The sequence below is a fragment of the Martelella mediterranea genome (genome assembly GCF_021021415.1).
Taxonomy (GTDB): Bacteria; Pseudomonadota; Alphaproteobacteria; order Rhizobiales; family Rhizobiaceae; genus Martelella; species Martelella mediterranea_C.
In genome coordinates, this window is record NZ_JAINWJ010000007.1 from 114352 (window position 1) to 171515 (window position 57164).

At 63.3% G+C, this 57164-nt stretch carries 52 protein-coding genes (2 of these 52 only partly in view); 29 read left to right on the forward strand and 23 right to left on the reverse strand.

The features are described 5' to 3' along the window. Positions 1–313: the 3' portion of a type 1 glutamine amidotransferase domain-containing protein gene (locus K7H91_RS05040; RefSeq protein ID WP_230719118.1), read on the forward strand. The gene continues 248 nt to the left of window position 1, outside the view; 313 of the gene's 561 nt are visible here — the last part of the coding sequence; its start codon lies beyond the left edge, outside the window; its stop codon occupies positions 311–313. 89 nt (positions 314–402) lie between these two features. On the opposite strand, the gene rfbA is transcribed toward K7H91_RS05040, so the two are convergent. Genes rfbA through rfbC form a run of 4 tightly spaced genes read right to left on the reverse strand, consistent with a single transcriptional unit; the run spans position 403 to position 3745 of the window. Beyond that, positions 403–1293 (reverse strand): glucose-1-phosphate thymidylyltransferase RfbA, encoded by an 891-nt coding sequence (gene rfbA / locus K7H91_RS05045; protein WP_230719119.1) that lies wholly within the window; start codon positions 1291–1293, stop codon positions 403–405. Continuing rightward, complete coding sequence (rfbD, locus tag K7H91_RS05050; RefSeq protein WP_230719120.1) at positions 1290–2138, reverse strand: dTDP-4-dehydrorhamnose reductase; 849 nt, start codon at positions 2136–2138, stop codon at positions 1290–1292. Before rfbD ends, rfbA begins: the two co-directional genes overlap by 4 nt. Then, complete coding sequence (rfbB, locus tag K7H91_RS05055; RefSeq protein WP_230719121.1) at positions 2135–3178, reverse strand: dTDP-glucose 4,6-dehydratase; 1044 nt, start codon at positions 3176–3178, stop codon at positions 2135–2137. Before rfbB ends, rfbD begins: the two co-directional genes overlap by 4 nt. A gap of 9 nt (positions 3179–3187) precedes the next feature. Then, complete coding sequence (gene rfbC / locus K7H91_RS05060) at positions 3188–3745, reverse strand: dTDP-4-dehydrorhamnose 3,5-epimerase (protein ID WP_230719122.1); 558 nt, start codon at positions 3743–3745, stop codon at positions 3188–3190. A gap of 237 nt (positions 3746–3982) precedes the next feature. Here rfbC and K7H91_RS05065 point away from each other — a divergent pair, with 237 nt between their 5' ends. After that, on the forward strand, positions 3983–5755 hold the full coding sequence (locus tag K7H91_RS05065) for a DUF4422 domain-containing protein (RefSeq protein ID WP_230719123.1): 1773 nt from the start codon (positions 3983–3985) through the stop codon (positions 5753–5755). Positions 5756–5816: 61 nt separating this feature from the next. Here the strand turns inward: K7H91_RS05065 and K7H91_RS05070 are convergent, their stop codons facing one another. The 9 genes from K7H91_RS05070 to K7H91_RS05110 all read right to left on the reverse strand — a co-directional run bounded on the left by K7H91_RS05070 (position 5817) and on the right by K7H91_RS05110 (position 19261). Then, positions 5817–7922 (reverse strand): transglycosylase domain-containing protein, encoded by a 2106-nt coding sequence (locus K7H91_RS05070; protein ID WP_230719124.1) that lies wholly within the window; start codon positions 7920–7922, stop codon positions 5817–5819. Between the two features lie 310 nt (positions 7923–8232). Then, positions 8233–9621, reverse strand: a complete 1389-nt coding sequence (locus tag K7H91_RS05075; RefSeq protein ID WP_230719125.1) for a dipeptidase — start codon at positions 9619–9621, stop codon at positions 8233–8235. A 341-nt stretch (positions 9622–9962) separates the two neighbouring features. Then, a complete protein-coding gene (locus tag K7H91_RS05080) occupies positions 9963–10307 on the reverse strand; it encodes a DMT family transporter (protein ID WP_230719126.1) in 345 nt (114 codons plus the stop codon). 22 nt (positions 10308–10329) lie between these two features. Then, positions 10330–13281, reverse strand: a complete 2952-nt coding sequence (polA, locus tag K7H91_RS05085) for a DNA polymerase I (protein WP_230719127.1) — start codon at positions 13279–13281, stop codon at positions 10330–10332. Positions 13282–13398: 117 nt separating this feature from the next. Then, positions 13399–14709, reverse strand: coding sequence for a xylose isomerase (gene xylA / locus K7H91_RS05090; RefSeq protein ID WP_230719128.1), 1311 nt, complete (start codon positions 14707–14709; stop codon positions 13399–13401). A 78-nt stretch (positions 14710–14787) separates the two neighbouring features. Further along, a complete protein-coding gene (gene xylB / locus K7H91_RS05095) occupies positions 14788–16245 on the reverse strand; it encodes a xylulokinase (RefSeq protein WP_230719129.1) in 1458 nt (485 codons plus the stop codon). Between the two features lie 23 nt (positions 16246–16268). Next, positions 16269–17297 (reverse strand): LacI family DNA-binding transcriptional regulator, encoded by a 1029-nt coding sequence (locus K7H91_RS05100; protein WP_230719130.1) that lies wholly within the window; start codon positions 17295–17297, stop codon positions 16269–16271. Between the two features lie 128 nt (positions 17298–17425). Then, complete coding sequence (locus K7H91_RS05105; RefSeq protein ID WP_230719131.1) at positions 17426–18553, reverse strand: extracellular solute-binding protein; 1128 nt, start codon at positions 18551–18553, stop codon at positions 17426–17428. Between the two features lie 150 nt (positions 18554–18703). Then, a complete protein-coding gene (locus K7H91_RS05110; protein WP_230719132.1) occupies positions 18704–19261 on the reverse strand; it encodes a TetR/AcrR family transcriptional regulator in 558 nt (185 codons plus the stop codon). 78 nt (positions 19262–19339) lie between these two features. Here K7H91_RS05110 and K7H91_RS05115 point away from each other — a divergent pair, with 78 nt between their 5' ends. Next, positions 19340–20371 carry an NAD-dependent epimerase/dehydratase family protein gene (locus K7H91_RS05115; protein ID WP_230719133.1) on the forward strand — a complete coding sequence of 344 codons (1032 nt, stop codon included), beginning with the start codon at positions 19340–19342 and terminating at the stop codon, positions 20369–20371. Here the strand turns inward: K7H91_RS05115 and K7H91_RS05120 are convergent. Continuing rightward, positions 20363–21148, reverse strand: coding sequence for a DeoR/GlpR family DNA-binding transcription regulator (locus K7H91_RS05120; protein WP_230719134.1), 786 nt, complete (start codon positions 21146–21148; stop codon positions 20363–20365). The genes K7H91_RS05115 and K7H91_RS05120 overlap by 9 nt on opposite strands. Positions 21149–21341: 193 nt before the next feature. On the opposite strand from K7H91_RS05120, the gene K7H91_RS05125 reads away from it, so the two are divergent. Next, positions 21342–22598, forward strand: coding sequence for a hypothetical protein (locus K7H91_RS05125; protein WP_230719135.1), 1257 nt, complete (start codon positions 21342–21344; stop codon positions 22596–22598). Positions 22599–22670: 72 nt separating this feature from the next. Here the strand turns inward: K7H91_RS05125 and K7H91_RS05130 are convergent, their stop codons facing one another. After that, entirely contained in the window at positions 22671–24251 is a 1581-nt protein-coding gene (locus K7H91_RS05130) for a phytoene desaturase family protein (protein ID WP_230719136.1), read from the reverse strand. 304 nt (positions 24252–24555) lie between these two features. Here K7H91_RS05130 and K7H91_RS05135 point away from each other — a divergent pair, with 304 nt between their 5' ends. The 3 genes from K7H91_RS05135 to K7H91_RS05145 all read left to right on the forward strand — a co-directional run bounded on the left by K7H91_RS05135 (position 24556) and on the right by K7H91_RS05145 (position 27530). Then, entirely contained in the window at positions 24556–25341 is a 786-nt protein-coding gene (locus tag K7H91_RS05135; protein WP_230719137.1) for a cyclase family protein, read from the forward strand. Between the two features lie 86 nt (positions 25342–25427). Then, positions 25428–27017, forward strand: a complete 1590-nt coding sequence (locus tag K7H91_RS05140; RefSeq protein ID WP_230719138.1) for a phytoene desaturase family protein — start codon at positions 25428–25430, stop codon at positions 27015–27017. 12 nt (positions 27018–27029) lie between these two features. After that, positions 27030–27530: a MarR family winged helix-turn-helix transcriptional regulator gene (locus K7H91_RS05145; protein ID WP_230719139.1), complete on the forward strand. Its 501-nt coding sequence runs from the start codon at positions 27030–27032 to the stop codon at positions 27528–27530. 222 nt (positions 27531–27752) lie between these two features. Here the strand turns inward: K7H91_RS05145 and K7H91_RS05150 are convergent, their stop codons facing one another. Beyond that, positions 27753–29294: an indolepyruvate oxidoreductase subunit beta family protein gene (locus tag K7H91_RS05150; protein WP_230719140.1), complete on the reverse strand. Its 1542-nt coding sequence runs from the start codon at positions 29292–29294 to the stop codon at positions 27753–27755. Positions 29295–29298: 4 nt separating this feature from the next. Then, positions 29299–31452 carry an indolepyruvate ferredoxin oxidoreductase subunit alpha gene (locus tag K7H91_RS05155; protein WP_230719141.1) on the reverse strand — a complete coding sequence of 718 codons (2154 nt, stop codon included), beginning with the start codon at positions 31450–31452 and terminating at the stop codon, positions 29299–29301. Positions 31453–31760: 308 nt separating this feature from the next. Here K7H91_RS05155 and K7H91_RS05160 point away from each other — a divergent pair, with 308 nt between their 5' ends. The 6 genes from K7H91_RS05160 to K7H91_RS05185 all read left to right on the forward strand — a co-directional run bounded on the left by K7H91_RS05160 (position 31761) and on the right by K7H91_RS05185 (position 37890). Next, the gene (locus K7H91_RS05160; RefSeq protein WP_230719142.1) at positions 31761–33296 is read left to right on the forward strand and encodes an ABC transporter substrate-binding protein; all 1536 of its coding nucleotides are present in this window, start codon (positions 31761–31763) and stop codon (positions 33294–33296) included. Positions 33297–33529: 233 nt separating this feature from the next. Next, positions 33530–34537: an ABC transporter permease gene (locus K7H91_RS05165; protein ID WP_230719143.1), complete on the forward strand. Its 1008-nt coding sequence runs from the start codon at positions 33530–33532 to the stop codon at positions 34535–34537. A 40-nt stretch (positions 34538–34577) separates the two neighbouring features. Further along, positions 34578–35417 (forward strand): ABC transporter permease, encoded by an 840-nt coding sequence (locus K7H91_RS05170; RefSeq protein ID WP_230719231.1) that lies wholly within the window; start codon positions 34578–34580, stop codon positions 35415–35417. Continuing rightward, complete coding sequence (locus tag K7H91_RS05175; protein WP_230719144.1) at positions 35414–36274, forward strand: ABC transporter ATP-binding protein; 861 nt, start codon at positions 35414–35416, stop codon at positions 36272–36274. Before K7H91_RS05170 ends, K7H91_RS05175 begins: the two co-directional genes overlap by 4 nt. After that, positions 36271–37104, forward strand: a complete 834-nt coding sequence (locus K7H91_RS05180; RefSeq protein WP_230719145.1) for an ATP-binding cassette domain-containing protein — start codon at positions 36271–36273, stop codon at positions 37102–37104. Before K7H91_RS05175 ends, K7H91_RS05180 begins: the two co-directional genes overlap by 4 nt. 30 nt (positions 37105–37134) lie before the next feature. Then, positions 37135–37890 (forward strand): HpcH/HpaI aldolase family protein, encoded by a 756-nt coding sequence (locus tag K7H91_RS05185; RefSeq protein ID WP_230719146.1) that lies wholly within the window; start codon positions 37135–37137, stop codon positions 37888–37890. A 5-nt stretch (positions 37891–37895) separates the two neighbouring features. Here the strand turns inward: K7H91_RS05185 and K7H91_RS05190 are convergent, their stop codons facing one another. After that, on the reverse strand, positions 37896–38366 hold the full coding sequence (locus tag K7H91_RS05190; protein ID WP_230719147.1) for an Lrp/AsnC family transcriptional regulator: 471 nt from the start codon (positions 38364–38366) through the stop codon (positions 37896–37898). 126 nt (positions 38367–38492) lie between these two features. On the opposite strand from K7H91_RS05190, the gene K7H91_RS05195 reads away from it, so the two are divergent. Beyond that, positions 38493–39239 carry a tryptophan 2,3-dioxygenase family protein gene (locus K7H91_RS05195; protein WP_230719148.1) on the forward strand — a complete coding sequence of 249 codons (747 nt, stop codon included), beginning with the start codon at positions 38493–38495 and terminating at the stop codon, positions 39237–39239. A gap of 90 nt (positions 39240–39329) precedes the next feature. On the opposite strand, the gene K7H91_RS05200 is transcribed toward K7H91_RS05195, so the two are convergent. Genes K7H91_RS05200 through K7H91_RS05215 form a run of 4 tightly spaced genes read right to left on the reverse strand, consistent with a single transcriptional unit; the run spans position 39330 to position 42725 of the window. Then, on the reverse strand, positions 39330–40286 hold the full coding sequence (locus tag K7H91_RS05200; protein ID WP_230719149.1) for a branched-chain amino acid ABC transporter permease: 957 nt from the start codon (positions 40284–40286) through the stop codon (positions 39330–39332). Next, a complete protein-coding gene (locus tag K7H91_RS05205) occupies positions 40283–41191 on the reverse strand; it encodes a branched-chain amino acid ABC transporter permease (RefSeq protein WP_230719150.1) in 909 nt (302 codons plus the stop codon). Before K7H91_RS05205 ends, K7H91_RS05200 begins: the two co-directional genes overlap by 4 nt. Continuing rightward, complete coding sequence (locus K7H91_RS05210; RefSeq protein WP_230719151.1) at positions 41188–41937, reverse strand: ABC transporter ATP-binding protein; 750 nt, start codon at positions 41935–41937, stop codon at positions 41188–41190. The genes K7H91_RS05205 and K7H91_RS05210 overlap by 4 nt, the downstream gene beginning before the upstream one ends. Next, positions 41934–42725, reverse strand: a complete 792-nt coding sequence (locus K7H91_RS05215; protein WP_230719152.1) for an ABC transporter ATP-binding protein — start codon at positions 42723–42725, stop codon at positions 41934–41936. The genes K7H91_RS05210 and K7H91_RS05215 overlap by 4 nt, the downstream gene beginning before the upstream one ends. 107 nt (positions 42726–42832) lie before the next feature. On the opposite strand from K7H91_RS05215, the gene K7H91_RS05220 reads away from it, so the two are divergent. The 12 genes from K7H91_RS05220 (at position 42833) to K7H91_RS05275 (ending at position 52076) form a co-directional block, all read left to right on the forward strand. Next, positions 42833–43579 (forward strand): GntR family transcriptional regulator, encoded by a 747-nt coding sequence (locus K7H91_RS05220; RefSeq protein WP_230719153.1) that lies wholly within the window; start codon positions 42833–42835, stop codon positions 43577–43579. Next, positions 43576–44064, forward strand: coding sequence for a DUF3830 family protein (locus K7H91_RS05225; RefSeq protein ID WP_230719154.1), 489 nt, complete (start codon positions 43576–43578; stop codon positions 44062–44064). The genes K7H91_RS05220 and K7H91_RS05225 overlap by 4 nt, the downstream gene beginning before the upstream one ends. Then, positions 44061–44408 carry a TIGR04076 family protein gene (locus tag K7H91_RS05230; RefSeq protein WP_230719155.1) on the forward strand — a complete coding sequence of 116 codons (348 nt, stop codon included), beginning with the start codon at positions 44061–44063 and terminating at the stop codon, positions 44406–44408. Before K7H91_RS05225 ends, K7H91_RS05230 begins: the two co-directional genes overlap by 4 nt. Beyond that, entirely contained in the window at positions 44405–45460 is a 1056-nt protein-coding gene (locus K7H91_RS05235) for an aldo/keto reductase (protein WP_230719156.1), read from the forward strand. The genes K7H91_RS05230 and K7H91_RS05235 overlap by 4 nt, the downstream gene beginning before the upstream one ends. Before the next feature lie 97 nt (positions 45461–45557). Beyond that, complete coding sequence (locus tag K7H91_RS05240; protein WP_230719157.1) at positions 45558–46820, forward strand: ABC transporter substrate-binding protein; 1263 nt, start codon at positions 45558–45560, stop codon at positions 46818–46820. A gap of 135 nt (positions 46821–46955) precedes the next feature. Next, entirely contained in the window at positions 46956–47276 is a 321-nt protein-coding gene (locus tag K7H91_RS05245) for an ArsR/SmtB family transcription factor (RefSeq protein ID WP_230719158.1), read from the forward strand. Beyond that, positions 47273–47749, forward strand: a complete 477-nt coding sequence (locus tag K7H91_RS05250) for an SRPBCC family protein (RefSeq protein WP_230719159.1) — start codon at positions 47273–47275, stop codon at positions 47747–47749. Before K7H91_RS05245 ends, K7H91_RS05250 begins: the two co-directional genes overlap by 4 nt. A gap of 16 nt (positions 47750–47765) precedes the next feature. Beyond that, entirely contained in the window at positions 47766–48176 is a 411-nt protein-coding gene (locus K7H91_RS05255; protein ID WP_230719160.1) for a GFA family protein, read from the forward strand. Positions 48177–48365: 189 nt separating this feature from the next. Next, positions 48366–49643 (forward strand): cysteine desulfurase-like protein, encoded by a 1278-nt coding sequence (locus K7H91_RS05260; protein ID WP_230719161.1) that lies wholly within the window; start codon positions 48366–48368, stop codon positions 49641–49643. A gap of 76 nt (positions 49644–49719) precedes the next feature. After that, on the forward strand, positions 49720–50511 hold the full coding sequence (locus tag K7H91_RS05265; protein WP_230719162.1) for an ABC transporter substrate-binding protein: 792 nt from the start codon (positions 49720–49722) through the stop codon (positions 50509–50511). A 121-nt stretch (positions 50512–50632) separates the two neighbouring features. Further along, positions 50633–51307 (forward strand): amino acid ABC transporter permease, encoded by a 675-nt coding sequence (locus K7H91_RS05270; RefSeq protein ID WP_230719163.1) that lies wholly within the window; start codon positions 50633–50635, stop codon positions 51305–51307. 82 nt (positions 51308–51389) lie between these two features. Next, positions 51390–52076 (forward strand): GntR family transcriptional regulator, encoded by a 687-nt coding sequence (locus K7H91_RS05275; RefSeq protein WP_230719164.1) that lies wholly within the window; start codon positions 51390–51392, stop codon positions 52074–52076. 26 nt (positions 52077–52102) lie between these two features. On the opposite strand, the gene K7H91_RS05280 is transcribed toward K7H91_RS05275, so the two are convergent. Then, complete coding sequence (locus tag K7H91_RS05280) at positions 52103–53392, reverse strand: NAD(P)/FAD-dependent oxidoreductase (RefSeq protein ID WP_230719165.1); 1290 nt, start codon at positions 53390–53392, stop codon at positions 52103–52105. A 249-nt stretch (positions 53393–53641) separates the two neighbouring features. Here K7H91_RS05280 and K7H91_RS05285 point away from each other — a divergent pair, with 249 nt between their 5' ends. From K7H91_RS05285 to K7H91_RS05295, 3 genes are all read left to right on the forward strand, one after another. Then, the gene (locus K7H91_RS05285; RefSeq protein WP_230719166.1) at positions 53642–54511 is read left to right on the forward strand and encodes a glycerophosphodiester phosphodiesterase; all 870 of its coding nucleotides are present in this window, start codon (positions 53642–53644) and stop codon (positions 54509–54511) included. Between the two features lie 305 nt (positions 54512–54816). After that, positions 54817–56166: an extracellular solute-binding protein gene (locus K7H91_RS05290; RefSeq protein ID WP_230719167.1), complete on the forward strand. Its 1350-nt coding sequence runs from the start codon at positions 54817–54819 to the stop codon at positions 56164–56166. An 11-nt stretch (positions 56167–56177) separates the two neighbouring features. Further along, positions 56178–57164 carry the 5' portion of a carbohydrate ABC transporter permease gene (locus tag K7H91_RS05295; protein WP_230719168.1) on the forward strand. Its footprint extends 417 nt past the window's final position, so only the first 987 of its 1404 coding nucleotides appear in the window; its start codon is at positions 56178–56180; the stop codon falls past the right edge of the window.

Sequence of the window (57164 nt, forward strand, 5' to 3'; positions counted from 1 at the left end):
CCCAGATGTGCTGCGCACCAATGACAAGGCCGTCGCCATCGTCAAGGAATTCGTCAGCTCCGGCCGGATCGTCGCGGCGATCTGCCACGGACCTTGGATGCTGGTCGAAGCCGATGTGCTGAAGGGCCGTGAGGCGACTTCCTACCCGTCGATCCGCACCGACATGAAGAATGCCGGCGCCAATTGGGTCGACCGCGAAGTTGTGACCGATAACGGCATCATCACCTCCCGCAACCCCAAGGACCTGCCGGCCTTCGTCGACAAGATCGTCGAGGAAGTCGAAGAAGGTCGCCATCCGCGCAAGGCGGCCTGAGGAAGGCTCCTTCTATCACGGCCATTGCCGATAACGTCAGTGACCCGGGCCCAGGCCCGGGTTCTTTTTTCGCTCGATATGAGCGCGGATCAGCCGAGCTGATGCTCCGCTCTCAGCAACTCGAACAGATATTTCCCATAATCGGTCTTGCGGAAGGTCTCGGCGTGCTGGCGCAGCATTTCCGCATCGATCCAGCCATTGCGGTACGCGATCTCTTCGGGACATCCGGATTGCATGCCCTGACGCACCGACAGCGTACGCACGAAATTGCCGGCATCGAGCAGGCTTGAATGCGTGCCGGTGTCAAGCCAGGCATAGCCGCGCCCCATCCGCTCCACCGCGAGCTTGCCTTCGTGAAGATAGCTTTCCAGCAGCGTGACGATTTCCAGTTCGCCGCGGGGTGAGGGCTTGACGGCCCGGGCGCGCTCCGGGGCCTCGCCATCAAGGAAGTAAAGCCCCGTCACGGCATAATGCGATGGCGGCACCTCCGGTTTTTCGATGATCTGGCTCGCCTTGCCTTCCCTGTCAAACGCGACCACGCCGTAGCGCTCGGGATCGGCCACGTGATAGCCGAACACCGTACCGCCGGATGTCTTGGCATCGGCGGCGGCCAGCAGTTCTGGCAGTCCATGACCGAAGAAGATGTTGTCGCCGAGCGTCATCGCCGATGGCGCGCCATCCAGAAAATCTTCCGCCAGGATATAGGCCTGAGCCAGCCCGTCCGGGGAGGGCTGGGTGATGAAGGTGAGGCTCAGGCCCCACTGGCTGCCATCGCCCAGAAGCCGTTTGAATTGATCCTGATCGTCCGGCGTGGTGATGATCGCGATCTCGCGGATACCCGTCAGCATCAGCACCGACAGCGGATAATAGATCATCGGCTTGTCGTAGATCGGCATCAGTTGCTTCGAAATCGCCATCGTCAGCGGATAAAGCCTGGTACCCGACCCGCCGGCCAGAATAATGCCCTTGCGTGGCTTCATGATATTGCCCCCAGTTCAGTCAAGACGTGCGCCAGATCCGTCCGCCAGTCCGGCCGCGCAAGCCCAAAGGCGGACAGCGTCGAACAATCGAGTCGCGAATTCAGCGGCCGCGCGGCAGGCGTCGGATAATCCGATGTCGCAATATCCGTAACCGTGACCGCCCTGCCCGCCATTTCGAAGATAGCGCGGGCGAAATCGGCCCAGCTCGTATCCGGCGCACCGGAGAAATGATAGATGCCGGACTTGGCCGGGTCCTTGATCAACTGCTCGGCCATCACCTTGCAGGCAAGCGCGATCGCGCGCGCCGAGGTCGGCCCGCCGATCTGATCGGCAACGATGGTCAGGCTGTCGCGGCTTTCGGCAAGCCGCAGCATGGTCTTGACGAAATTGCCGCCATGGGCGGAAAACACCCAGCTTGTGCGCAGGATTGCGAACGGGCCGCCGGTCCGCGCCACAAGCTGTTCACCGGCAAGCTTGGTGCGGCCATAGGCGCCGAGCGGCGCCGTCGGATCGTCCGGCGAAAACGGCTTCTCGCCCGTGCCGGCGAAAACGTAATCGGTCGAGATATGGACGAAGGGGATGCCAAGTTCGGCTGCCGCGCGCGCCATGGCGCCGGGCGCCGTGGCGTTGACGTTCAGCGCGGTCTCCTCATCGCTTTCGGCCTTGTCGACGGCGGTATAGGCGGCGGCGTTGATGACGGCGGCGGGCCTGTGCTCCGCGATCGCCGCCGCGCAGGCTGCAGGATTGGTCAGATCGGCCTCATGCCGCGACAGGAACAGCGCGTCCGGCAGGATTCGCTTCAGCTCGGTCGCAACCTGGCCGGATTGTCCGAAAACCAGGATCATGCCTTCACCCCGAGCCGCTGGCCGACGCCCTTGCGGCTTTGCAGCGCCTGCCACCATGCCTCATTGTCGAGATACCACTGGACCGTCTTCGCAAGCCCCTCCTCGACGCTGACGGAGGGACGCCAGCCGAGTTCCGCGCCGATGCGCGCCGGATCGATCGCATAGCGTAAATCATGGCCCGGCCGGTCTGTGACGAAGGTGATGAGATCGGCATAGCTGCCGTTTTCCCGCGGCCGCTTCTCGTCCAAAATGGCGCAGATGGTGCGTACCAGTTCCAGATTGGTGCGCTCGTTCTCACCGCCGACATTGTAGCTGCGGCCAACCTTGCCTTTGGTGATGACGGTCAAAAGCGCGTCGGCATGGTCTTCGACATAGAGCCAGTCGCGAATGTTCTCGCCCTTACCATAGACCGGGATCGCCTTGCCGGCGAGCGCATTGAGGATCACCACCGGGATCAGCTTTTCGGGGAAGTGATAGGGACCGTAATTGTTGGAGCAATTGGTGACCAGCACCGGCAGGCCATAAGTCTCGTGCCAGGCGCGCACCAGATGATCCGACGCCGCCTTGGAAGAGGAATAGGGCGAACGCGGATCATAGGGTGTTTCTTCGGTAAACATACCCTCCGGCCCGAGCGATCCGAACACCTCATCGGTCGAGATGTGGTGGAAACGGAAGCTTTCGGGCCGACCGCGGGCGACCCAGTAGGCGCGCGCCGCCTCCAGCATGTTGTAGGTGCCATTGATATTGGTCTCGATGAAATCGCCCGGCCCGTCGATCGAGCGGTCGACATGGCTTTCGGCCGCCAGATGCATGACCGCGTCGGGCTGATGTTCAGCGAACACGCGGTCGAGTGCCGCGCGATCGCGGATATCGGCCTGCTCGAAGGCATAAAGCGGGCTGTCGGCCACGCTTGAGACATTGTCGAGACAGGCGGCATAGGTCAGCGCATCAAGATTGACGACGTGAAAGCCGCGCGCGACCGCAAGCCGCACCACGGCCGAACCGATAAAGCCTGCCCCGCCGGTGACCAGGAGTTTCATGAGCGGACCTCAAAATGTGAAGGGATTGTCGAAATCCGCAAAAGACGGCGCATCGCGATCCTTTGCGGAAACGGTGAAGTCGATATCCTTGAGCGGCCAGTCAATGCCGATATCGGGGTCGTCGAAGCGTACGCTGCCGTCGCATTCCGGCGCATAGTAATCCGAGCACTTGTAGATGATCTCGGTATCGGGCTCCAGCGTCATGAAGCCATGCAGAAAGCCTTCGGGGATCAGCAACTGCTTGCCATTGTCAAAGGAAAGCTCCGCCCCGAACCACTGGCCGAAGGTCGGCGAGCCCTTGCGCGCATCCACCGCCACATCAAAGAGCCGGCCCCGTCCGCACCGCACCAGCTTCGCCTGCGCATGCGGCGGCGCCTGGAAATGCAGCCCCCGCACCGTGCCGACCGTCTTGGACAGCGAGTGATTGTCCTGAACGAAATCGATATCGACGCCGTGGCCAGCCAGCGCCTTGCGGTTCCAGCTTTCGGAGAAGAACCCACGCTCATCGCCGAACCGGCGGGGCGTGATGAGCAGCAGCCCTGGAATGTCGAGTTTCTGAATGTCCATGGCTGGCCCCGGTCTCGCATAAAATTCCCATGCTTCCGATTACACGAGGTGGCGAGGTGGAACAAGTTGCCTTCGCAAATTGCTATATGATGTTTCAATGTCAGACTCGCGGCGTGGATTATATGTGGACTTACGCGGTCCGCCCCGCTGAGCCGTCACCTTTGCGCTCCCTGGCCATAGGCAGACGCATGTGAAATCCTGTAAGGGAATATCGGTGAACATCAGGAATGCGTTGCCTTGAAAAACATCTTCATCTCCGTCGTCTATTTCAAAGCGGCGCCGCTGATCAAAACCGGCTATCTCAACCCGATCCAGGCCGGCCGGGCGCTGGGGCGACATGCGTTTCCCGACGCGATTGGGGATGATACCGGGGTCAATATCTCGGAAAAGAATATAAGCTGGAATGAGCTGACGGCGCTTTACTGGATGCGGCACAATGTCGATGCCGAGGTCTACGGCCTGATGCACTACCGCCGCCTGCTGGTATTTGCCGAAAAGCCGCCAAAGCGGCTTGCTTTTTCTGAGGTCACCGAGCGCGAGATCGAGCGTTACGGCTGGAAGGACGAACTCATCGAAAAGGCCTGCGAGGCCGCCGATATCCTGACGCCGCAAACGCGCGACATCTATCTGCCGGGCCTGCCCGAGGTGCTGATGTCGGCCGGCGAATTCTATGTCCACCAGCATCACGCCAGGGACATGGAGATCGTCGAGGAGATCGTGATGGCCCGTTTCCCGGCGATCTACCCGTTCCTGGTGCAGGTGCTGGCCGGCCGCAAGGTGTTCTTCAACAGCATCACCGTGATGCGCAAACCGCTGTTCCAGGAGTATTGCGATTTCCTGTTCGAGACGCTGGAAACGGCGGAACAGCGGATCGATACCAGCGGCTATGACCCCTACCAGAAAAGGATATGGGGATTTCTGTCGGAATATCTGACGAACGCTTATGTGCATTACGCCAAGGCCGTTCACGATGCCAGGGTGCGGGAACTGCCGCTCACCTGGGGCATGCGGCCCCGCCCGCAGGTCGCCCCCGAAGAGGTGCTGGAAACGGCGCGGCGCAAGCGCGATGCCATCGTGGCCCGCGCGGCGGACGACGAAGGCGACATCAATGTGGTGCTCTCCGTCGATGACCGCTACGCCCCCCATGCCGCGGTAACGATGCTCTCCGCCCTAAAGACGACCGAAACGCCCGGTCGGCTGCGTTTTTTTATCCTGAATGGCGGCAATATTTCCGAGGCGAACCGGAGCAAGCTCACCGAAACAGTCACAGCGGCCAGCGGCCGGCTCGAATTCGTCGATATCGACGACCGCGACCTGCGCTTCCTGCCGCTCAACCGCGACTATGTCTCGATCGCCACCTATTACCGGCTGGTGATGCACCGCTACCTGCCGGAGGACGTGGACAAGGCCATCTATATCGACGCCGACACGATTGTCGTCGACCCGATCGAGCGTCTATGGGATATCCATCTCGAAGGCCATCCCGTCGCCGGCGCGCCGGATGATGCCGGCTTCCATCAGGCGCGGCGGCTGCAGCTTTCGGCCGATCACCGCTATTTCAATGCCGGCGTGATGGTGTTCGACATCGCCCGGTTCCGGGAGATGGATATCGCGACCGACGTGCTTTCGGCCTTTCGCAGAAAGGGCCCCTATATCGTCTCGCAGGACCAGGACCTGCTCAACATCCTGTTCGAGAACAACACGAAAATCCTGCCGCTGTCGTGGAACGCCGGCACACGCATCTATCGCGCCAATCCGCTGGAGCCCTCCTACAGCGAGGAGGAGGCCTATGAGGCGGCGCGTTCGCCCTCGATCGTGCATTTCACCGACGTGAAAAAGCCGTGGCATACCAAATGCACTCACCCCTTCACCGAACTTTACTGGGACTATCGCAACCTGACACCCTGGGCGGAGACTTCGCGCGAGACCCGCAAGCGGCGGCTGATCCAGAAAGCCCGCCGGCTGCTCAGGGCGCGCGACCGGCGGTTTGAACGCAACGTGACGTCATAGCGCGCCATCCGCCAGGCCCACCGCAAGGCTGAGGCGGTCATCGAAAAAGGGCGGCGCGCGCTCAGCCGCCGCCGAGAATATCCATCAGCGTGCGGCGCTTGCGTTGCGGCTCTGCGCTTCCGCTTCCCACATCGGCCGGCGGGGTTGCCGACGCGCCGCCATCATTGAGGCTGCCGAGAAGCTCGACCAGCGTCTTCGGGTCATTGTCATTTGCCGGCGGCGCAGCCCTCGGCTCGATAATCCTGCCGCCGCCATAAAGCGGCTGCGGTTGCAGGCCGCGATGCGCGGTCGCCATATAGTCCTGCCATATCCGGGCCGGAAGCTTGCCGCCGGTAACATGGCGCATCGGCGAATTGTCGTCATTGCCGACCCAGACGCCGGTTGTCAGATTGGCGGTGAAGCCTACGAACAGCGCATCGCGGGAGGATTGCGTCGTGCCGGTCTTGCCCGCCACCTGCCAGCCGGGGATCTGCGCGGCCCTGCCGGTGCCCTCGGTCACCACCCGCATCAGCATGGCGTTCATGTTCGCCGCGGTCTGGGGTGAGAGCACCCGCTGCGGCACCGGGGGCACGGCCTGGTAGAGCGACTGGCCGTCCGTGGTCTTCACGCTTTCGATCAGATAGGGGGTGGCCTTGAAACCGCCATTCATGAAGGCGGTATAGGCCCCGGTCAACTCAAGCAGCGACACTTCGGAGGTGCCGAGTGCCAGCGAGGCATTGGCGGTGATATCCGAAGTGATGCCGAGCCTGTGGGCAACGTCGACCACATAGCCGGGGCTTGCCTCCATCACCAGTTGCGCGGCGATGGTGTTGACGGAGTGCGCCAGTGCATTCGTCAGCGTCATCGGCCCGGAATAGGTCTTTTCGTAGTTTTCCGGCGTCCAGTCATCGATGGTGATCGGCGCATCGTTTCTGACCGAGCCCGGCCGGTCGCCGATTTCCAGTGCGGCGGCATAAACGAATGGCTTGAAGGCCGAGCCCGGCTGGCGCTTGGCTGTGACGGCACGATTGAACTGGCTCTTGGAATAATCGCGCCCGCCGACCAGCGCCCGGATCGCGCCGGTGGCATCGACGGAAACCAGCGCCCCCTGCTCCACCCGGTCCTTCTCGCCGTTCGCGTCAAGCGCGCTCTTCAGGCTTTCGCCGGCGGCGCGCTCGAGGCCGGGATCGATGGTGGTGGTGACCACGATATCGGTCTTTACGTCGCCGATCATCGGCTCGAGGCGCTGCATCACCATATCGGCGACGTAGTTTTCCGGCCCGGTCCAGTAGCTTGGCGCGCGCGTCGGCTCACGGGCCATGGCGGTCGTCATGTCGCTGTCGTCAATCATGTTCTGGTCATGCATGGCGGCCAGAACCACCTGGGCGCGCTCTTCCGCCGCCTCCGGATCGCGGGCGGGCGAAAGCCGCGACGGCGCCTTCAGGAGGCCTGCCAGCAGCGCCGCCTCGCCAAGCGTCACATCGCGGGCGGACTTATCGAAATAGCGCTGCGAGGCCGCCTCCACGCCATAGGCGCCCGAACCGAAATAGACCCGGTTCAGATACATCGCCAGGATCTGCTCCTTGGTGTATTCATGCTCCAGCCACAGCGCCATCAGCGCTTCCTGTACCTTGCGCTCCAGCGTTTGGGCGTGGGAGAGCAGCACGTTTTTGGCCAATTGCTGGGTCAGCGTCGAGCCGCCTTGAACGAGACCGCGATGCTGGAGATTGGTGATCATAGCGCGGGCGATGCCGACCGGATCGACGCCGAAATGGGAATAAAAACGCCGGTCCTCGATCGCGACGACGGCCATCGGGATAAAGGGCGACATCTCGTCAAGCGACAGCGCCTCCCCTCCGGTCGCGCCGCGATTGGCGATCAGCGAGCCGTCGGTGGCGACGATCTTGACGTTGGGCGCGCGGTCCGGCACCGCCCATTCATCGACGGGCGGCAGTTTTGAGCCGTAATAGATGACGATGCCGACAACCGCGATCGCGCCCCAGACGGCAACGACCATGCCCCAGTAGAACACGAAGCGGAGTGCGCGCATCAGCCCGCTGCCGGATGCGGCGCGCGATCTCTTCTTCGACTTCTTCCGTTTCTTCTTGGCAGGCTTCGCCGGCGCTCCGCCGCCAAGGCCGAAAAGCGAGGGTTCGGTTCTTTCGCGCTTGTTCTTCTTGCTTGCCATGACGGGCCGCAGGCACCTTTCGTTTCCGTCTCCGGTCTATCCCGGTCACTTTAAGGTGGTATTAAGGCGCGGGTGGTTCCGCAGACGCATTACGGCAAAAGATATCAACGAGGGTTAACGCAGGCTGAACGGAGCTAGCGGCCATCGCTCAGCGGGTGATCAACCCCGCAACTCATCCGGTGTCATCCTCGGGCTTGACCCGAGGATCCAGGCAGCGTTCTCCGTGTGGCCTGGACCCTCGGGTCAAGCCCGAGGGTGACGCCGGTGGAGCGAGAGGAGCGACAATCCAGCAACAGAGCCAACAGCCCCCTCAGCGCGAAAGCGCGTCGAGGATCCGGATCCAGGAGCGGATGCCCTTGTGGAACGAGGTCAGTTCGTATTTCTCGTTGGGCGAATGGATGCGGTCGTCGTTGAGGCCGAAGCCGACCAGCAGCGAATCCATGCCGAGCTTGCGCTGGAAATCGCCGACGATCGGGATCGAGCCGCCCATGCCGATCACCACGGCCGGTTTCGGCCATTCCTGCGAAAGCGCCGCCTGCGCCTTCTTCAGGAACGGCGCGTTGTAATCGAGCTGGATCGCGGGCGAACCGCCATGGGGATGGAATTCCGCGCTGCAATCTGCCGGCAGTTTTGCGCGCACATAGGCGCGGAAGCTCTCGCGGATCTTCACGGGGTCCTGTGTGCCGACAAGTCGGAACGAGACCTTGGCGGAGGCCTCAGCCGCGATCACGGTCTTGAAGCCCTCGCCGGTATAGCCGCCGGTAATGCCGTTGACCTCGGCCGTCGGGCGGGTCCAGGTCAATTCCAGCACCGAGCGGCCCTTTTCGCCGGCCGGCACCGAAAGCCCGATCTCGCCGAGGAAACGGCTATCGGTCTCGCCAAGCTGTTCCCAGCCCTTCTTTACCTCTTCGGGCGTTTCCTCGACGCCGTCGTAAAAGCCCGGCAGCGTCACCCGGCCGTCCTTGTCGTGAAGGCCGGCGAGGATGTCGGCGAGGATGTGGATCGGGTTGGCCGCTGCGCCGCCGAAGAAGCCGGAATGCAGATCGCGGTCGGCGGCCTTGATCACCACCTCGTCGCCCACCAGACCGCGCAGCGTGGCGGCGATCGCCGGCGTCTCGCGGTCCCACATGCCGGTATCGCAGACCAGCGCGAAATCCGCCTTGATCAGGTCGCCATGCTCCTCGATGAAGGCCGGCAGTGACGGCGAACCGGATTCCTCCTCGCCTTCGAACATGATCGTGATCTTCACCGGCAGTTCGGCATTTTCCTCGCGATAGGCCCGGCAGGCCTGGAGGAAGGTCATCAACTGGCCCTTGTCGTCGCTGGTGCCGCGCCCGGTGATCACCTTCGTGCCGGCGGCGCTGTCCTTGATCTTCGGGTCGAAGGGGTCATCTTCCCACAGCGACAGCGGATCGACGGGCTGAACGTCGTAATGGCCGTAAAACAGCACATGCGGCGCGCCTTCCGGCGCGTTCTCGCTGGTCGCCACCACCATCGGATGGCCCTTGGTCTTGTGGGCCTCGGCGAGAAAACCGAGCGTCTTCAATTCCGCCACCAGCCAGTCGGCGGCCTCGGCGCATTTTTCCTTATAGGCCGGATCGGTGGAGATCGACGGAATTCGCAGAAGGGCGAACAGCTTGTCGAGGCTTGAGGGCAGGTTGTCGTCGGCGCGCTTCAAAATCGCGTCTAGCTGGGCCATGGGGAACCTCCGATAGGCGGGCAAATCATGGTCGGACCATAGGCCAGTGGGAAGCGAATGAAAACCTCGATCAGGGCGGGAAGCGGGCAAAGAAAAAGCCGCCATGGCCTGGAGGGGGGGACTGACCATGGCGGCTGCTTTTTTGGACAAAGGCCGGAGAGGGGGATGGAGCCTTTGTCCTTTTGTCCGAAGAGGCGGGGGACGGGCCTTCTTCGAACAGCGGCGTGATCAAGCGCCGTTGGTTATTAGATGTACTTCGAAATGTGTCGATTCAAGGGAAGCAACGGCCCCGTTTTGTTACAAATCAGTAATCTGAGCCGATTTTTTCGCGGATTGCCCGGTCAATGCCCGGCGGCGTTGGAGAAAAGGTTCATCACCAGCACGCCGCCGACGATCATGGCGATGCCGACCCAGGCGGCAAGATCGAGGTTCTGGCGCAGGACGATAACGCTGACAGCCGCCGTCAGCACGATGCCGAGCCCGGCCCAGATCGCATAGGCAACGCCGAGCGGTATCGTCTTCAGCGCCTGCGACAGGCAGAAGAAGGCGATGATGTAGAACACCGCGACGCCGATTGTCGGCAACAGCCGGGTGAAGCCATAGGATTTCTGCAGAAGGGTCGAACCGATCACCTCGCAGACGATCGCGATACCGAGGGCGCCATAGGCCGCGAGCGCAGGGTTCATTTCCGTTCCTTCTCCAAAAAACTCAGTGCGCCTCGTCCCAGTTGTGGGCGGCGCGGGCATCGACCTTGAGCGGAACCGCCATCGAAACAGCGGGCATGGCGGCGTTTTCCATGATGTCGACGATCACGGCGCGGGTCTTGTCGACGGCGTCGTCCTCGACCTCGAAAATCAGTTCGTCATGGACCTGAAGCAGCATCTTCGCCCGCTCGGCAAGCCTTGCTTCGCCGAGCGCCGGCTCGATCCGGGTCATGGCGCGGCGGATGATATCGGCGGCCGAGCCCTGGATCGGCGCGTTGATGGCGGCGCGCTCGTTGAAGCTTCTGACCTGATGGTTGGAGGATTTGATTTCCGGATAATGGATCTTGCGGCCGAAAATCGTCTCCACATAGCCGACATCCCGCGCCCGTTCCTTGGTGGCGTCCATATAGTCGCGGATGCCGGGGAAGCGTTCGAAATAGCGTTTGATGTAGTCGCTCGCCTCGGAGCGCTCGATGCCGAGCTGGTTGGAGAGCCCGAAGGCGGAGATGCCGTAGATGATGCCGAAATTGATCGCCTTGGCACGCCGGCGCACATCGCCCGGCATGCCTTCCACCGGCACGCCGAACATTTCCGAGGCCGTCATCGCGTGAATGTCGATGCCATCGGCAAAGGCTTGGCGGAGCTGCGGAATATCGGCGACATGGGCGAGCACGCGAAGCTCGATCTGGCTGTAGTCGGCCGACAGCAGCTTGTGGCCCGGATTGGCGATGAAGGCGGTGCGGATCTTGCGGCCTTCCGCGGTGCGCACCGGAATGTTCTGCAGGTTCGGTTCCGACGAGGAAAGCCGCCCCGTCGTGGTCGAGGCCAGCGAATAGGAGGTGTGGACGCGCTTGGTCTGGGGATGGATATAGCCCGGCAGCGCATCGGTATAGGTCGATTTCAGCTTGGTCATCTGCCGCCAGTCGACGATCCGGCTTGGCAGCGGAAGCCCCTCTGCGGCGAGGTCATCCAGCACCTGCACGGCGGTGGACCACTGCCCGCTCTTGGTCTTCTTGCCGCCGGGCAGCCCCATCCTGCCGAACAGAATATCGCCAAGCTGCTTGGGCGAGCCGATGTTGAATTTCTCGCCCGCCAATTCGTAGATTTCGTCTTCGAGTGCCGCCGCCTTCTGCGCCAGTTCGCCGGAAAGCCGCGACAGGATCTGTCGGTCGACGGAAATGCCACGCTCCTCCATGCGGGCGAGAACCGGCAGCAGCGGCCGTTCGAGCCGCTCGTAGACGGTCATCACCCGCTCGGCGGCAAGCCGGGGCTTCAGCACCAGCCAGAGCCTGAGCGTCACATCGGCGTCTTCCGCCGCGTAAGCCGTGGCGCGGTCGATATCGACATAATCGAAGGTGACCATGTTGCGGCCCGAACCGGCAACCTCCTTGTAGGGGATCGGCTGATGGCCGAGCCATTTTTCCGACAGCGCGTCCATGCCATGCCCGCCCATGCCGGAATCGAGCACATAGGAAAGCAGCATGGTGTCGTCGAAATTCTTCACCGTGATGCCGTGGCGCAGCATCACCAGATAATCATATTTGAGGTTCTGGGCGATCTTCAGAACCGCCTCGTCCTCAAGCAGGCCCTTCAGAGCGGCAAGTGCTGCGTCGAACGGTATCTGCCCTTCGGCAAGCCCGCCGCCGAGCAGATCGTCCTGGCCGGCCTTGTGGGTGAGCGGCACATAGGCCGCGCGGATCACCGCGCCATCATCGGCGGCATCCTCGTCGTAGAGCGCCAGCGAGAAGCCGACGAGTTCGGCCTGCATCGCGTCGAGCGAGGTGGTCTCGGTATCGAAGGCGACAAGGCCGCGTTCGCGCGCGGTCTCGATCCAGCCTTCGAGCGCGGTCAGATCGCGGATCGTCTCGTAATTCTCGTGCTTGATCGGCAGCGACGCAAAGCGCGCGGCCCTTGCCGCGGCAAGATCGGCCGGGCGCTTGCCATCCGTCGCGCCGGGCGCGGTCGCTGCGGCCGACGCCTTGCCCTCTCTCGGATCAAGGTCGGGCCCGTGGGCGTCAGCGCCCCATTCGACGTCGACGGTCGCCGCCTCGATCGCCTGCGCCTCGGCGCCGGTCGCCTCGGCCACGCGACGTGTCAACGAGTTGAACTCCATCGCCTTCAGGAAGGAGACCAGCTTCGGCCCATCCTGCGGCTCCAGCGACAGCGCGTCGAGCGGCACGTCGACCGGGCAATCCTGCTTCAGCGTCACCAGTTGGCGCGACACCAGCACCAGTTCGCGGCTGGCGATGATGTTTTCGCGACGCTTGTTCTGCTTGATCTGCTCGGCATTGGCGAGAAGATTGTCGAGATCGCCGAATTCCGAAAGCAGCGTCGCCGCCGTCTTCGGGCCGATGCCCGGAACGCCCGGCACATTGTCGACCGAATCGCCCGTCAGCGCCTGCAGGTCGATCATCTTTTCCGGCGGCACGCCCCATTTGTCGATCACTTCCGGCACGCCGATCTGGCGGTCCTTCATGCCGTCATACATGTGCACCTTGGGGCCGACGAGCTGCATCAGATCCTTGTCGGAGGAGATGATGGTGGCGTCGCCGCCCGCTTCCACCGCCATCCGCGCATAGGTGGCGATAATGTCGTCGGCCTCATAGCCCTCCATCTCGATGCAGGGCAGGTTGAAGGCGCGCGTCGCCTCGCGAATCAGCGCGAACTGCGGCACCAGATCCTCCGGCGGCGGCGGCCGATGGGCCTTGTAATCCGGGTAGATGTCCTTGCGGAAGGTCTTCGAGGAATAGTCGAAGATCACGGCCAGATGCGTCGGCGTGACGCCCACGGAGGTGTCGCGTGCCTGGGTCAAAAGCTTCCACAGCATGTTGCAGAAGCCGGAAACCGCGCCCACCGGCAGGCCATCGGATTTGCGCGTCAGCGGCGGCAGAGCGTGGAAGGCGCGGAAGATGAAGCCCGAGCCGTCAATCAGGAAAAGGTGATCGTCTTTTTTCATGGCGAATCCATAGCCGCTCGGGCGGCAAAGGTCCATGGTCCGAAAACGCTGCAGGCCGAGCTTTCGAAACCCGGCCTGCGCATTCTTCGGTATTCGGCAACCGTCGGCGGTCAGCCGTCACACATATTTGTTGACGATATTTTCCAGATATTCCTGGCGGCCCGATTTCGGTTCGGGGTTGATATCGTCCTTCTCCACCATGGCGGCGATATCTTCCAGCGTCATTTCGCCGGAGAGCATCTTCTTTGCGGTATCGCCGTTCCAGCCGGCATAGCGCTCGTCGAGCGGCTTTGACAGCGCGCCGTCCTCGATCATTCGGGCGGCGGCCTTCAGCCCGCGCGCGCAGCAATCCATGCCGCCGATATGGCCGTAGAGCAGGTCCGCCGGATCGATCGACTGGCGGCGCAGCTTCGCGTCGAAATTGGTGCCGCCGGAGGTGAAGCCGCCGGCCAGCAGAACCTGATAATAGGCGAGCGCCATTTCCGGCACATTGTTGGGGAACTGGTCGGTATCCCAGCCGGACTGGTAGTCGTTGCGGTTCATGTCGATCGAACCGAGCACGCCGAGCGTGCGGGCAAGCGCAAGTTCATGCTCGAAGGTGTGGCCGGCGAGAATGGCATGGCCCTGCTCGATATTGAGCTTCACTTCCTTCTCAAGCCCGTATTTCTGCAGGAAACCGTAGACCGTGGCGACGTCGTAATCATACTGGTGCTTGGTCGGCTCCTGCGGCTTGGGCTCGACCAGGATCTGGCCCGTAAAGCCGATCTTGTGCTTGTACTCGATCACCATCGACAGCATGCGCGCCATCTGGTCGAATTCGCGGCTCATATCGGTGTTGAGCAGGGTCTCGTAACCCTCGCGGCCGCCCCACAGCACATAATTCTCGCCGCCGAGCTTCATGGTGGCGTCCATGCAGGTCTTGATGGTGGCGGCGGAGTAGGCGAACACGTCCGGATCGGGATTGGTCGAAGCGCCCGACATGAAGCGGCGGTGGGAGAACAGGTTGGCCGTGCCCCACAGAAGCTTGACACCGGTCTCTTCCTGCTTCTTGGCGAAATAATCGACGATCTCGTTGAGGTTCTTCGTGCTCTCGGCGAAATTGCCGCCTTCCGGGCGCACATCGGCATCGTGGAAGCAGTAATAGGGCGCGCCGAGCAGCGAGAACAGTTCAAACGCGACGTCAGCCTTGAGTTTGGCCTTTTCCACGCCGCCATCATACCACGGCCGGTCGAAGGTGCGTCCGCCAAAGGGATCGCCGCCCTCCCATGCCAGCGAGTGCCAATAGGCAACCGCGAAGCGCAGATGCTCCTTCAGCGGCTTGCCGAGGACGACCTCGTCGGGATTGTAGTGGCGGAAGGCCAGCGGATTGTCGCTGTCCGGGCCTTCATATTTAATCTTGGCGATATCGCCGAAAAAACCGGTGCTCATATCAATTCTCCCATTCGGTTATTCTCAAATCCGGCCGATTGCCGCGCGGGCATGCCGGGTTCATTTCAGTGTTTTGCGTCAGGCCTTCGTGACGGCGCGGATCGCCGGATAGAGCGCGCGGTAGCGCTGATAGGCCTCCTCGAAGGCGGCCTTGTGCGCGGTTTCCGGCTCCACCGTTTCCGCCGTCTTGGGCGGCGTGCAGACGGCAAGCGGATCGCCGCCGGTCGCCGCCAGCATGCCGAGCCGTGCCGCGCCAAAGGCCGCGCCGAAATCGCCATCGGCGGGAATGTCGATCGGCAGGTCGAGCGCGGTCGCCACCGCCTTCAGCCAGTAGCGCGAACGCGAGCCGCCGCCGATCGCGGTGATCCTTGAAAGCTCGGTTCCGGCGGAGCGCAGCGCCTCGAGATTGTCACGCAGCGCAAAGGCCACCCCTTCCATCACCGCGCGGGTCATGGCCGGGCGGTCGCTTTCATGGGCAAGGCCGATGAACGCGCCGCGGATCTCCGCGTCATTGTGCGGCGTGCGTTCGCCGGAAAGATAGGGCAGGAAGGTGACGTCGCCGGGTACCTGTAGCGTGTCGCCGACCTCGGTCGAAAGCTCCGCCGGGCTCTTGTCGGTGATCTTCGCGTACCAGTTCAGCGTGTCGGTGGCCGACAGGATAACGCCCATCTGGTGCCATGTGCCGGGCAGCGCGTGGCAGAAGGCGTGGACCGCGCTTTCGGGCTTTGGTCGGTAACGGTCATTGGCGGCAAACAGCACGCCGGAGGTGCCGAGCGAGACGAAAGCCGCGCCATCGGCAACCGTGCCCATGCCGCAGGCGGACGCCGCGTTGTCGCCCGCCCCGCCGGCCACCACGACCGGCCCGGTCATGCCCCATTCGGCGGCAAGCGCGGATCTCAGCGTGCCGCCGACCTCCGACCCCTCGACCAGCGCCGGCATCTGCGACCGGGACAGATCGGTGGCGGCAAGAAGCTCGTCCGACCAGTCGCGCTTTGCGGTGTCGAGCCAGGAGGTGCCGGCCGAATCCGACATTTCGGAGATGTATTCGCCGGTCAGCCAGTAGCGCAGATAGTCCTTCGGCAGCAGCACCTTGCCGACCTTGGCGAAAATCTCGGGCTCGTTCTTCTTGACCCAAACCAGTTTCGGCGCGGTGAAGCCGGGAAACACGATATTGCCGGTAATCGCACGGAAGCGCGGATCGTCATCAAGCTGGGCAGCCTCGACATAGGACCGCGTGTCGTTCCACAGAATACAGGGGCGCAACACCGCGCCGTCGCCGTCAAGGATCGTGGCGCCGTGCATATGGCCGGACAGGCCGATGCCCCTGACCGCCGCAAGCTCGCCCGGATGGCGTTCGGCGAGACGGCCGACGGCGATCCGGCAGGCGGCGATCCAGTCCGCCGGGTCCTGCTCCGACCAGCCGTGATGCGGCCGCGCGACCGACAAGGCCGCATCGGCGCTGGCGATCACGGTCTGGCCGTCATCGATCAGCATGGCCTTCAGGCTGGAGGTTCCGAGATCGAGCCCGAGATACATGGCGTTCTTCCCTTTCCCGCCCCTCAGGGCAGATTGTCCTTGATGAAAATGTCGATGCGGATGCGTTCCTGCGCGGCGATCACCGGCACGCCGTCGGCCTCGGCCTTCAGCACCCGGATCGCGCTTCTGACCTCATGGCCGGCGTCCTGGTTCAACACCGCGTCGAAAAGGCCGTTTTCGAGCGCGGCGCGCGAATGATCGGAAAGCTCGTGCGCGATCGTGACGATTTCGCGGCCACTGGCGCGCGCCTTTTCCAGCGCCGCGATCAGGCCGCGATTGCCCGCGCCCAGGCTGTAAATGCCGATGATATCGGGGTCGCGGGCCAGCGCCTCATCCACCAGCCGCTCCGCAAATGCAGCGTCGTCACGACCCTCCATGGGCGCGGTGAGCTGGAGGTGCGGAAAATCGAGCGCCATACCCTCGGAAAAACCGGAAAGCCGGTTCTGGTGGTCGCGCACAGAAAGCGAACCGACGAGAATGGCGATGCGCCCGGCGCGCGGACCGATGAACCGGCCAAGCAGGGTCGCGGCGGTGCGGCCGGCCGCCTGGTTGTCGACGCCTGCATAATGGTCACGGCCGCTATCCTCCAGATCGGAGACCAGGGTGACGACCGGAATGCCCTTCTTCTTCAGCGCGCCGACGGCCGCGCGCACGGGATCGGCATCGACCGCGACCAGCGCGATGCCGGCGGGCTCTTTCTCGCCCGCCGCGATCAGCGCTTTCGCCAGCGCATCGCCGTCAAAGGCCGGCACGTCGATGATGCTGATCTCGGTGCGCTCGATCCGCCCGCGTTCGCCGGCCTGTTCGACGGCCGCGCGCAGCGCCGCCATGAAGGCGTTGTCGTTGAGCGGCAGGATGAAGGTGAAGGGATAGACCCGGCCCTTGGCGAGATTGGCGGCGGCGACATCGCGCACATAACCGAGCGAGCGGATCGCCTCCTCGACCTTTGCCTTCGTCTTTTCGCGCACGCCGGGCCGGCCGTTCATGACGCGGTCCACGGTCGCCAGACTGACGCCTGCCTTGATGGCTATGTCATGCACTGTCGGGCGCATGTCTCCCCCGCCTGACGATTTCCTCCGCGGTCCGCGGTCCGGACCTTGTTATGCCTCCCTTATAGCGCGCCGTTTGATGTACGTAAATCAAAAATTCCCGCGGCAGTTTTCAGGCGCGGAAATTCACATCAGAAACTGTCCTCGAACAGCTTGTTGAGCCGGCCGATGACGGCGATGGCGGGCGCATCGGTGCGCAATGCCTCGTTGAGCACATCCGAGGCTTCGCGCTGGAAACGGATATAGCCATTGTGGCGCGGACGCATATAGGCGTGGGCGGCTGTATCGGCGATATTGCGATAGAAGCCGTTGACGGCGCTGTTGACCTCAAGGCTTTTCCAGCCATCGGCATGGCCCGGCTGGCCGCCGGCTCCAGCGTAGAGCGTTGCCTGCACCGGGCCGCTTGCGATCCAGTAGGCATAGTCGATCGCCGCGTCGCGGTTTTCGCTGAAGGCAGAGACGGCGATGCCGGTTCCGCCGAGCACCGATCCCGCCGGGCCGCGCTCGCCCAGCCCCGGCATATTGGTAAAGCCGAGCCGGTGATGGCGAAACCCGTCGCGCGCATAGAGCGCGTAGCCGGCGACATAGGGCGAGATGCTGGCCTGGGTATCGGGCGCCGAAAGCGCCTCCAGAACCCCGACCGGGTCCATCGCCTGATTGTCCTCGGGAACGAGCCGCGCAAGCGCGACCAGGCGTTCATAGGCGGCAATGCCGTCATCTTCGGCGATCAGGTTCCCGGCGCCATCATTGCGGCAGGGCGTGCCGGCATTGGCGGCGAGCGTGAAGAATGTCAGCAGGTTATGCGGCGGCCTGAGCGGCAGCAGCACATGGCCGTCTTCGGCAAGTTCGACGAGGTCATCCCAGTTTTCCGGCAGGCTGGGGGCACGGTCGGGGCGGTAGGCCATGACCTGCGCGTCGACATCGATCGGAAACGCCCATTGATGCGCCTTGTAATGAAAGGCCTCGAAGGCGCCGCCAACCGACCCCTCTTTCATCGCCTCGCGCTCATCCTCCCGACCCTCGACATCGAGAGGCGCGAGGCAATTGTCGGCCGTGATCTGCCCGAGATGGGGATGATCGATGACGATCAGGTCATAGTCGCGGGCGATATCGACCGGCGTCAGATCCTCCAGCTCCTCGAGGCCGGGCTTTTCCCACTTGACCTCGACGCCGGTCTTCTCCCGCCATTCATCCGCGCTCGCCGCCAGAGGCTCGAAGCCGCGCGGATGGGTCCAGGTCATGCCCTTCAAGGTCGTCATACAGTCAAGCTCCACTCCAGCGCCGCACCGGCGAGCGCGATCCTGCTAAAAATAACGGTTTCAGAAATTTCGTTAACAGCAGAAGAAAGCCGCTCGCGGGCGGAATGTTCCAAAGCGCCGGTATTATAGGCCCTACCGATGTGGCGCGCGTCATGGAGCGGCAAGCAGCCGCCGCACGACGAAGCCGACATCGGCGGGCTCGATGCGGCTGCCGGCATAGGCCCCAAACAGACCGTCGACGCAGGCAAGCACCAGGTCCGCGCGGCGGCTGGCCTGATCGCGCGGCCACCCTTCGCCGGCGAGCAATTCGGCGAGCCTTGCGGAAAGCCAGGCATTGATTTCCGCCAGCGCCTGTTCGGCGAAGGCCTCGGTATTGTCGAGAAGCTCGCCGGCATGCGGGGAGTTGCTCAGCAGCGCCGCCATGCGGGAATACTTGTTCTCCAGCGCCGACGCCGCGCGCTCGACAGCGCTGCCGGGACCGTCCAGCGTTTTTTCGGCTTCCGCTTTCATGTCGTCCAGCACCGCGGCAAGCGTCGCCTGAAACACCGCCTCCTTGTCCGGGAAATAGGCGTAGAGCGTGGGTTTGGCGACGCCCGCGCGCTTGGCGATGCCCTGCATGGTGGTGGCGCGCAGGCCGTTTGCCAGAAACTCGGCCTGGGCCGCCGCCAGTATTTTTTTCGTTCGCGCTTCTGATTTTGGAGCCGGCACTGTTTTTCCTCTTGCATATCGCCTAAATTGAACGATATGAACATATATAGTTCAAAACGTTCAATTGCGGAGTCCGAAATGAACGATATTGTCCTTCTGACCGGCATTACCGGCTTTCTTGGCGGCCATATCGCCGTCGAACTTCTCAATGCCGGTTATAGCGTGCGCGGAAGCCTGCGCAATCCGGGCGCAAACGGGGAGCGGGCGGAAGCGACCCGCAAGGCGCTGGAAGAGGCTGGCGCCGACACATCGCGACTTGAATTCGTGACGCTCGACCTGACCGAGGACGAGGGCTGGCACGATGCCGCGCACGGCGCCCGTTTCGTGATCCACAGCGCCTCGCCCTTCGTGACCACGATGCCGAAAGACCCCGACGAACTGGTCTACCCCGCCGTGAGCGGAACCGAACGGGCCTTGGGCGCCGCTAGACGGGCGGGCGTCGAGCGGGCGGTGCTGACAAGTTCCTCCGTCGCGATTGTCAACGGCCGGGGTCCGACGAGCAGGAAAAATGCGCTCGGCCCCGACGACTGGCCGAACCCGGATGAGGGCCGGCTCAACGCCTATCAGCTTTCCAAAGTGCTGGCCGAGCGCAAGGCCTGGGAAATCGCCGAACATGATGGCCTTGCCCTTGCCGTCATCAATCCCGGCTTTATCCTGGGGCCGCTGCTGGACGACGACCCGGGCACATCGGGCGCGCTGTTCGTCAGGCTGATGAAGGGCGATGTGCCGATGCTCCCGCGCCTTCACCTGCACATGGTCGACGTCCGCGACCTCGCCCGCATTCATGTCGCGGCGCTGACGGCGCCGGATGCGCTCGGCAAACGAAATCCCGCCGCCTTTTCCAATATGGATCTCGCCGCGCTCGCCGCGACGCTCGCCCGCGAAGTGCCCGAACGCGCCGGCAGGATCCCGAAACGCAAGGCGCCCGACTTTCTCGTGCGCTTGCTGGCGCTGTTCGATGGCGATATCAGAGCCAATATTAACGAACTCGGCTACGCGCCCGCGCTCGATTCAAGCCGCGGCGCGGCACTTCTCGGCCGCCCGCCCCGTTCCGCCGAAACCATGATCGGCGATATGGGCCGTTCGCTGGTCGCCCGGGGACTAGCCTGAAGCGGCCACCTGCCGCCCGCCCGACACCACGACTTCGGTCCCCCACTCCCGGCAGCGTTCGGCAAGCGGTGCGGAAAGGCGCTGATCGGTGAAGAATGTGGCGATATCGGCAAGGCTGGCGATCCGCGCCGGCGCGGTGCGGGCGAATTTGGAATGGTCGGCGACGAGCACGGTTTTGCGGGCGCGGCGGATCGCCGTCTGGCTGACGCCGACCTCCATTATGTCGAAATCCAGCAGGTCGCCATCGCCATCGATCGCCGAACAGCCGATTACGGCAAGATCGAACTTGAACTGCTCGACGATGCGGTTGGCGAGCGGACCGACCAGCCCGCCATCGGCGCGGCGCAACTGCCCGCCCGCCACCACGATCTCGCAGCCGGGATTGGCGACCAGGATATTGGCGACATTGATGTTGTTGGTGACGACGACAAGGTTCTTGTGGCCGAGCAGCCTCGCCGCCACCGCCTCCATCGTCGTGCCGATATTCATGAAGATCGCGGCGTTTTCCGGGATCGCCGCGGCGCAGGCCTCGGCAATCGCCGCCTTTTCGGCGGCATAGAGCGCCCGGCGGTCGTCATAACCGATATTGGCAGTGCCAGACGGCAGCACCGCGCCGCCATGAACGCGGGTGAGCTTGCCTCGTTTGGCGAGTGTCAGCAGGTCGCGGCGGATGGTCTGCACGGTGACGCCGAGGCGTCTTGCGGCATCCTCGGCCACAATCCGGCCCTCTTCGCGGGCCATCTGCATCAGATCGTCAAGGCGGAACGTTTGCGACACGGCCTTCCCCGGTTTGGCCGTGACTTTCACGGCGCGTTCACTCTCTTCCGCAAAAGAGGCATTTTTCGCCGCGTTTTGCAACGGTTTGAACCGGTTATGCGTTGAACGGTGGCGCTGACGGTATTTTGCCTTGATCACGCGGCTGAAACACTGTCAAAAGCGATAAGCCAGCTTCAACGGACGGGAAGATAAAGTGAGCGGACTTGAAACAGCCATCAGGACAGCGCTGGAAAACACCGACCGGCGGGACGCCAACCAGCGCGCCCGGGTCTATCAATCCGCACGGCAGGCGCTGGAAAAGGGCCTTGCCAACCAGAACATAACCGAGCCCGGCGCGGTTGCCCGCCAGCGCCGCAGGCTCGACGACATCATCACCGCGATCGAACAGGAAGAGGCAGCCGCCGCCCGCAAGGCGCGCGAGGCCCAGAAGGCCCCTGCCCGGCCCGTGTTCGATGATCCCTTCGCCGTCGGCCGCGCGCCGGAAAAGCCCGCCCCCTCGCTCGAAGACGAGATCGGCGCGATCACGCCCGGCGACAGCTTTACGGCCGAACCGGCTTTCGAAGCGGAACCGGACGCCCATTTCGCCTATCCCGAAAGCCCTGTGATTGCCTCGGAGGAGGCGGACAATGTCGATTTCACCGAGGCCGGCTTCACCATGGCGCCGCAGGTGGAAAGCGGTCATCTGGACCGCGAGGCGCTGTCGCCGATGGGCGATATCGCGGTGACGGACGAAGACCGCGCGCCGCTTGCCGGCAGCGTGAAGGCCGACCCGCGCCCGCGCCGCATATCGCGCAAACAGCGCAAGGCGGCGGCGAAGGCCGAGAGGCACCAGAAGCCGGTGCGGCGGCGACGGACGCTGACCGCCATGATGATCGGCGTGATCGTGATCGCCTTCCTGCTGCTCGGCGGATGGTGGGTGGTCGATTCCAATTTCGCGCTCAACCCCGAACGCCTCGATACCGCCGTTCCCAATCCCGCCCCGCGCATCGAGGCCGAGGATTTCGAAGGCGCTTCGGGTTGGACCACGATCTTCCAGCCGGGCACGGCGAATGTGCTGACGCCCGGTTCGCAGGCAAGTCTTGAGACCGTTACATTCGATGATGCCCCCGCCGTTGAGATTGCCTCCAATGCGACCGGCGATGCCGGCGCGGTGGCAATCGCGCTGCCGGTCGCCGTGCGCGGCATGCTGGAAAGCGGGCCGGTGCTGATCGAGATCAGTTCGGTCGCGCCCGATGGCGGCGGTCAGCCGGTCGGCATCTATTGCGCCGATGGCACGATCGAGGGTTGCCAACGCCACCGCTTCACCGCGTCCGCCCATCGCGACAGCATGGTCATCCGCCTCGACCCGAGCCAGGGCGTGCTGCCGAGCCGGCTGTTGATTTCCAGTGACCTCGACGGCTCCGGCGCGCCGCTCAACATCTTCGCCATCCGCGCGCGCGAAGCCGAATAAGCCACCGGCCTTTCCACCCCAGGTCCCAGCCGAGCCGCCATTCCGGCGGCTCATATGTTTTTCGCGACGCTCCTATCCGGCCAGCATCTTCGCCAGCATGAAGCCGGAGCCGGCGCCGGTTCCAGCACCCGGCCATGTCGCCGCGCCGCACATGTAGAGCGCGGGCACCGGCGTCTTGTAGCGGGAATAGCCGGTGGCGGGGCGAAACAGGAAATTCTGGTCGAGATGGTGCGAGCCGGACAGGCTGTCGCCGCCAATCAGGTTCGGGTTCGCCCGCTCCAGGTCGCGCGGTGAGAACACGGCGCTTGCGCGGATCTTCGCCCGTGTCCCCGGCGCATGGGTCTCGATGATATCGAGCACGCGCTCGGCATAGGCATGCTTGACCTCGTCCCAGTCGGTCTCGGTGATCTCGCCTGCCGCATCGCCCCTGATCTCGGCCGGCAGCACCCGCACCTGCACCCACAGCACATGCTTGCCCTTTGGCGCGCGCGAGGGGTCGACCGCAGTTGGCTGGCCGACGACGAGTGCCGGTTCAGCGGGCAGCAACCCGTCCATCGCCTCGGCATAAAGCCGCGACATCATCCGCATGTCGGGCGCGATGTGGATATAGGCATAGTCGCTGAGTTCTGCGCCCGCAGACCAAGCCGGCAGCTCGTCCATCGCCAGATGGATCATCATCGTGCCGGGGCCAGCGCGGAAATCGTCAAACGTGTCGCCAAGGTCTCCAAGCCGGCTGTTTTTCGGCACGAGATCGTCGAACAGCAGCTTCGGGTGCACATTGGCAATCACGGCCTTGCGGGCGGAAATCGTCCGGCCGTTGGCGAGAGACACGCCCGTCGCCTTGCCGGCCTCATCGAGTTCCACGCCCACGACCCGCTCGCCGAGCAGGATTTCGCTGCCGCGCTCCTCCACCACCTTGGTCATCGCGCGGATGATGGTATCGGCGCCGCCCTTGCCGATGACCATGCCGAAGGCCTGGTTGGCCATCGATTCCAGATAGGGAAACAGCGCGCCGCCGGCGACATCCGGCGCGAAATCGAGGTGCAGACCCCAGGTCGCCATCATCACCTTCAGCTTTTCATTTTCGAAATGCCCGTCGAGGAAATCGCGCGGGGTTGCCAGAAGCAGCCGGGCCAGCCGGTAAAGCCCTGCCGTGCCGAGCGCCCGCCAGGCCTTCCACACCGCCTTGGCCGTCTGAAAGGAAGGGATAGGCGCGCCCATCAGCGCGAAGATATGGGGCGCGTCGCGGGAGAAATCGGCAAGCATCCGCTCCCAGGCTTCGGCATCCTTTTGCGAAAGCGCCGCAATGCCGGCTTTGGTCTCGGCGACATCCGTGCCAACGCCGAGCGCGGTTGCGTCACGGAACACGCTGGCGAAACAATGCGGCGCCGGCACCAGTTCCAGCCCGGCCGCCGTCAACGCCTCGCGGTGGGCGGCGAAGAAGGCGGAGCCGGCGAACATTGAAAGGTTCATCGCGCCGAAATCATGCCGGAAGCCGGGCTCGGTGAACTCCTGCGTCTTGACCGCGCCGCCGGCCGCCTCGGCCGCTTCGACAACACAGACCTTCCAGCCTTTGGCGGTCAGATGAACGGCCGCCGCAAGGCCGTTGTGGCCCGCACCAATGATTACCGCGTCATAAACCGTCGTCGCCATCCGCGTCCCCTCGAACCAATATACCTATATGCATACATAATTCACGCGAGCCAGAAGAGCATTTTTTCAGGTTCGAGCGCAATAGTCAGTGTCAATATTGCCGGTCTGACAATGATTTTGGCATTTTCCCCCGATTGCGACAGGCCGCGCCGCGCGCCCGCAAGAAATGCATCCGCGTCACCATGATCCTTGCATTATCATATTTTCTTTCATAGGCTCTCCGGCAACGTCCGCAACAAGACCGGTCGATCAAGACCGCGCGACGCGCCGGCACCGGTTCCGGACGACAAAGGGGAAGATTATCATGAATGACTCATCCGTGCTTGGAAGCCTCGCCTCCGCCCTGTTGTCGGGGTCGGTCAAGGTTGTCGACATCACCGCGCCGCTCGGCCCGGAAACGCCCGTCCTGTACCTCCCGCCCGAATTCGGCCAGAACACGCCGAATGTGAAGGTGCACAAGATTTCCGAGTATGACGAAAACGGGCCGTTCTGGGCATGGAACTGGATCGAGCTCGGCGAGCATACCGGCACCCATTTCGACGCGCCGTGTCACTGGATCACCGGCAAGGACAATCCCGACAACACCACGGACACGATCAAGCCGCAGAACTTCGTGGCCCCCGTCAACGTCATCGATCGCTCGAAGGAAGCCGAGGCCGATCACGATTACCTGCTGACCGTCGACAGCATCAAGGAATGGGAAGCCGAGCACGGCGAGATCGAGGCCGGAAGCTGGGTGGTGATGCGCACCGACTGGTACAAGCGCAACGGCTCGACGGAAACCTTCCTCAACGCCGATGAGAACGGCCCGCATTCCCCCGGCCCGACGGCGGAGGCGATCGAATATCTGCTTTCCAAGGGCATTATTGGCTGGGGTCAGGAAACCGTTGGCACCGACGCCGGTTCCGCCGGCGGCATGGAGCCGCCCTTCCCGGCGCACAATCTGATGCACAAGCACAATAAATACGGCCTTGCGAGCCTCTCGAACCTCGACCAGCTTCCGGCCAAGGGCGCGATCCTGATCGCGGCGCCGCTGAAGTTCGTGAAGGGCACCGGCTCGCCGGTGCGCGCGCTGGCGCTGATCGCCTGAGGAGCGCTGACGCTCTGATATAAGCCCGACGCGACAATGTTTTGCCGCGTTGGGGCACTTATCGGCTTTTTGGAACGGAGATCGCATTGGCGGATTTCGATCACATCATCATCGGCAGCGGCATCAACGCGCTGGTCGCCGCCTCGCTCCTCGGCAAGGCCGGCAAGCGTGTGCTGGTGCTGGAGCGCAACGAGACCATCGGCGGCTGCCTGCTAACCGCGGAGGTGACTGCGCCCGGTTACCTGCACGATGTGATGGCGACCACCATGGTGCTGTTCCTCACCTCGCCGGCCTTCGCGGCACTCGGCGACGATCTTGCCGCACGCGGCGCGGAGTTCTGCCACACCGACACGCCGACCGGGGTGTTGCGCCCCGACGGCAGCCACCTGATCTACGCCATGGACCGCAAACGCAATATCGACGCGTTCAACGCCAAGGCCGCCGGCGACGGCCAGACCTTAGACGCCGAAATGGCGGCGATGGCGGGCGATGCCGATTTCGTGTTCTCGCTGCTTGGCGGCAATCTCTGGTCGGGCGCGACAGCGAAGAAACTGCTGAAGGAGACCTGGAAGCGCGGTTCGCGCGGCCTTGCCGCATGGTTCGGCGATGCGCTGACGCCCGCGCGCGGCTATCTGGAAACAACCTATATTTCGGACGAGGCGAAGGCGCTCTGGGCCCCTTGGGTGCTGCATTGCGGCCTGTCGCCGGAGGCGAGCTATTCGGCCGAGATGCTGAAGGTGATCGGCTTTGCGATCGAGCTTGCCGGCTGCCCGATCGTCAAGGGCGGCGCTGTCAACCTGACGCGCGCCTTCGAGCGGCTGATTCGCGACCATGGCGGCGATATCCGCACCGGATGCGATGTCGCCGGCATCATCCTTGGGAAGGACGGCAAGGCCGCCGGCGTGCGGCTTGCCGACGGAACGGAAATCGAGGCCAGGCGCGGCGTCATCGCCTCCGTCACGCCCGACCAGCTTTACAGGCGCCTGCTCGGCGAGACCGGAAAACCCATGCCGGCCGATGTCCAGAAAGGACTAAAATCCTATCGCTACGGCAAGGGCGACATGCAGATCCACTACGCGCTGAAAACGCCGCCGACATGGAAGGCGGGCGACGAACTCGGCAAGGTCGCGCTGATCCATCTCACCGACGGTCTCGACGCGGTGTCGCGCTCATCAAACGAGGCCGAGCGCGGGCTGCTGCCGGCCGAACCCACCGTCTGTGTCGGCCAGCCGACGGCGCTGGATCCGAGCCGCGCACCCGACGGCGCTGCGATTCTGTGGCTTCAGCTTCCCGACACGCCGCGCCATATCAAGGGCGATGCGGCGGGCCTTCTCGATTGCCCGCAAGACGGACGCTGGACGGAGACGCTGCGCGAGGCCTTCGCCGATCGCGTCGAGGCCATGCTGTCCGCCCATATCGAGGGTTTTAAGGACAATGTGATTGCCCGCAGCGTCTCATCGCCCGCCGATCTCGAGATCATGAACATGAACCTCGTCGGCGGCGATCCCTATGGCGGTTTTTGCGGGCTCGACCAGTTTTTCCTCTGGCGCCCGTTCAAGACGGCCATTAACCACAGGACCCACGTGCCCGGCCTTTACCATATCGGCGCCTCGACCCATCCGGGTCCGGGCCTTGGCGGCGGCTCGGGCTTTCTGCTGGCATCCTCGTTGACGTAATGGAGTGGGTTCATGGGTGAGCGTTTCTCAGGCTCGAACGGTGACGGTGAGACGGGCGAAGCCGTCCGTAGCCTCGGCGAAATCGGGCTCAACGCGTTTTCGCCCTATCTGATGAATCGGGTGATGGCGCGCTACAACGCCAATCTCGCCGAGGAGCTGAAGCATCTCGGCATGTCCACCGCCAAGGTGCGCACCCTTGCCGTGCTCTCGGTCATTACCTCGGCCACGATCAACGAGCTGTCGGTTCTCGCCGTGGTCGAGCAGTCGACCATGAGCCGCACGCTCGATTCGCTGGAGGAGCAGGGCTATATCCGCCGCCAGTCGCGCGACAAGGATATGCGGGTGCGCGACGTTTCGATCACCGAGGAAGGCCGCCTCGCCTTCGACGCCGCATGGCCGACCATGCACAGCTTCGTGCAGCAGATGTTCGACGGCATCGACGAGGACGAACAGCGCGCCTTCGTGACCACGCTGCAGAAAATGCTGCGCAATGTACGGGTGAACGAGATTTAGAGCGGCTGGCAGCAGCCAAGCTCAGGACGTCACCGCATAGCCCCCCAATCTTCTCGCCCCGGAGGGGAGAGATGTCGCGAAAGCGACAGTGAGGGGCGAGTCCATCCCCACGAACGCCCTCACGTTTTGAAATGCTGCATCACCCTCACTCCCCCCTTTCGGGGGTATCTCTCCCGCAAGCGGGAGAGAATAGTTGGAGCAAGCGTCAATTCCAGTAGCGACTTACAGCGTCGCCACCGTCTTCAGCGCGCCGTCGAGCGCAATGCCGCTTTCGTCGATGAGGGCTGCCTGGCGGAGGCGGCGGAGCCAGTCGGCGCCGTCCTCACGCGGTTGCAGCATCGGCACGGCGGAGAGCACGCGGTCAAACTTCGACAGGCCGCGGGCATGGGTATCCGAATAGCCCTTGACCAGACGGCGGGTGGCGATCACTTCCACGGCGAGATCGTAGTTTGTGGGCAGCACGGCAAGCGCCTGCTTGAGCCAGGCCTCACGGTGCTCCGCCTCGCGGAAATGGCGCAGGCTGCCGCGCCGGATGCGGCGCATGGACGACAGGAAATAGAGCGAGGAGAACCAGAACAGCGTGCCGGTTTTCACCCGCCGGCCCTTGTTGACGCGCCGGTCGAGAAAGGCGAACAGTTTCGGCCGCGCCTCGATCCAGAGCCCCAGCCTCTTCGGCAGCGTGCCGCAGACCTCCTCCATGCGCGGATGCATGTATTCGGTCATGTAGAGGATTTGATCCTCCCCGACGCCAACCTCGTTATGGACGCGCTTGAAGCGGGTGCCGCGCACCTTCAGATCGGCGACCCGCACGACATCGTCATAGGCCATGGCCACGGCAACATATTTGGCTGCCGCCACGGTAAAGGCAAAACCCTTCGCCTCCCCGCCATTGGCGCGGTCGGCGGCAAGGAGCGCGGCCATGCGGGTCAGATATTCGTCGGCATAGGCCGGGTCCTGGAAATCGGTGAGCTTCTTCACCCCGGCGAAGAGCATGGCATGGGCGATATCCGGAAATTCGGCGCGGATGCGGTTCACGAGACTGTCGAGCGCGGGATGGCCGGCGGTTTCCGGAAGGGCGTCCAGCCGTTTGGCCGGCGTTGCCGAGACCTTGTCATTTTCGCCCTGAAGGGCGCGGGCATAGGCGGCATCGAAGGCCCTGAGGCTGGCGGCGACGCCGCGCCCGCCGGCCTTGATGGTTTCCTCATAGGCTTCCTTGGCGAAAGGCAGCGCCCTGGAGGCGGCGAATGCGCCGAACATGGATGAGGAGATCACGCTGCCGTTCTTCACCGCCAGCGTATCCATGTCGAAGGCGATGGTCTTGCGGGCGGCGAAATCGGTGGCATCGACCACGGTTTCGGGATTGCCGATGCCATCGCCCGGCTTTTCCTTCTCGCCCACGGCAAACGAGCGATGGGTGGAGGCGATCAGCAGCGTCTTTTCCGGCGTCACCAGGCCGCGCATCACCGAGCGGCCGGCCTCCATCAGCTCCGCCGCGATCACGACATCCACATCGCCGGGCGTCGGCATCAGCGACAGGATCGGCATCGCGCCCTCGCGCGGCTTGATCAGCTCGAGATAGTAGATCGTGGCACCCGTGCGCTGGGCAACGCCCGGCACGGAGGTGGTCTGGGCCACCCAGCCCTGGCTTTCGGCCAGATGCACGATCCAGTCGGCGAGAACGCCGCCGCCCTGTCCGCCCATGGCGAGGATCGCGATCGAAAGCGGCTTGTCGGCGGAAAGCACCGCGGTGTCGGTCATCATCATGGGTCTACTCGGCAAAAACGATGCGGCGGGCCTGACGGCGGCTCTGCAGCCAGCCGATCACGGCGGCGCGGATGCGATGGACGAAGCGGTCCCAGCCGGTCGGATTGTGGATCACATCGGCGCGGTAGAAGGAGGGACAGAGGACGGCCGCCTCCGAGACCTCGCCGCAATTGCCGCAGCCGACGCAGGAATTGTCGATCGCCGCCACCGGATCATCCTTCAGCGGATCGTCGGTGTGCTTGACCGAGAGCGAGGGACATCCCGACAGGCGGATGCAGGCGTGATCGCCGGTACAGACATCCTCGTCAACGCCGAAGCGTTCCTTGACCATGCGCTTGCCGTCCTTCACCGCCTTGGCGAATTGCGGCTTCACGCGACGCTGCTTGTTCAGCATGCATTCGGAAGAGGCGACGATGATCTTCGGACCTTCCTCCTTGGTCGTCAGCGCTTCGCGCAGCGTGTCGCGCATCTTTGCGACATCATAGGTGCGGTCGATCTGGCGCACCCATTTGGCGCCGACGCCCTTCACCGCGTCGACGATCGAATTGTTGGTCTTGCGGCGCGCATTGCTGGCGCGCGAGGAGAGAATGTCCTGCCCGCCGGTGGCCGCCGAATAATAGTTGTCGACCACCAGGATGACGCCGTCCTGCTTGTTGAACACGGCATTGCCGACGGAGGTGGCAAGGCCGTTGTGCCAGAACCCGCCATCGCCCATCACCGAGATCGAGCGCTTGTCGGATTCGACGTTGAAGGCGGAGGCCGAGGCCGGGCCGAGACCATAGCCCATGGTGGTGCCGCCGATATTGAAGGGCGGCAGGATCGAAAACAGGTGACAGCCGATATCGGCCGAGACGTGATGCTCGCCGAGTTCCTTCTCGACGAGTTTCATCGCCGCGAAGATCGGCCGTTCGGGACAGCCGGTGCAGAAACCGGCCGGGCGCGGCGGCACCACCTCGGCCAGCGCCTTGACCTTGGGATCGGCAAGCACGGGGCCGGCATCGGGCACCGGCGGGCGGTTGCCGAGGATCTGCGGGGCATACGCCTCGAAGAAGGCCGAGAGCCCGTTGACCAGCACGGGCGTGGTGTATTCGCCACCGAGCGGCAGGATATCCTTGCCCGAAACCTTGGTCTGGAGATCGCGGCGGCGCATCAGCGTGTGCAGCGCCTGCTCGATATATTCCGGCGCACCCTCTTCCAGCATGACCACCGCCTTCTTGCCGGCGCAGAAGTCGACGACCTCCTCGTCGATCATCGGATAGGCGACATTCATGCAGTAGATCGGCACCCGGGAATTGCCATAGACATCGGCAAGGCCAAGCTGCTGCAGGGCGCGCATGGCATTGTTGTAAAGCCCGCCCTGCATGATGATTCCGACATCGCCCTCTTCCGGGCCGAAATACTCGTTGAGCCTGTTTTCCTTCACGAACTCGATCGCGGCCGGCCAGCGCTTCTCCAGCTTTTCCTTTTCATGGGCAAAGCTTGCCGGCGGGAGCACGATGCGGCTGACATCGCGCTTCGGGTTCTCCAGCGCCTCGCGCAGGGTGAAAGGCGGGCGCTTATTGTCCTTGGCGGCGAACTGGCCGTGGACATGGCAGGAGCGGATGCCGACCTGCAGCATGACCGGCGTGTTGGAGGCTTCGGAAAGCTCGAAACCCTTTTCGACCGCATCGACGATCGAGGGCAGGTTGGGGCGCGGCGTCAGCAGCCACATCTGCGATTTCATCGCGAAGGCGTGGCTGCGCTCCTGCATGATCGAGGAGCCCTCGCCGAAATCCTCGCCGATGATCACCAGCGCGCCGCCGGTGACGCCGCCGGAGGAAAGGTTCGAGAGCGCATCGGAGGCGACATTCGTGCCCGCCGTCGATTTCCACGTCACCGCGCCGCGCACCGGATACATCACCGACGCCGACAGCATGGCGGCAGCAGCCGCCTCCGAGGCCGAGGATTCGAAGTGGACGCCGAGATCGGCCATCACGTCCTTGGCGTCGGCCAGCACATCCATCAGATGCGAGATCGGCGAGCCCTGATAGCCCCCGACATAGGAAACGCCGGACTGCAGCAGCGCCTTGGTGATGGCCAGAATTCCCTCGCCTCGGAAGGTATCGCCCTCGCCCAGTTTCAGGTCCTCGACCTCGCGTGCGAACGACCGTTCTGCCATCTCGAATTCCCCTTTTCCGTTGACCGGAAATCTGAATTAACATGCATTAGCATATTTTTGGGTTTCTTGAAATGTCAACTGAATTAGCGATTTTCCGCGAAATTCAGCCGCAACACGGAAAACCCCGCGTCAAAAGGCATGCAATTGCATATTTAAGCATCACAGTTGCAAAAATCTGCCCTCAAAACTTTAAACCTCAAATATTTGCCTTGCCGCGCGGCCCGATTTGCTCTTAGACTTGGAACACACAACAAGCATGACCCCGCGGAAATCATCCGACGGGGGTGGGGAACAACTGGAGCATCACCATGACGACATTCACCCGTCGCCAGACACTTGGCCTTGGCGCAGCCGCACTCGTCTCAGGCATTCTCGCGGGCCGCTTGCCGGTCAACGCGGCCGAGACCGATACGCTTACCATCGCATTCAACGTCAACCTGCCGTCCTTCGACCCGACGGTCGGCGCATCCGCCGTCAACCCGACGATCCAGGCGATCTACCGCTCGATCTTCAGCCAGTTCATCGGCCAGAAGACGGATCTTTCCTTCGAGCCCGGTATCCTGACCGACTGGGGCTGGAACGAGGACAAGACCAAGGTGTGGATGGACGTGCGCGAGGGCGTGACCTGGCACGACGGCTCGCCGCTGACGCCGGAAGACGTGGTCTGGTCGCTGGAACGCGCCGCCAATCCCGAGACCGGCAACCCGATCCAGTTCGTCTGGTCGACCATCGGCAATTTCTCGGTAGACGGCAACAAGGTCACCGCCGACGTGCTGCGCTTCGAGCCGACGCTGTTCATGTGGATGGCGTTCCTCACCGGCTATGTGATGCCCAAGGCCTACTATGAAAAGGTCGGGGCGGCGGGCTTCGAGGAAGCCCCGATCGGCTCCGGCCCCTATATGGTCGAGGACTATGAGGGTAACGCCTTCCTCAAGCTCAAGGCCTATCCCGGCTATTACGGCGAGAAGCCCGCCTTCGACACCGTCATCTTCAAGTTCGTGCCCGACACGACAAGCCGCGTCGCCGAGATCGAATCCGGCTCCTCGGACGTCACGCTGGAAATTCCCTATGAGGAATATGACCGCCTGATCGCCAAGCCGGGCCTTTCGGGCGTGGCCGAGCCAGTCTCCGATATCGGCATGATCTTCCTCAACAATATCGACGTGATGAACGACAAGAATGTGCGCCTTGCCGCAAATTACGCGATCAACAAGCAGGCGATTATCGACCGGCTGCTGTCGGGCTACGGCGTGCCGCTCGACACGCTGGAAGCGCCGGAATATTCGGCCTTCGATCCCGATATCAAGATACCCTACGACCCCGATCTCGCCGTCAAGCTGCTGGCGGAGTCCGGCTATTCCACCGACAATCCGGTGAAGTTCACGATCCAGACTACGCGCGGGCTGAAGCCCAAGGATTACGAGATGATCCAGGCGATCGTCGGCATGTGGCGCAAGGTCGGCATCGAGGCCGACATCGAAGTCTACGAGATCGCGAAGCATTACGAGTTGCGCGCCGCCGACCAGTTGGCGCCCGCCGCCTTCTATAACTGGGGCAATGCGATCGGCGATCCGACCACCTCCACCGGCTTCGCCATGTTCGGCCCCTCGCCGCACTCGGTCTGGAACACCGACGACCTCGACGAGATGATCGGCCCGCTCTGGGGCGAGATGGACGAGGAAAAGCGGATCGAGGGCTGGAAGGCGGTCAGCAAGTACATTGCCGAACAGGGCTATGTCATTCCGCTGCTGCAATATGTCCAGCCGATCGTTTTCAAGGACACGCTGACGGTGGAGCCGAACCTTTCGGGCGCGCTGCAGCCGACGCTTATCGCGCCGAAGTAAGGACGTGGAACAGGAGGACGGGCGAGCCCCTCCCCTGAGGTTACGGAAAAGCACACCCCTCTCGCGGTTCATGCTCGGACTTGATCCGAGCATCCAGGCGACACGAAAAACGCTGCCTGGACCCTCGGGTCAAGCCCGAGGGTGACCCGAGAGGGTGGAGACGCTTGCGGAAATCCATTGGAAGAGAGCACCGCTCTCCTCCTTTAAACTTGAAGAAATGCGGCGGAGTTTTGATGTCTGTCACCGGAATTTTCAACCGGGCCGTGATGGCGGCCGTGACGCTTTTCGGCGTCGCGGTCATCGTCTTCTGTCTGCTCAGGATCGTTCCGGGCGATCCGATCGCGATGATGATCTCGCCGGGCGCCTCGGCTGACGATATCCTGGCGCTCCGGGTCAAATACGGGCTCGATTCCAGCATTCCGGTGCAGTTCGGCGTGTGGATACGGGAAATGCTGACGGGCGATTTCGGCACCTCGATCTCGCTCAAGCGCCCGGTGCTGTCGCTACTGATGGAGCGCCTGCCGGCAACGCTGGAACTGGCCTTTGCGGCTCTGGTCTTCGGCGTGATCGGCGGCGGGCTGATTGCCATATTGGCGACCCTTGCCCGCCGCACCGCGCTGGAATCGTTCATCGACGTGCTGAACGGGCTGTTTCTCGCCGTACCGGATTTCGTCTGGGCGCTGCTTCTGGTGCTGGTGCTCGGCGTCGCCTTTCCGGTGTTTCCGACATCGGGTCGCGTCGATCCTTCGCTCTCGGGCGATTTCGCCACCAATTTCTATCTGCTCGAAAGCCTCGTCACCCTGCGCTTTTCGCTGTTCACCAATGTGCTCTCCCACATGGTGATGCCAGTGCTGGCGCTCGGCCTGCCGCTTGCCGCCGTGATCATCCGCACGCTGAAAGAAGCGCTGAACGAGGCGATGCTGCAGGATTACGTTCTGCTGGCGCGGCTGAAGGGCATGTCCGAAACGCGGCTGGTCGTGCAGGAGACGCTCAGAAACGCGATCGGCCCGACGCTGACGCTGACCGGCGTCCAGTTCACCTTCATGATCGGCGGCACCGTGATCGTGGAGAGAATATTTTCCTATCCCGGCATCGGCAACATGGCGATCGACGCGGTCATCAACCGCGACCTGCCGCTGATCCAGGGGATCGTGCTGATGTTCGGCCTGATCTTTGTGCTGATCAACATCGCCATCGACCTTGCCGGTAATTTCTTCAATCCGAGGCTCAAACATGGCTGACACCACGCTTGCCGGCGCCCCGCCCAAAAAACGGCACCCGATGCTGTCGGCGCTTCTCGGCGAACAGAGGGTCTTGTGGGGCGGCGGCATCATCTTTCTGCTGTTCCTGATCGCGCTCTTCGCGCCGCTGATCGCCCCGCACAACCCGCTGGAGCAGGACCTGATGCTGTCCCGCATCCCGCCAGTGACATCGCCCGGCGCGGAGCCAGGCTACTATCTCGGCACCGATGATCTTGGCCGCGATGTGCTCTCGCGGCTGATCTACGGCACACGGATCGCGCTGACGGTCGCCGTCATCGCCGCCGGGCTTGCGGCGATCCTCGGTTCGCTGCTCGGCCTGTTGGCCGGCTGGTATGGCGGCTGGACCGACCGGGTGATCTCGCGCCTCGTCGATATCTGGATGGCGTTTCCGCCGGTGCTGCTCTCCGTTCTGCTAGTCGCGGTGCTTGGCGCCGGGCTGCATTCGGTGATCGCCGCGATCGTGATCATCGACTGGACCCGCTTCTGTCGGGTGGTGCGCGCCGAAACCATCGCGCAGGCCAGCATGGACTATGTGACCGCAGCGCGCACCGTCGGGTTTGCGCGCATGCAGATCCTCGTCAAGGAGATCGTTCCCAATATCATGCCGGTGTTCGTGGCGCTTCTGAGCCTCGAAATGGGCATTGCCGTTGTGGTCGAGGCGATCCTCTCCTTTGTCGGCCTTTCGGTCTCCTCCGACACGCCGACATGGGGCGGGATGATCGCGGCCGGCCGCCAGACCATCCATCATACGCCCTGGGTGCTGATCGCGCCGCTCGCGATGCTGCTGATCACCGTGCTTTCTTTCAACCAGCTCGGCAACGGCCTGCGCCGGGCGCTGGATCCGGTGATGCGCCGATGACCCTCTTGACCATAAAGGCGCTCAGCGCCGTATCGCTGCGCGACAACAACCGCCCCGTGCTCTCCGACGTCTCGCTCACCCTTGAGGCCGGCGAGGTGCGCGGGCTGGTGGGCGAGAGCGGGGCCGGCAAATCGACCATCGCCAAGGCGCTGCTCGCCATGCTGCCGGCGACGGTGAAGGTCACCGGCGGCCATATCCGCTTCGAGGGCCGTGACCTTTTGACGCTGCCCGGCCGCACGCTGCGGGAAATCATGGGCAACGAGATCACCCTGATCCCGCAGGACCCGCAGACCGCGCTCAATCCCGGACGGCGGATCGAGGCGCAGCTCACCGACGGGCTCAGGTTGAAACGCGGCATGAGCGGCAGGGAAGCGCGCAAGGTCGCGCTTGCCATGCTGGAGGAAGTCTATATCCGCGATCCGGAACGGGTGATGCGCGCCTATCCGCACGAGCTTTCCGGCGGCATGCGCCAGCGCGTGCTGATCGCCGCGGCCTTCGCAATGCGGCCGAAACTGGTGGTCGCCGACGAGCCGACCACCGCGCTTGACGTGACCGTGCAAAAACAGATCCTCCGCCTGATCCGGCAAATGCAGAAAGCGCACGGCACCGCCGTGCTGTTCGTCACCCACGATCTCGGCGTCGTCGCCCAGATCTGCGACAGCGTCACGCTGCTCTATGCCGGCCGGGTGATCGAACAGGGGCAGACGGCGCAGGTGCTCGCCCATCCCGGCCACGCCTATACCCGTGCGCTGATGGCCGCAGGCCCGCGCTACGACCGGCCGGATGCCGGACTGGAGCCGGTGCCCGACGCCGTGTTCGCCGCGTTGCGCGCCGAGATCGGGGAGGCGTCACGATGACTGAACCACTGCTTGCCGCCACCGGCATAAAGGTCACCTATGGCGGCAGCGCGTCGCTGTTCGGCAAAAAGCCCGGCAACACCGTGCTCCATGGGGTCGATATCGAGGTTGGCGCCGGAGAGACCGTCGGCATTGTCGGCGAGAGCGGGTCGGGCAAGACCACGCTTGGTCGCGCGCTGCTGCGCCTTGTCGATGTCGCCGAAGGCGAAATCCGTTTCGACGGCAAGGACATCACCCGGCTGGATGACAATGCCATGCGCCCGCTTCGTCGGCGCATGCAGATGATCTTCCAGGACCCGATGGCCTCGCTCAATCCGCGACATTCGATCGGCCGGATTCTCGGAGAACCGCTGATCCTCCACGGTCTTGCCGAAAACCGGAAGGCGGCGCGGGATCAGGCGGCCGCCATGCTGGACCGCGTGTCGCTGCCGGAAGAGGTGCTGGCGCGCAGCCCGCACGAGCTTTCCGGCGGCCAGCGCCAGCGCATCGGTATTGCCCGGGCGGCCCTCCTCAAGCCCGATTTCGTGCTGGCCGACGAAATCGTCTCCGGCCTCGACGTTTCCACCCAGGCGCAGGTGCTGAACCTCCTGAAGGATCTCAGCCGCGAAATGGGGCTTGCCATGGCCTTCATCAGCCATGATCTGTCGGTGATCCGCGCGGTCTGCGACCGGGTCTATGTCATGCAGTTCGGCAAGATCGTCGAGCACGGCCCGTGCGCGCAAGTGTTCGACAACCCGCAATCGGCCTATACCCGCACCCTGCTCGATGCCATTCCGCTGCCGGAAATCGATCCGCACTGGCTGGACCGGGTGGCCGTCGACGAGGCATAAGGCCTCAACAGAAAGAATTCCGGAGGACTCATGAGCGGCTTTCGCCAGACCTGCACCGCGTTCGACCGCGTGATCGGAACCTTTTCGGCAATCCCGCATCCGGTGGCCGTCGAGATCACGGCTGCGGCCGCGCCGGATTTCATCTGCATCGATTGCGAGCATGCCCAGATCGGCCGCGAGCGGGTGGAGGAGATGATCCGCGCCGCCGACCTTCACCGCGTACCGGCGATGGTGCGGGTGCCGGGCCATGCGCCGGAGGCGATCGCCAGCGCGCTCGACGCCGGCGCGGCCGGCGTTCTGGTGCCCCGCGTTTCCAACGCCGACGAAGCGCGCGCCGCCGTTGCCGCGAGCCGGTTTCCACCGGCAGGTCGGCGCGGGGTCGGGCCGGGACGGGCGGCGGGCTATGGCTACCGCATTGCCGAAACCCTGAAATCCGCCAACAAGACCATCGTGCTCGCGATCCAGATCGAGACCGCTGAAGGGCTGGCGAATATCGAGGAAATCGCGGCAGTCGAGGGCATCGACGTGATCTTCATAGGCCCCGGCGATCTGTCGGTTACGATCAATGCCATGGGCCCCGAAAGCGCCGGAAAGCTCGAAAGCGCAATCCGTCGCATCAGCGATGTCGCGCGGGCGGCGGGCAAGACGGTCGGCCTGTTCCGTCCCGACGGGTCCGATGTCGCGGCGTGGGAGAAGTCCGGCATCAGCTTCTTTATCATCGGCTCGGACGCGATGATGCTTTCGTCCGGCATTGCCGCTGGACTTGGTGCGGCGCGCAAGGGCTGACAGTATCAAAGCAAGGCGTGGCGGTGGGCTTCGGCCATCGCGTTTTCCGACTTGATATCGCGGGTGATCATCGCCGTCACGGTGCGGGTCACGCCCGGCAGCTGGCTGATCTCCACACGTAGCAGCCGGTCAAGCGAGGCCATGTCGGCGGCCATGATATGCAGCAGGTAATCGGCCTCGCCGGTGGTGGCATGCGCGCGGCGCACCAGCGGATGGGCGCGGACGGCGCGCTCGAACGGCTCGAATAGCTCCGGCCGGATCGACACCTGCACCAGCGCCTCGAGGCCGAACCCCATGCCAGCCGGATCGATCGCCGCGCGATAACCACGGATCAGCCCCGCCTCCTCCAGCGCCTTGACCCGGTTCCAGCATGGCGTCTTCGACAGCCCGACAGTTTCCGCAAGCGCGGCAAACGACATCCGCGCATCCCGCTCCAGAAGCCCGATGATCTTTCGATCGATTTCACTGATGACCATTCGTTCTTCCAATTTGACTTTATCAAGAACAACGTACCGAATATTCGGCTGAACTGGCAAGCTCAGAAACAATGTTTGCGGAAACCGCGGTAGAATTGAGCAAAAGCAACCCGCGGGAACACGAACATGGACAAGCAGCCCTATCACGATCGCATCGAAAACCCTGTCATGCTCGACTACGGCGTCTATCTCAATGTCGAACAACTGCTCGCCTGCCAGAAACCTCTGAGGGAAATGACGAATGCCGACGAGTTGCAGTTCCAGATCGTCCATCAGGTCGAAGAGCTCTGGATGAAGCTGATCGCCTACACGCTTGTCGATGTGATGGACTATATCGAGAAGGAGGATACCAACCGGGTGGTCACACTTATGGGGCGGATCCACCGGCTGATGAAGCTGATGACGGCGCAGCTCGATGTACTGGAGACCATGTCGCCCAAGGAATATCAGCAGATCCGGCTGCAGCTCGGCAATGGTTCGGGTCAGGAATCGCCCGGTTTCAAGCTGCTCCTGCGGCTGCCGCCCGATCTCTGGCAGATGTTCAAGACCCATTACCTGACCGGCCGCGACCTCACCGTCGCCGATATCTATGACGGCAAATACGACCATGGCGACAGCTATGTCGTGGCCGAAGCGCTGGTGGAATTCGACGAGTTATTCCAGAAATTCCGCGCCCACCATGTCTATCTGATCCACCGTTCGATCGGGCTCGGCTCGAAATCGCTTAAAGGTCGGCCGGTGGACCTGTTGCAGGCCGGCGCCCGCTATCGCTTTTTCCCCGAACTCTGGGAGATCCGTTGCGACATGACCGACGCCTGGGGTGCGAGCTACGGCGTGGTGCGCGAGGCAATCAGCGGAAAGGGCAACGAGTAGCGAGGCCTCTCCTCACCCGATCTCTCCCCTTGAGGAGGAGAGTGTGACTGCACCGCTTTCGCAAGCCTTGAAACGACTAAACTGCTGATCTTAAGCCGCTTCTGCCCTGGCCTTGCGGCGGCGCCTGATATGCGCGCCGAGAATGCCCTGCGGGCGCACCAGCAGGATGACGCAGAGCATGACGCCGATGGCAACGATCTGGAGCGAGGCCGCGCGGGCCTGCTGATCGGTCGGCACCAGCGCGGAGAGTGCTGCGCCGGAACCGGCCCAGATCGCCCAGACCAGAACGCTGCCGAGGACCGCGCCGCGATTGCTGCCCGAACCGCCGACGATCAGCATGACCCAGACCTGGAAGGTCAGTGTCGGCAGATAGTTTTCCGGCGCGATGAAGCCGATGAAATGCGCCTGCACCGCGCCCGCAAGCCCCATCACCGCGCCGCCAATGGCAAAGGCCTGAACGCGGTAGAAGCGCGCGCTCTTGCCAAGCGAGACCGCGGCGGTCTCGTCTTCCCTGAGCGCGCGCAGCACCCTGCCCCACGGGCTTTTCGACAGATGCTGGAGTGCCAGATAGGCAATGATCGTCACCAGCGCGACAACGCCCAGCATCGCAACGTTGAACCGCAACGGCGTGGCCGCGAGTTCGCCGAAGGGGCGCGGGATGAAACCAACGCCGAAGGGGCCGCCGGTCAGCCCCTGGGTATTGAGCGCCACGAGTTGGACCACCACCGCGACGCCGAATGTGGTGATCGCAAGATAGTCGGCCTTCAGCCGCAGCGTCGCGAACCCGGTGATCGCGGCAGCAATGCCGGCCGTGACCATGGCGGCGAGCCAGCCGGCGACGATCGGCCAGTCGAAGCCGCCGAAGCGCGATGGATCGGGCGGGGTGGTCAGGATCGCGGAGCTATAGGCGCCGATGGCGACGAAGCCCGCCACCCCGACATTGAACAGGCCAGTCAGCCCCCATTGCAGGTTCAGTCCGAGCGCGATCAGCGAGAAGATCAGCGCCGTGGTCAGGAAAAACGCCCCGTAGCCGAGAAGGTCGATCATCGTTCCTTCACTCCGAAAAGGCCGATCGGCCTGACAAAAAGCACCGCCATCAGGATCACGAACGACACCGCCGCGCGCCATTCGGCGCCGACGAACTGCACGGCGGCGGCCTCGCTGAGCCCGATGATCAGGCCGCCGATAACCGCGCCGGGTACGCTGCCGATGCCGCCCAGGATCGCGGCCGCGAACATCGGCAGCAGCATGTCGAAACCCATCAGCGGCCGGATTTGCACCAGAATGCCGATCATGACGCCGGCAACGCAGGCAAGCGCCCCACCAGTCATCCAGGTGAGCCGCACCACGTTGCGCACATCGATGCCGACGACCTTCGCAAGCGCCGGGTTCTGGCTGACGGCGCGCATCGACCGGCCGGCATGGGTGCGGGTCATCATCAGATGCACGGCGGTGACGAGGATGACGGTCAGCACCAGAAGCGCGATCTGGTCCGGCGTGATGCGGAGACCAAAGCCGAGCGGCATGGCGATCTGGATCGCCCGGTTGAAATAGGCAGGCCTTGCGGTGAACAGGAATTCCAGCAGGTTGCGCAGCGCCATCGACGCGCCGAAGCTCGCCATGACGACGATGATCATCTGCCCCTTGGCTCGCAGCCGCGAGAACAGCATCTTGTCGAGCGCAATCGCCATCAGCCCGATCAGCGTCATGGAAATGATCAGCGCGACGATCAGCGGCCAGCCGAAGGAAAACGGCTTGATCGGCGCGACATTGCCGACAAGCGCCCCGATGATGCCGAGCACGGTGAGCGTGGCATAGGCGCCGCAGGCCATCAGGTCGCCGTGGGAGAAGTTGGAGAAGCGCAGGATCGAATAGGTGAGCGTGATGCCAATCGCGCCGAGCCCGATCATGGCGCCGTTCAACGCGCCGTCGATGATGAATTGCGGGTTCATGCTGGGTTCCCGTCGGAATTGCGCTTGCCGCGCCGGCCGAGATAGAGCTCGGCGACCACCGGATCGTTCCAGAGTTCGGAGGCGATGCCCTCGTGGCGATCCTGCCCCTCCACAAGCACATAGGCGCGATCGCCAATGGCGAGGGCGGCGCGGGCATTCTGCTCCACCAGCAGAATGGTGACGCCATGGGCGCGGATATCCGACAGCATGTCGAACACCATGGAGACGAATTTGGGCGAAAGACCCGCCGAGGGCTCGTCTAGAACCAGGAGCTTCGGCCGCACGACCAGCGCGCGGGCGACCGCCAGCATCTGCCGCTGACCGCCAGAGAGATTGCCGGCCGCAGTGCGCCGGCGTTGCGACAGATCGGGAAAGAGATCGTAGACTTCGCGGATGCCGGCGGCGATTTCAGTCTTGGGAAGAACGGCGGCGGCAACCTTCAGATTATCCTCGATGCTCATTAGCGGGAAGATGTTTTCGGTCTGTGGGACGAAGGCGAGGCCCCGGCGCACCATCTCATGGGCGGGAACGGCGGTGATGTCCTCGCCGACGAGATGCACGCTGCCACCGCTTTTCGGCACCAGACCGGCGATCGCCTTGATGAAGCTCGATTTGCCTGCACCGTTTGGCCCGAGGACGACGACGATTTCGCCTTGATCGACACGGATCGACGCGCCGCGCACGATCGGCACGCCGGGCTCGTAGCCCGCGACCAGTTCCTTGACTTCCAGCACGGGAGCGGTCATGCGGCGCCTCCGAGATAGGCCTCGATGACGCGCGGATCGCGGGCGACCTCGTCGGGACGGCCCTCGCAAAGAAGCTCGCCGCTCGCCATGACCAGGACCCGCCCGCACAGCCGGCTCACCATATCGATATTGTGCTCGATCAGCAGGAAGGAGATGCCGCCCCGGTTGATCTCGCGGATGCGCTCGATGATGACCTCAAGCAGCGTGGCGTTGACGCCGGCCGCCGGCTCGTCCAGCAGCACGATCGAGGAGTCGGCCATCAGCACGCGGGCAAGCTCCAGCAGCTTGCGCTGGCCGCCGGAGAGGACCTTGGCAGGCTCGTCTTCCAGATGGGAAAGCGTGACGAAGGCGATCAGCTCACGGGCCTTTTCGCGCGCCCGACGCTCCTCGGCGGCGACCTTGCGCGGCGTCAGGAAATTGGCAATGACGCCCTCCCCCGCCTGGCCCTGACGGGCGAGCATGACATTGTCGATCAGGCTGAGTTCGGGAAACGGCTTCGGAATCTGAAAGGTGCGGCCAAGGCCGTGTCCGATCCTGCGCCAGGCGCTCTGCCCGGAAACTTCATGGCCGTGGATCGCGATGCTGCCGGAGGTCGGCTTCTGGCTGCCGGCCACAAGGTCGAACATCGTGGTCTTGCCGGCGCCGTTGGGGCCGATCAGACCCAGGATTTCGCCTTTCTCGAGCGCGAACGAGACATCGTTCACCGCCATGAGCCCACCAAAATTCTTCGTTGCCCGGCTGACGGTCAGCACATGTTCCGGCCCGACCGGGCCGTCTGTTCCGTTCATCGTTCCCCTGCGCCCTTCTCGAGCTTATTTGATCTGTGATCACACTTGTTTTGATCACGATATTCAGGTTTAAATATTCCCGCAACAAAAAATGCGTGCGGGGGACAATGAAACAGAGCCGGGCAAAAACCGCAGCGGACGCGCAAGGCCTGCGTCTGGTGCCGGTCGAGCGGGAGACGGTGCAGGACCGCGTCTACAAGGAATTGCGGCGCGCGCTGATCGGCGGCCTGTTCGAGCCGGGACAGGTTCTCACCATACGCGGGCTTGCGGATGCGATGATGACCAGCACCATGCCGGTGCGCGAGGCGCTCGGCCGGCTGGTGAGCGAAAAAGCGCTGGAGGCGCTGCCGCAGCGTTCGGTGCGGGTTCCCCCGGTGACGCTCGAACGGGTCGAGGATCTGCTCAACACCCGCATCCTGATCGAGGGAGAGGCGATAGCGCTCGCCTGCGCTCGGATGGGCGAGCGCGATATCGCGGAGCTAAACCACATCCTCTCGGAATGGGGCGATGGGCACGATCTCAACGCGCCGAGCGATTTCGACCGCGAGGCGACGCTCAACCAGAAATTCCATTTCGCGATCTACCGCTGCAGCGGTTCCTCGGTGTTGCTGCCGATGATCGAGAGCCTGTGGCTGCAATCCAGCCCCTGCACCCGCTTTGCCACCTATGCATTCTCGCGCGCGATCAAGGATCGGGTTAGTCCTGATGTGGATTACTACCACCGCGCCATGGTGAACGCGCTTGAACGGCGCGATCCGGACGCCGCGCGCGCCGCGCTGGTCACCGATATCAGCCGCCCCTTCACCTTCCTGCGCGAGCAGCTTCAGAAATCCGACACCACGAGTGAACCATGACAGACCGCATGATCCATATAAGCGAGGCCGTTTCCGGCTTCGACATCAAGGCCCCTCTTCTGTTCGACAAGGCCCCGGCAAACGCCGCCTTCTTCTGGGACTATCTCTCCGAGGCGCGCAATGTTGGTGGCTTGCATGCGATGTGGACCGGGCCGGAGATTTCCTGCCCGATCCCCGCCGGCCATCTGGAGGGTGCCGCCTACGCCAGGCCGCTGCCGCCGGAAAACGCGACGCTGAACCCGCAGCCGGGCGACATCGTGCTCAGCTATGTGCCGGAACGGATGTGGGGCGGCAATCCGAACCCGATCTTCGATATCGGCCTTTTCTATGGCCCCGGCGCGCGGCTGCTGTTTCCGATCGGCTGGCTTGCGGGCAGCGTGGTGGCGAAGGTGCCGGCGGACGCGCTCGAGGGCTTCGCCGCCGCATGCGGCACGATCCGCCGCAACGGCGCCTGCGAGGTGGTGTTTTCCAGGAGCGGCGGATGAGCGACGACAGTTTCGAGCTCTACGATCTGAGAGTGGAGGCGGTGGTGCCGGAGGGCAAGCCGATCTATTGCGGCGCAAAACCGGGCGATCATTTCGAGCTGCGCGGCGAGATGCTGCATCTGCCGCCGGGCCAGGGCTTTTCGATCTATTCGATCGCTGCCGTGCTGCCGCTGCTCGCCGCCAAGCAGCGCAACACCCACCGCAATGACTGGATGACCTCGGATGCCGAGATCGCCTGCCCGGACCCCAATTGCGAAAGTCGCCTGAGGATCACCCGACTGAAACGCCGACGCTTCAGCCATGCGGCCACCACCGCCGTACCGCTTCCAGAGGATGACGCATGACCACCAGGACATTCGAGCTTGCGCCCGGCTACACCATTCCGCGCGTCATTCGCGGCGGCTGGCAGCTTGCCGGCGGCCACGGCGAAATTGATCGCGCCGCCGCCGTCGATGATCTCGTCGCCGCCTTCGATGTCGGCATCACCACCTATGACTGCGCCGATATCTATACCGGCGTCGAAGACCTGATCGGCGCGGCGCGACTGAAGATCAGAAACGAACGCGGCGAGGCGGAAGCGGCGCGCATGCAGGTTCACACCAAGCTGGTGCCCGACCTTGATGTACTGCCGACAATTAGCCGCGACTATATCCGCGGCATTGTCGACCAGTCGCTCGGCCGGCTGAAGATCAACCGGCTGGACCTCGTCCAGTTCCACTGGTGGGATTATGCCCAGCCCCGCTATATCGACGTCATGCACTGGCTCAAGGAACTGCAGGGCGAAGGCAAGGTGCGCAATATCGGCACCACCAATTTCGACACCGAGAAGCTTTCCGCGATCATCGAAAGCGGCATTCCGCTTGTAAGCCAGCAATTGCAGTATTCGGTACTCGACCAGCGCCCGGCGGGACCGCTAACGAAGCTGGCCGAGGAAAAGGATTTTCGGTTCCTTTGCTATGGCTCGGTTGCCGGAGGGTTCCTGTCGGACCGTTGGCTGGGCGCGGCCGAACCCGAAATGCCGCTCGAAAACCGCTCCCTGGTCAAGTACAAACTGATCATCGACGATCTTGGCGGCTGGGACTATTTTCAGGCGCTGCTTCAAACGCTGCGCGCCATCGCCGACCGCCACGACAGCGATATCGCCACCATCGCCAGCGCCTTCACGCTGACGCGACCACGTGTCGCCGCCGTGATCGTCGGCGCCCGCAACCGCGTTCATGCGGAGGCCAATGCGAAGATCATGGAAATCGCGCTCGCCGAGCGGGATATCGCGGAGATCGAGGCGATCATGGCGACGGCGACGGCGCTCGAAGGCGACGTCTACGCGCTGGAGCGCGACCGCACTGGCCGGCACGGCAATATCATGCACTACAACCTCAATGACGGCCGGGTTTAGCCGAACCAGAAATACCGGCGACCAGAGCCTGGCGGCCGCCGGAACCATACAGGCAGAACCGCATATCAAAAAGTCCATTCCACAAAGGGGAACGACAATGAAAAGGACATTTGCATATCTGACCACCGCGCTCGGCCTCGTGCTCGCCGCAGGCCAAGCGCAGGCGGCCGACTGCGACATCACCGTCGGCCTGGTGATGGAACTGACCGGGCCGGCCGGCGAATACGGCCAGGCCGGCGCCAAGTCGGTTGAAATGGCGTTCGACGATATCAACGAGGCCGGCGGCGTGCGCGGCTGCGACCTCGTCACCGACACCCGCGACAGCCAGAGCCAGGGCAATATCGCGGTCGATGCGGCAACCCAGCTCGTGCAGGTCAAGAAGGTGCCGGTCGTGATCGGCGGCATCATCTCGTCGGTTTCGATCCCGATCCTGACCTCCGTGACCGGTCCAGCCAAGGTGGTGCAGGTATCGCCGGCCTCCTCCTCGCCGACGCTGACAGCGCTCGGCCGCGAGGGCAAGACCAACGGTGTGTTCTTCCGCACGATCACCTCGGATGCGCTTCAGGGCGTGGCGGCGGCCAAATATGCTATGGATCAGGGCCTGACCAAACTCTCGATCATCTACGTCAACAATGATTTCGGCGTGAACATGTTCAAGGAATTCTCCCGCGCCTACGAGGCGCTCGGGGGCGAGATCGTCGCCGAGACGCCCTACAATGAAAAGCAGTCGAGCTATCAGTCGGAAGTCACCGCAGCCCTCGACGGCGATCCGGACGCGCTCTACCTGATCAGCTATCCGATCGACGGCGCGACGATTGCCCGCTCCTGGATCTCGCAGGGCGGCCCGCAGAAATTCCTGCTCAATGACGGCATGAACAGCCCGGATTTCATCGAATCCGTGGGCGCGGACTACCTGAACGAGGCCTATGGCACCTCATCGGGCACCAATCCGACCAAGTCGACCGAGTACTTCAACGCCAATTACGAGGCGTTCTCCGGCGGCATCGCGCCGACCAACCCGGCAGCCGACCGCTCCTATGATGCCGGCGCGATCGTGGGCCTTGCCATTGCCGCCGCAGGTTCCGAAGACCCCGCCGCGATCCGCGATGCGATCTACAAGGTCACCGATCCCGATGGCGAGCCGATCTATGCCGGAAAGGAAGAGTTCGAGAAGGCGCTGGCGCTGATCGGAGAAGGCAAGCCGATCCGCTACGAAGGCGTCATCGGCCCGGTCAGCTTCGACAAGTATGGCGACATCACCGGCCCGTTCCGCCTCTGGAAGATCACCGATGGCGAAGTCGAAACCGTCGGCGAAATGACCACCGACGACGTGATGAAGCTTCAGAGCGAGCTCGAATAGGCCAAGCTTCCTATTGGGCAGTGAAGGGCGCCGGAAATCCGGTGCCCTTTTTTGTTATCCCAAAATGCAGGTAAAAAACTGCGCTTTACACGCAGGCAAATACCTGCATAATGACAGACGTTGAAAGTGAGACCCATGGATACCGATACCGTTTTCAAGGCGCTGGCCGATCCGACACGCCGCAAGCTGCTCGACCTTCTGTGCGAGCGGAACGGGCAGACCCTCGGCCAGCTCTGCGAAAACCTTGACATGACCCGCCAGTCGGCCACCCAGCATCTCGGCCTTCTGGAAAAGGCCAATCTCGTCACCAGCGTCCGGCGCGGGCGGGAGCGGCTGCATTTCATCAATCCGGTGCCGCTCTACGAAGTCTACGAGCGGTGGGTGCGCAAGTTCGAGCACCAGCGGCTCGGCCTGCTGCACGACCTCAAGAGAGAACTCGAAGGAGACAGCAAATGACAGATGCAACGATCAGGGAAACGACCCAGTTCGTCTATGTGACCTATATCGCCGCCACGCCTGAAAAAGTATTCGAGGCCATCACAAGGCCCGATGTGGCGCGTCGCTACTGGGGCCACGAAAACGTGTCCGACTGGCGTCCGGGCTCGCGCTGGCAGCATGTCCGCGCCAATGACGCCCGCACCGTCCAGCTCGTCGGCGAGATGATCGAGAGCAGCCCGCCCTCGCGGCTTGTCATAAGCTGGGCAAATGAATCGGAGGCCGCGGACCCGGCAGCCTACAGCCGCGTGAGTTTCGACATCGAGCCCTATGACGACATGGTGCGGCTCACCGTGACCCACGACGATCTGGTGGTCGGCAGCGGCATGGCGAACGGCGTCACCAAGGGCTGGCCGATCGTGCTGTCCAGCATGAAATCCTATCTCGAAACCGGCTGCGGCCTCGATGTTTTCGCCAAGCCCAAGGCGGCTTGAAGTATGGAGGCCCGTGATGACACGCTATAGCGGAGGATGCGCCTGCGGCGCCATACGCTACGAAACGGATACAAGCCCCGTCTTTGAGAACCACTGCCAGTGCACCCACTGCCAGAAACGCAGCGGCACCGGCCATGGGTCCTACCTGACCTTTCCCGAAAGGGCGCAGATGCGGATCACCGGAACCGCTTCCGAATGGAGCCTTGCCGGCGACAGCGGAACGCAGAAGACCCATGCCTTCTGCCCTGTCTGCGGAACGCCGGTCTTCCTGACCTTCGCCGCCATGCCGGACATCATCGCGGTCCATGCGGCAAGCCTTGACGATCCGGACCTGTTCCGGCCGAAAGTGGTGACCTATGCGGCAAGAGCGCCGGCCTGGGACATTGCCGGCCCGGGTCTCGCCCGTTTCGAGGGCATGCCGGGCTGACCCGCGCCCCTTCTCCAGCGGCGGAGATCGGGAGCCGCATGGCAAAACAGCGAACAGGAAAGGACATAAACTGGCACAACATCGGAAGAGATAGTTGAAATCTGAAATATCTTGTGATCAAATAATCAAAACAACAATATTCAGGCGGGCGGCGTTTGTTGCCTGCCGGGAACGACACAGGATAACCCAATGAATATGCAGACCGAATCCGCCCCGCTCAGCAACAGCTTCCCGGTTGACGAGATCCGGTCCCTGTTCCCGGCGATCGCCAGGGCCGGCGATTTCATCTTCCTCGAAAACGCCGGCGGCGCGCAGGTGCCGCAAAGCGTGGTGGACGCGGTCACCAATCACCTGATCGATGCCAACGTCCAGCGCATGGCGAGCTACGAGCATAGCGCCCGGGTTGATGCCGGCCTGGAGGCCGCGCGCGAAAGCGTCGCAGTGCTCATCAATGCCTATCGCCCGGAGGAGATTTCCTTCGGCCTCAACGCCACCTCCTTCATCCGCCTCGTCAGCCTCGGCATCGCCAGAATGCTGGATGAGCGCAACGAGATCGTGGTCACCGACATGGACCACGACGCCAATATCGCCACATGGCTGGCGCTCCAGGAAAATGGCGCGAAGATCGTCTGGTGGCGGATGCGCGAGGATGGAACGCTCAACCCGGAAGACCTGAAGCCGCTGGTCAATGAACAGACCCGGCTGGTCGCCTGCACGGCGACCTCGCATGCGATCGGCACGATCGTCGATGTGGCGGCGGTCGGCCGCATCGCCCATGCCGCAGGCGCGGAGGTTTTCCTCGACAGCGTCCATTTCGGCCCGCACGGGCTGATCGACGTGCAAGCCTGGGACTGCGACTATCTGGTCTGCTCCGGCTACAAGAATTTCTCGCCGCATATGGGTTTCCTGTGGGGGCGCTATGACGCGCTTTGCCGGCTGCCCACCTTCAAGGAGGACTTCATCCCCGACGTGCCGCCCTACAAGATCGAGGTCGGCACCTTTCCCTACGAGAATGTCGCCGGCATGGACGCCGCCGTGCGCTATCTCGAAAGCGTCGGGGAACGGTTCCTGCCGTCCGGCGAGCACAGCCGCCGCGCGGCGATTGTCTCGGCGATGGGCGCGATCCGCGACTACGAGATGATCCTGGCCAGGGAAATGCTTTCCGTGCTGAAGCGCCACGGCGCTGTGATCTACGGCATTTCCGACAATGACAGGCTCGAGCAGCGGGTGCCGACGATCTGCTTCAACATTCCGGGTCTCGCGCCGAAGACGCTTTCCGTCGAGATGGGCAAAAGGCGCATCGGCATTCGCGACGGGCACATGTTCGCGCCGCGCCTGATGGCCCGTCTCGGCCTTGCGATGGACAGTGGCGCGGTGCGCGTCTCGCTGCTGCATTACAACAAGCTTGAAGAAATCGAACGCTTCGACACAGTGCTTGGCGAGATCATCGCCGCACACAAAAGCTGAAGCGTCGCGATGCCGGCGGCGCGAAAACGCGTCACCACAAACCGCATGCGGTCACCACCAGAGGGAGAATGAAAAAATGATGTTTACCCGCCGCCACGCCATCATGCTCGCAACGGCAATCGGACTTGCTGCCGGAAGCCTGTCGGCAGCCTCCGCCGAGCCTTTCCGCATCGGCGCCTATCCCAGCAATCCGCCGTTCGAATACAAGAACGCCAGCGGCACTTTCGAGGGCTTCGAGGTTGATATCGCCACCGAAGCCGTCAAGCGCGCCGGCCTTGAGCCGGAAATCGCCGATTACGGTTTCCAGGCGCTGTTCGCCGCCACCACATCGGGCCGTATCGACGGCGCGATTTCCTCGATCACGATCACCCCGGAACGCCTGGAATCGCAGTCCTTCACCCAATCCTATTACGATTCCGACATGGGCATCGCCGTCAAGGAAGGCGTCACGCTTTCCGGCACCGAGGAACTGAAGGACAAGACCGTCGGCGTGCTCTCCGGTTCCACCGGCGCGAAATGGGTCGATGAAAACAAAGAGAGCCTCGGCATCAAGTCGGTCAAGGGCTACAACGCCCAGCAGGACATGTTCCTCGATCTCGGCGCGGGCCGCGTCGATGCCGTCGTCTCCGATATTCCGGGCATGGAATACCTGTTCACCAAGATGAAGGGCTTCGAGGTCGCAGCCCGGATCAAGACCGGCGAGCAGTACGGCATGATGATGGGCAAGGATCATCCACAGCTCGACGCCATCAACGAGGCGATCACCACGATGAAGGAAGACGGCACCATGGCCGAGATCCACGAAAAGTGGTTCGGCTCGGCGGCGCCGGCCAATTCCTCCACCGTCACGGTCTTTGCCATCCCGTGATCACGCATGACGGAGGGCGTCGCGGCGCCCTCCGTCGCTTCTCCGCATCAAAAGAATATCAGAATGCGTCGCGCCAAAGGCGCGGCAAAACGCGTGTCGCGATCACTGGAAGCTGCTGCCGATGACCCTGGTCGAAACCTTTTTCAATACCGACGTGCTCGTCGCGGCCATGCCGCTGCTCTTGCGCGGACTGATGAACACACTGATCCTCGGCGTGCTCGCCATCGTGATCGGCGTCAGCGCCGGCTTGCTGATCTGCGTATTCCGGCTCTACGCGCCGAAGCCGATCCGGTTTCTGACAGTCGCCTATATCGACGTGTTCCGCGCCATGCCGGTGCTGGTGGTGCTGATCCTGGTCTATTACGCCCTGCCCTTCATCGGCATCCGCTTTTCCGCCTGGACGTCCGCGATCCTGTCGTTTTCGATGGTGATGGCGGCCTATTCGGCGGAAGTCTTCCGCTCCGGCATCGAAAGCGTGCCGGACGGCCAGTTCGAGGCCGCCTCCGCCCTCGGCCTTTCCTTTCCCGTCACGCTGTGGAAGGTCATCCTGCCGCAGGCGATCCGGATCGTGATCCCGCCGACCACCAGCAATTGCGTATCGATGTTCAAGGACACCGCGCTTGCCTCCACCGTGGCGATGCCCGAGCTTCTGAAGGAGGCGCAGGACGCCCAGGCATTCTACGCCAATCCGACGCCACTGATTGGCGCGGCGATCATCTATCTGGTGTTTCTGCTGCCGCTTGTGCGTCTCGTGGCCGTTCTGGAACAGCGCTTCCGCCGGGCGAAAACCCGCTAAGCGCGCTCGCACGCTTGACTTTGATGCCTCTTGCCCCGACAGACGGTGACAGGCTCGCACCACCACCGGGGAGAGAGGCGCAATGAACAATACGGGGCTTTCCAGGATTTCATCGCGGATGACCGTCCAGGACGGGGTGTACGAGCAATTGCGCCAGGCCTTGATGTGGGGCCAGTTCGAACCCGAACAGGTCACGACGATCTCCTCGCTCGCCGCCGAATTCGGCACCAGCCATATGCCGGTGCGCGAGGCGCTGCGCCGGCTTGCCGCCGAAAAGGGTCTGGAAATCAGCCGCAACGGCTCGGCCCGGGTGCCCGCCGTCTCGCGCCAGCGGCTCGACGATCTCTGCCGCGCACGGACCGCGCTGGAGGGTCTAGCCACCAAGCTTGCGACGCCGCGCATGAAGGAAGCCGAGATCGAGCATTGCCTGGCGCTGGCGCGCGAGCATGAGGCGCTCGGCCGCGATGGCCACGTCCACGAGATGCTGCGCAAGAACCAGGAGTTCCATTTCGCGATCTATGAGCTGTCCGGCTCGGAAATCCTGCCGCAGATGATCGAGACATTGTGGCTGCGCTTCGGCCCCTATATGCGCATGCTCTCCGATCTCGTGATCCACCAGATCAACGAGGGCACGATCCACCCCTATTCGACCTATCACTACGAGATGATCGAGGCGTTCCGGCGCGGCGATGCCGAGGCGGCGGCCGCGCTGATGGTCAAGGATATCGAGGCGACGCAGGCCCTGCTGCAGGACATGTGCCCGATCTGAACGGCCGCGTGGCAATTGCTGCGTGCCTACGCTCCGCCGCGCCGCCAGTCGGCGAAACGGGCCTGGGCCAGCGCCGCCGAGGCCGCAAGCGGCTTCAGCGCATGGAACGGCAGCCGGCGGGCGGAAATCAGCGGCACAGGAAGGTTTTCGGCCGCTTCGCCAAGGGCCGCGCGCGCCAGGACCCGGCCAAGTTGGGCAGTCATGGCGATGCCGCGACCGTTGCAGCCTATGCCGGCGTAGAAGCCCGGTCCAAACTGATGGATGCGCGGCAGGAAATCCGGCGTCATCGCCGCGACCCCGGTCCACACCACTTCGACCTCCGGCGGCGTTTCAAGCCCGAGTTCAGCGACCAGCCGATCAACAACCGCATTGCCGACGCGGCGAAAGGCGCCGACGGGATTGATCGCCATGCCGCCGCTGATCAGCCGGTTGTCGCGGTCGAGCCGGTAGGTGAAGAGATTCATACGCGTGTCGCCGACCGGCAGCCGGTTCGGCGATATGCGGTTGACCACCGCCTCGGAAAGCGGCTTCGTCGCCACCTGATAGACGCGTAGCGGCACCGTGGTGCTGCCGAGCCTGCCCGCAACCCCGCTGGTGAATGCGTTTGTGGCGAGAATGACGACCGCGGCCGCGAGCTCGCCGCCAGTGAAGGCCACGCGCCAGCCATTTTCCGAGCGCGTCACTGCCGTCACCTCGGCCTGTTCGCGGATGACCCCGCCCCTTCGGGTCACCGCGTCGGCAAGCCCGGAGAGATATTTCAGCGGATGGATCGCGCCGCCCGAGGGATCGAAAAGACCGCCCTGATAGATCGCCATGCTGGTCTCATGTTGCACCGCGTTGGCGGAGAGAAACCGGACCGGCCGGCCAAGCGCGTTCCACGCCGCCGCCCGCCGGCGCAGCATGTTTGCCGCCTCCTTGCCATAGGCCGGCTGAAGCCAGCCGGTCTGGCGGGCATCGCAGTCGATGCCTTCCGCGCGGATGGTTTCGAACACCTGATCAGCGCCCTCGCCCACCAGCCGCAACAGACGCTCGGCCGCCGGATCCGGCAGCTTGCGGCGCACGGCATCCGGGTCAGCCTTGGCGAAGTTCGGGACCACGAAGCCGGCATTCGTGCCGCTTGCGCCATCGCCCAGACGGGAGCGCTCGAGCACGACAACCGATCGGCCTTTACGGACGAGCGCAAGCGCCGCCGTCATTCCGGTAAATCCGCCGCCGATCACAACCACATCAGCCCTTTGAGGGAGGATAACAACAGTGCGGTCCGGCGCGGGATCGGCGGTCAGTGTCCAAAGCGTCGGCGGCCGGCGTTCACCCATCATCATCGTCCATAAGGTTGTCGTCTTGTCCGGCATAATCCCGAAGGATCATTTGATCAAGTTTTTGAACCAAAAGCTCAAGCGCAAGTCGGGGCGTTCGGCGGCGGCCGCTCCTGACCGCGCTGGGTCCAGCGCGGTCAGGCTTTTCAAGGACTGAAACTGTGCTATCAACTCTGCCGTCGGGTTTCCCGGATTCCAGGCAGTTGGACGATGGGTAAACGATATAGCAGATGAAAGCGAAGCCAGACCATGTCGCATAACAGTGGACTCCATCTTGAACTGAACGGCCGCAGGACGCGGTTGAAATGGCATCAGTTGCGCAAGCGCCTCGCCGATCCCGTCTTTTCCCTTGCCGTGATGGCGGAAGGCTTCGAGCTCGGGGCCTCGATGGAGCTTGATCTCAGGGTGCGCGCCGATGGTGGTCTTGCCGTCGTGCACGACGACACGCTGGAAAGCGAGACCGATGGCCGGGGCCTCGTCTCCGCATCGCGCCGTGAGGACCTTGAGGACGTGCGCTATGCCGTCGGCGGCGAGCCGCTTGTCCTTTCCGAAGACCTCGCCCGGCTGCTCTCCGGCGCGCATCCCGACACGCTGGTGCAATTCGACATGAAATCGGATCTCGGGGTGATCGGCAATTCCGGGCTTGCGCATCTTCGCGAGATCATCGGCGCCAATGCCGGCAATATCATCGTCTCGGCGACCGACCTCGCGCTGATCGCCGCGATGCGCGAGATCATGCCCGAGGTCGCACGCGGCATCGACCCGTCCGAGGACATCTGGGAAGCCTGGGAGAAGGACGGGCTTTCGGCCGCCTCCGATGTGCTCGCTGCGGCGCTTGCGGGACCGACCGCGGCCGGCACCATCTACCTCCACTACCCGCTGGTTCTGAAAGCGGCGGATAACGGGCTCGACATGATCGCTGCCAGCCATGATGCCGGCCTTCTGGTCGACGCCTGGACCTTCAATCCCGCCCGGCCCGACGACGGGCTGACGGAGGCGGAGATTGAAACCGTAAGACGCCTGCTCGAACTCGGCGCCGACCAGATCACCACCGATGAAGCGCCGCTGCTCGAAGCCGCATGGCGCGCGGCAGGGCACACCGTTTCCGCGCCCGACTGAGGCGGCTTCCGCTCCAGAAAGGTCCATACCGGTAATTTTTTTGTACACGTGTACATTTGTCATGTACACGTGTACAAAATGTCACGTGGGCGTCATGAGGAGGACATAGGTCATATCGTGCGTCCGATCAGCGAAGGCCAATTTCCGCGGTTTGGAGGACGTGCGCGGGTGGTTTCGCTTCACCGGCATCGTGCTGTTCCGGCAGGCCCGGAAACAAGAAACGGCCGATGCGATATGACAACACGGGCAGGGCTTCCGTGACAATTTCGGGGGAGCCTCATGCTCAGGGACCTGGAGAGACCCGCATGAATATCAAGGCATTTATCGGCACGGCTGCCATTGCGATCGCGGCCGCCACGTCAGGTGCGGCGCATGCCGAGGACTACACCATCACCGTATGGTCGGGCGGCACCGACGACAACTCGCTCTATCGCGTCGACGCCATCGAAATGGCGGCCGACTATCTAGAGCGCCAGGCCGCCATTCGCGGCGACGACCTCAACATCACCGTCGAAAAGCAGGTCTGGTCGAGCTGGGACGATTTCAAGCAGGCTGTGACGCTGGCCGCCGAATCCGGCACAGCCCCCAACATCATTGTCACCGGCCATGAAGACATCGGCCCGTGGTCGCAGGCGGGTATTCTGCGCCCGATCGAGGACTATGTCGACTTCGACGCCTGGCCGCTCAACCAGCTCTATGACAACCTCATCGAGGTATCGAGCTATGACGGCATGATCTGGGGCATTCCGCAGGATGCCGAAGCCCGTCCGTTCTTCATGTCCAAGCCGGACCTGAAGGCGATCGGCTACAGCGATGCCGATATCGACGCGCTGCCCGGCAAGATCGAAAGCGGCGAATACACGCTTTACGACATGCTCGACGATGCCAAGAAGATGCAGGATGAAGGCGTCGTCGAACCCGGCTACGGCTTCGGTCCGCGCGTCAACAACGGCACCGATTACTGGCAGTTCTATCAGTCCTTCGGCGGCGAGATGGTCGACCCCGAGACCGGCAAGCTGGTGTTCGACAAGCAGGCGATCACCGACATGTACCAGTTCTTCGTCGACGCGGTCGAAATGGGCGTGACGCCGAAGACCTATCTTGGCGGCGAGTGGGACACGTTCCACACCAATGTCGCCACCGGCAAATACGGCGCCTGGCACGGCGGCACCTGGCACAAGCTGCAGTGGGAAAACCAGTACGGCCTCGAGGATTTCTTCGACACCGTTTCATTCTCGCTGATCCCGGCCGGCAATGAAAACGGCAGGCCCAACACCATCACCCATCCGCTGGTCTACCTGATCTCGACCCAGGGCACCGACGACGACGCGGCGATCTCCGCCGAGCTTGTCGCCGTTGCGTCCGAGCCGCGCATCAACGCGCTACATGCGGTCCAGTCCGGCCATCTGGCGATCGGCGAGGCGGAGACGACCATTCCGTTCTACGCCAATGACCGTTGGGCCAGCGAAGCCACCGAAAAGCTGCTCCCCTATGCCAACTCGATCCCGAACAATGCCGATTTCGGCATCTACTGGGAAGCCATGTTCAAGGGCCTGGAATCGGCCTGGGCCGGCACGACCTCCGTCGAGGACGCCGTCAATCAGGCTCAGGCGACCGTCGAAAACGGCCTCGGCGACCAGATCATCATTCGCTGAACGGAGCGAAGATGACCGACAACACCTCCGTCGAAAGAGGTATCAACCCGGGCGTGGCCACGCGCCCGGGCGATGCCGAAACCGTTAAAGCCGCAGGCAAAGGCGGCCCCCGCATCAGTCCGTTCGGCATCCTGATGCTGTCGCCGGCGCTTCTTTTTCTGCTCGCCTTCTTCTTCGCACCCGTGGTGCTGACGGCGGTCTTTTCCTTCACCAACATGACCAGCGCGACCGGCATTACCGGCGGCGCCTATGTAATCAGCCCCAACGCGCTGCGTAATCTCGAATGGCAGGGCATGGACAAGGCCGTGACCGAGAGCCTGAGCGGTACATCGATCACCGTCGACGAGGCGGCGCTTTCCCGCGCAGCCGAAGCCGGCGTCGAACCGGATTTCCTTGAGGAGATCGAAAGCCGCCTGATGGGCGCCCATTTCGACGATGCCCGCAGCTTCGAACGCGAGTTGAAGACGCTCCCGAACCGGCCGCGCCGCATCCGCGATCTCAAGCTGGCCGCCGAGCCCTTCGGCCAGTCGATCCTCAACACCCGCTTTGCAACGCGCGACCAGGCGGTGACGGCGATCGATGCGGTCGCGCCGGACCTGACCGAAGCTCAGCGCGACGCGGTTCTGACTCAATCCTATACCGGCTGGGTCTGGACCACGGACAATTTCAAACGTCTGGCGACCACGCCGGCGACCGGGCGACTGCTGACCAATACCGCGCTTTATGTCGGCCTGACGCTCTCGATCTTCAATGTCGGGCTCGGCCTGTTCCTGGCAATCGCGATCTTCTACATGCCGAAGACCAGCGGTTCGGTGTTCAGCGTGCTCTGGCTGCTGCCGCGCATCACGCCGGTCGTGCTCTATGCGGTCATGTGGCGGTGGTTCACCTGGGATGACGGGTTTTTGCCGACAATCGCCGCCCATCTCGGCCTTCCCTCGTTCAACTACATGAAAGGCTCCGTGCCGACGGCCTGGGCGACGATCATCACCCTCAACGGC

Bases quoted from the DNA above. Each gene is read 5' to 3' on its own strand.
- rfbA (WP_230719119.1), bottom strand. From the start codon at position 1,293: ATGAAGCCACGCAAGGGCATTATTCTGGCCGGCGGGTCGGGTACCAGG.
- rfbD (WP_230719120.1), bottom strand. From the start codon at position 2,138: ATGATCCTGGTTTTCGGACAATCCGGCCAGGTTGCGACCGAGCTGAAG.
- rfbB (WP_230719121.1), bottom strand. From the start codon at position 3,178: ATGAAACTCCTGGTCACCGGCGGGGCAGGCTTTATCGGTTCGGCCGTG.
- rfbC (WP_230719122.1), bottom strand. From the start codon at position 3,745: ATGGACATTCAGAAACTCGACATTCCAGGGCTGCTGCTCATCACGCCC.
- K7H91_RS05070 (WP_230719124.1), bottom strand. From the start codon at position 7,922: ATGGCAAGCAAGAAGAACAAGCGCGAAAGAACCGAACCCTCGCTTTTC.
- K7H91_RS05075 (WP_230719125.1), bottom strand. From the start codon at position 9,621: ATGGCCCAGCTAGACGCGATTTTGAAGCGCGCCGACGACAACCTGCCC.
- K7H91_RS05080 (WP_230719126.1), bottom strand. From the start codon at position 10,307: ATGAACCCTGCGCTCGCGGCCTATGGCGCCCTCGGTATCGCGATCGTC.
- polA (WP_230719127.1), bottom strand. From the start codon at position 13,281: ATGAAAAAAGACGATCACCTTTTCCTGATTGACGGCTCGGGCTTCATC.
- xylA (WP_230719128.1), bottom strand. From the start codon at position 14,709: ATGAGCACCGGTTTTTTCGGCGATATCGCCAAGATTAAATATGAAGGC.
- xylB (WP_230719129.1), bottom strand. From the start codon at position 16,245: ATGTATCTCGGGCTCGATCTCGGAACCTCCAGCCTGAAGGCCATGCTG.
- K7H91_RS05100 (WP_230719130.1), bottom strand. From the start codon at position 17,297: ATGCGCCCGACAGTGCATGACATAGCCATCAAGGCAGGCGTCAGTCTG.
- K7H91_RS05105 (WP_230719131.1), bottom strand. From the start codon at position 18,553: ATGACGACCTTGAAGGGCATGACCTGGACCCATCCGCGCGGCTTCGAG.
- K7H91_RS05115 (WP_230719133.1), top strand. From the start codon at position 19,340: ATGAACGATATTGTCCTTCTGACCGGCATTACCGGCTTTCTTGGCGGC.
- K7H91_RS05130 (WP_230719136.1), bottom strand. From the start codon at position 24,251: ATGGCGACGACGGTTTATGACGCGGTAATCATTGGTGCGGGCCACAAC.
- K7H91_RS05135 (WP_230719137.1), top strand. From the start codon at position 24,556: ATGAATGACTCATCCGTGCTTGGAAGCCTCGCCTCCGCCCTGTTGTCG.
- K7H91_RS05145 (WP_230719139.1), top strand. From the start codon at position 27,030: ATGGGTGAGCGTTTCTCAGGCTCGAACGGTGACGGTGAGACGGGCGAA.
- K7H91_RS05150 (WP_230719140.1), bottom strand. From the start codon at position 29,294: ATGATGATGACCGACACCGCGGTGCTTTCCGCCGACAAGCCGCTTTCG.
- K7H91_RS05155 (WP_230719141.1), bottom strand. From the start codon at position 31,452: ATGGCAGAACGGTCGTTCGCACGCGAGGTCGAGGACCTGAAACTGGGC.
- K7H91_RS05160 (WP_230719142.1), top strand. From the start codon at position 31,761: ATGACGACATTCACCCGTCGCCAGACACTTGGCCTTGGCGCAGCCGCA.
- K7H91_RS05165 (WP_230719143.1), top strand. From the start codon at position 33,530: ATGTCTGTCACCGGAATTTTCAACCGGGCCGTGATGGCGGCCGTGACG.
- K7H91_RS05170 (WP_230719231.1), top strand. From the start codon at position 34,578: ATGCTGTCGGCGCTTCTCGGCGAACAGAGGGTCTTGTGGGGCGGCGGC.
- K7H91_RS05175 (WP_230719144.1), top strand. From the start codon at position 35,414: ATGACCCTCTTGACCATAAAGGCGCTCAGCGCCGTATCGCTGCGCGAC.
- K7H91_RS05180 (WP_230719145.1), top strand. From the start codon at position 36,271: ATGACTGAACCACTGCTTGCCGCCACCGGCATAAAGGTCACCTATGGC.
- K7H91_RS05185 (WP_230719146.1), top strand. From the start codon at position 37,135: ATGAGCGGCTTTCGCCAGACCTGCACCGCGTTCGACCGCGTGATCGGA.
- K7H91_RS05190 (WP_230719147.1), bottom strand. From the start codon at position 38,366: ATGGTCATCAGTGAAATCGATCGAAAGATCATCGGGCTTCTGGAGCGG.
- K7H91_RS05195 (WP_230719148.1), top strand. From the start codon at position 38,493: ATGGACAAGCAGCCCTATCACGATCGCATCGAAAACCCTGTCATGCTC.
- K7H91_RS05200 (WP_230719149.1), bottom strand. From the start codon at position 40,286: ATGATCGACCTTCTCGGCTACGGGGCGTTTTTCCTGACCACGGCGCTG.
- K7H91_RS05205 (WP_230719150.1), bottom strand. From the start codon at position 41,191: ATGAACCCGCAATTCATCATCGACGGCGCGTTGAACGGCGCCATGATC.
- K7H91_RS05210 (WP_230719151.1), bottom strand. From the start codon at position 41,937: ATGACCGCTCCCGTGCTGGAAGTCAAGGAACTGGTCGCGGGCTACGAG.
- K7H91_RS05215 (WP_230719152.1), bottom strand. From the start codon at position 42,725: ATGAACGGAACAGACGGCCCGGTCGGGCCGGAACATGTGCTGACCGTC.
- K7H91_RS05220 (WP_230719153.1), top strand. From the start codon at position 42,833: ATGAAACAGAGCCGGGCAAAAACCGCAGCGGACGCGCAAGGCCTGCGT.
- K7H91_RS05225 (WP_230719154.1), top strand. From the start codon at position 43,576: ATGACAGACCGCATGATCCATATAAGCGAGGCCGTTTCCGGCTTCGAC.
- K7H91_RS05230 (WP_230719155.1), top strand. From the start codon at position 44,061: ATGAGCGACGACAGTTTCGAGCTCTACGATCTGAGAGTGGAGGCGGTG.
- K7H91_RS05235 (WP_230719156.1), top strand. From the start codon at position 44,405: ATGACCACCAGGACATTCGAGCTTGCGCCCGGCTACACCATTCCGCGC.
- K7H91_RS05240 (WP_230719157.1), top strand. From the start codon at position 45,558: ATGAAAAGGACATTTGCATATCTGACCACCGCGCTCGGCCTCGTGCTC.
- K7H91_RS05245 (WP_230719158.1), top strand. From the start codon at position 46,956: ATGGATACCGATACCGTTTTCAAGGCGCTGGCCGATCCGACACGCCGC.
- K7H91_RS05250 (WP_230719159.1), top strand. From the start codon at position 47,273: ATGACAGATGCAACGATCAGGGAAACGACCCAGTTCGTCTATGTGACC.
- K7H91_RS05255 (WP_230719160.1), top strand. From the start codon at position 47,766: ATGACACGCTATAGCGGAGGATGCGCCTGCGGCGCCATACGCTACGAA.
- K7H91_RS05260 (WP_230719161.1), top strand. From the start codon at position 48,366: ATGAATATGCAGACCGAATCCGCCCCGCTCAGCAACAGCTTCCCGGTT.
- K7H91_RS05265 (WP_230719162.1), top strand. From the start codon at position 49,720: ATGATGTTTACCCGCCGCCACGCCATCATGCTCGCAACGGCAATCGGA.
- K7H91_RS05270 (WP_230719163.1), top strand. From the start codon at position 50,633: ATGACCCTGGTCGAAACCTTTTTCAATACCGACGTGCTCGTCGCGGCC.
- K7H91_RS05275 (WP_230719164.1), top strand. From the start codon at position 51,390: ATGAACAATACGGGGCTTTCCAGGATTTCATCGCGGATGACCGTCCAG.
- K7H91_RS05280 (WP_230719165.1), bottom strand. From the start codon at position 53,392: ATGGGTGAACGCCGGCCGCCGACGCTTTGGACACTGACCGCCGATCCC.
- K7H91_RS05285 (WP_230719166.1), top strand. From the start codon at position 53,642: ATGTCGCATAACAGTGGACTCCATCTTGAACTGAACGGCCGCAGGACG.
- K7H91_RS05290 (WP_230719167.1), top strand. From the start codon at position 54,817: ATGAATATCAAGGCATTTATCGGCACGGCTGCCATTGCGATCGCGGCC.